Below are 57,671 nucleotides of genomic sequence, written 5' to 3' on the forward strand. Positions count from 1 at the left end.
GAGGCCAAGATCCGCGAGCGCTGGACGGCCAGCATCGCCAACCTGATCGCACTGCTGCCCGATCTGGCCGAGGTGCGGGTGTTCGACAACAGCGCCAGCGTGGCGCCGGGCGAGCCGATTCCCGACCCGCTGCCGGTGGCGGTGTTTCAGCGCGGACGTCTCACCTGGCCGACCGCTGATGACGTCGCGCAATGGGCGCGCACACCGGATTGGGCCAAGCCGGTGCTGGGGTCGGCACTGCCGTCGTGAGTTCGCGCTGGCAACGCGCCGGCGCGCATCAGTTCAGTGCACAAACCCCATGCTGCGCTGCTCGCGCACCTCGGGCTTGATGCGGTGCTCGGCTTCGAGTTGTTCCAGGAACTCCTCGACCGAGAATTCGGCGGCCAGGATGTCGGTCTGGCGCTTGACGGCGGCGAAGTCGCCGGGGCACAGCTGCTCCAGCTTGGCCAGCCGGCGCTGCACCTCGGGCGTCAGCAGGTCGGCGTTGCCCTTCAGTGCCTCTGTGACGAACATGCGTTCGCGCTGCTCGGCTTTCAGCGGCATGAACTTGATCTTGAAGGTGAAGCGCCGCAGCGCCGCCTGGTCGATGCGGTCGAGCAGGTTGGTGGTGCAGATGAACACGCCGTGGTGGCGCTCCATCTGCTGCAGCATTTCGTTGACCTCGGTCACTTCATAGCTGCGCTGCGCGCCTCGGCGGTCGAGCAGAAAGCTGTCGGCCTCGTCCAGCAGCAGCACGGCCTTTTCCTGCGTGGCTTCGGCAAACATGGCGGCCATGTTCTGCTCGGTTTCGCCCACGTACTTGCTGACCAGGTCGCTGGCCTGCTTGATGATGAGCGGCTGGCCCAGGTGCTCGGCGATGTATTCGCCCAGCGCCGTCTTGCCGGTGCCGGGCGCGCCGTAGAAGCACAGCGCGCCGTGGCCGCGCGCCTTCAAGGCTTCGACGATGCGCGGAATTTCAAAACGGCTTTCGACGTTGAGCATGTCCAGGTCGTAGGTGGTGACCTGGCGGCGGCCCTTCTTGGCCTGCCCTTCGTCGGGCTTGCGGCCCAGGGCGGCGTCGGAGTTTTTCAGCTGCCGCTCAATCAGCGACTCGAACACCTCACCGCCCGCCTCGCCCACGTGGGCCAGGTCGGCAAAGCGCACCGCGGTGCGGATCTGCGCCGGCGTCAGGCCCTTGCGCTCGGTCAGCTTGGCGACGAAGGCGTCGCTCACGGCCACGCCGTCCAGCGTCTTGCGGATGAGTTGCTCGCGCGCGCCGGGCGGGGGCGACTTCAGCTCCAGGTGATAGGCAAAGCGGCGGCGGAAGGCCGGGTCGATCTGCTCGATGCGGTTGGTCACCCAGATGGTGGGCACCGGGTTGCTTTCCAGGATCTGGTTGACCCACGCCTTGCCGTTGACGCTGTGGGCCACGGCGGCGGCCATGGCCTGCTGCTCGGCGCGCGCCATCAGGCCGGCGGCGTCGACGCTGATGGGCGGGAACACGTCCTCCACCTCGTCGAACAGCAGCGCGGCCTCTTGCGAGCCTTTCAAAAAGACTTGCGCAATCTGCATCGAGCGGTAGCGGTCGCGGCCCGACAGGCTGTTGCCGTCGCGGTCGGCGTATTCGACCTCGAACAGGTCCAGCCCGGCTTCGTGCGCGACCACCTTGGCCAGTTCGGTCTTGCCGGTGCCGGGCGGGCCGTACAGCAGCACGTTGACACCCTGCGCCTTGGTGGCCTGCGCCTTGCGCAGCAGGTTGATCAGCACCTGCACGTCGTCGCCGACAAATTCGAAGTCGCTGCTCTTCAGGTCGCTGCGGGCGGCGGGGCGCGTGAACACGGCCATCAGCTCGGCGCGGTCGCGGTATTCGCGCATCAGCACGGGCGGCAGCTTTTCGCTGACCTTCATCAGGTCGGCCAGGTCGGTGATGCTGTGCTCGGAAATCAGGTTCTCGACCAGGCCGATGCGCTCCAGCCGGCCGCCGGCGCGCAGCGCCTCGCCCACTTCGGCGGCGGTCACGCCGGCCAGGCCGGCGATGGCGGCGTAGGCTTCGGGCGCGTTGTTGACCTTGAACTCGACCAGGATGCTGCGCAGGTCGCGCTGATAGCGCGCCAGCGTGCCATACAGTAGTAGCGCACGCTCTGCCTTGTTCAGCTGCAACAGATTTGATAGCGAATCGATGTTCTTCTCGACCAGCGTGGACTGCTTCTTGAGCACATGGCTGAGCCACTGGCCGGTGCTGTTCAGCAGCGCCAGCAAGTCCTTGGGCGAGTCCTTGGCGTATTCGTCCAGATAGAAGAACAGCGTGCCCTCTTCATACGGGCCACGCCAGATGCCGTGGCGTTCCAGGAATTCGGTCGGGGTCAGCTGTTCGTGGCCGCGCCAGAAGTCGTTGTCCTTGCAGCGGCGGGCCAGGAATTCGCGCAGGCGCGTCAGCACCGGCTCAGGCCACATCAGGTGGCGGCCGGCCAGCGCCATCAGGCCGTTGATGTCGCGGCGCACGTTGAACTTGCTGCCCTGCTGCGCGGCCAGCGTCAGCACGAAGTGCGAGCACATCAGGTCCAGCACCGGCGCGCTGGCCAGCGCCGGTGAAGCCAGCATGCCCGTCTGCTCACGCACCTGAATCGTCCGTTTCGCCATCGACCATCTCCTGAAGGTTGAGTGCCTGCCTGCGCAAATGCCACCATAACGCAATCGCCGTGGCCGCGGAAGACAAGCCGCGCAACCAGCGGGCCGGTGGCAACGGCGCCACACCGCCCGGACGAATGTGTCGCCGCCATGTCACGACACCCCCGTGTTCAGGGGGTTGTGCCGGCGCGGTTGACGCTGTGGCGCCCAAGGGCGATCATGCGACCAAAGTTGACAATTTGTGAAGGAAGGTGTGGGTTATGAACCAATGGAACACGATGTGGGATTCGCTGCAGACGTCGATGGGCGTGCACATCCCGCAAGTGCTGGGCGCGCTGGCGATCTTCATCATCGGCTGGTTCGTGGCCGCGCTGGTGAAGGCGGGCACGCGCAAGGCGCTGGCCCTGCTCAAGCTGAACCAGCGCTTTGCCGGCACCACCGGGCAGCGTGTCGACCTGGAGGGCGTGATCGCGCTGACGCTGTTCTGGGTGGTCATGCTGCTCACGCTGGCGGCGATGTTCAACGCGCTCGACCTGTCGCTGGTGTCCGGCTCGTTCGCCGCGCTGACCACGCAGCTGTTTGAATACGCGCCGCGCCTGCTGGGCGCCGTGCTGCTGGCGCTGCTGGCCTGGCTGGTGGCGACGCTGATACGGGGCGTGACGCAGAAGGTGCTGGACCGCACCTCGCTGGACGAAAAGCTGTCCGAGCACGCCAACATCTCGCCCATCAGCGAAAGCCTGTCCAACGCGCTGTTCTGGCTGGTGATCCTGCTGTTTGTGCCCGCCATCCTGGGCGCGCTGCAGATGGAAGGGCTGCTCAGCCCGCTGCGCGACATGACGGCCAAGGCGGTCGACATCCTGCCCAACGTGGTGGCGGCGCTGGTGATTGGCGGCGTGGGCTGGGTGGTGGCCACGGTGCTGCGCAACCTGACCACCAACCTGCTGCGTTCGGCCGGGCTGGACCAGATCGGCAACAAGGCCGGGCTGGCCGGCACGGTGCAGCTGTCCAGCCTGGCCGGGCTGCTGGTGTTCATCGTGGTGCTGGTGCCGGCGCTGATCGCCGCGCTGGACGCGCTGCACATCGACGCCATCTCGCGCCCCGCCACCGAGATGCTGGCCATGCTGCTGGACGCCGTGCCGCGCATCATCGCGGCCGGGCTGATCCTGCTGATCACCTGGCTGGTGGCCAGCTTTGCCACGCGGCTGCTGTCCAGCCTGCTGGCCAACGTGGGCTTCGACACGCTGCCGGCCAAGCTGGGCATGCAGCACGCGTTTGCGCGCACCCCGCCGTCCATGCTGGCGGGCCGCATCGCGCTGGTGTTTGCCATGCTGTTTGCGGTGGTCGAGGCGGCCAACCAGCTGGGCTTTCACCGCTTCAGCGACATGATCATGACGTTTGTGGAGTTTGCCGGCGACGTACTGCTGGGCTCGGCGATTTTGATCATCGGCTTCATGCTGGCCAACGTGGCGTACGAGGCCATTTCGCGTGCCAGCGGCAACGGTGAAGGCAACGGCTCGGCGCTGGCCAAGGTGGCGCGCTTCGCCATCCTGGGCATCGTGCTGGCCATGGGCCTGCGTGCCATGGGCATCGCCGACGACATCGTCAACCTGGCCTTCGGGCTGACGCTGGGCGCCATCGCGGTGGCGGTGGCGCTGGCCTTCGGGCTGGGCGGCCGTGAAGCGGCGGGCCGCCTGGCCTCGCGCTGGGTCGACCGGCTGGCGTCCCGCCAGAAGCCGACGCCGCCCGCCGACCCCACGCCGCCGCCGCCGAACGACCTGCCCTGACGCCGCGCCGGCCCGCCTCGCCCCCGGTGCGGCGGGCCGGGCCGCTACAGGGTTGCGCCCCATGCAGGTGCGCGCCCCCCGCTTATAGAATGCCTGTTTTGGCAGCAACCCGAGATTTCCACCCATGTCCGCGCCCCATCACAACGCCCCCGCCCATTCCGAAGACCCCGTGGATGCCGTGACCAAGCACATCCCGGTGGTGATTCCGCTGGCCGGTGCCATCATGATCTTTCTGCTGGCCTTCATCGCCGTGAAGATGGCCTGATTCGCCCGTTGGGCAGGTTTTTAGGCCTGTGCGCGCTTCCCGCCTTGATAGTTTGCTATTTAGATGATAGTGACCTGAAGCGCGCCGGTTGCCCCCGCAGGCCCGCCGGGCCGCGTCAGCCCGACGTCGGCCGCATTCCTTAAAATCCCTGACCCGCCGACGACCGCCCGCGAGGCGGTTTTTTGCACTGGCGACGGCTGCAAGCCACGGTTCGAATCCGCTTTCCCAAGGTCCGACACTTTCGGAAAGAGCGATTTTCAACTTAGGAGCTTTGTCGATGAACGCCCCCCCTGACCCCCGGGATGATCAAGGATCTGAACGTCCCCGACTACGTCAAGAACGCCAAACTGATCGCCTGGGTGGGCGACATGGTGGCCCTGTGCAAGCCCGACCGCGTGGTCTGGTGCGACGGCAGCCAGGCAGAATACGACCGCCTGTGCCAGCAGCTGGTGGACGCCGGCACCTTCCGCAAGCTCAACCCGGCCAAGCGCCCCGGCTCGTTCCTGGCCTGCTCCGACCCGTCGGACGTGGCGCGCGTCGAAGACCGCACCTTCATCTGCTCTGAAAAGCAGGAAGACGCCGGCCCCACCAACAACTGGATGCCGCCGGCCGAAATGCGCGACAAGCTGCAGCCGCTGTTCGACGGCTGCATGCGCGGGCGCACCATGTACGTCATCCCGTTCAGCATGGGCCCGCTGGGCAGCCCCATCGCCCACATTGGCGTCGAGCTGTCCGACAGCGCGTACGTGGCCGTCAACATGAAGCTGATGACGCGCATGGGCAAGGGCGCGCTCGACGTGCTGGGCGAAAACGGCGACTTCGTGCCCTGCGTGCACACCGTGGGCGCGCCGCTGGCTGCCGGCGAAAAGGACAAGACCGCCTGGCCCTGCAACCCCACCGTCAAGTACATCGTCCACTACCCCGAAACGCGCGAAATCTGGTCGTACGGCTCGGGCTACGGCGGCAACGCGCTGCTGGGCAAGAAGTGCTTCGCGCTGCGCATCGCCTCCAACATGGGGCGCGACCAGGGCTGGCTGGCCGAGCACATGCTGATCCTGGGCGTGACCAACCCCGAGGGCAAAAAATACCACGTGGCCGCCGCCTTCCCCAGCGCCTGCGGCAAGACCAACTTCTCGATGCTGGTGCCGCCGGCGGGCTTCGAGGGCTGGAAGGTCACCACCATCGGCGACGACATCGCCTGGATCAAGCCGCGCGACGGCAAGCTCTACGCCATCAACCCCGAGGCGGGCTACTTTGGCGTGGCGCCCGGCACCAACATGCAGACCAACCCCAACTGCATGCTGAGCCTGAATGAAAACGTCATCTTCACCAACGTGGCCCTCACCGACGACGGCGACGTGTGGTGGGAAGGCATGGAAAAGGACCGGGGCAACCAATTGCCTGCGCACCTGATCGACTGGCAGGGCAAGGACTGGACGCCCGAGTCCGCCAAGGCCGGCCAGAAGGCCGCCCACCCCAACGCGCGCTTCACCGTGGCCGCCACCAACAACCCCGCGCTCGACCCGGCCTGGGACGATCCGGCCGGCGTGCCGATCGACGCCTTCATCTTCGGCGGCCGCCGCAGCACCACCGTGCCGCTGGTCACCGAGGCCCGTAGCTGGACCGAAGGCGTCTACATGGCCGCCACCATGGGCAGCGAAACCACCGCCGCCGCCTTTGGCGCGCAAGGCGTGGTGCGGCGCGACCCCTTCGCCATGCTGCCCTTCTGCGGCTACAACATGGCCGACTACTTTGGCCACTGGCTGAAGATGGGCGAACAGCTAAAGGCGGCCGGCGCGCAACTGCCCGCCGTCTACTGCGTCAACTGGTTCCGCAAGGGTGCCGACGGCAAGTTTGTCTGGCCGGGCTACGGCGAGAACATGCGCGTGCTCAAGTGGATCATCGACCGCGCCGAAAACCGCGTGGCGGGCCAGGCCACCATGTTCGGCGTCGCGCCGGCGTACGGCGAGATCAACTGGACCGGCCTGGCCTTCAGCCCCGAGCAATTCGCCAGCGTCACCAGCATCGACCCGGCCGACTGGAAGGCCGAGTTTGCCCTGCACGACGAGCTGTTCACCCAGCTGGCGCAGGGTCTGCCGAAGGCGCTGACCGACACGCGGAAAGACATGGAAGCGCGTCTGGCCGCCGCCTGATTGCCGCCCCCACAAAGAAAAGGCCCGTCACCGACGGGCCTTTTTTGTGGCGGCGCCACGCGCACGGATTTGTTTCAAAAACGGCCGCGCGCGCTGGCGCAGCAAGCGCTGTCAGCTATCAAATCAGCAGCAAATATCCCATCGCGCACACGGCAACCACGCACAGCGACGGGCACGCACGGCTGCCCGGTCGCCCGCGCCGGCTTGCCTCGCGCTATGGATGCAGCGCCACGGCGGCGCCGGGTGACGCGTCAGCGCACCACGCCCAGGTAGGCGATGGCGGCGCGGCGCAGTTCGGCGGCGCGACGCGGGTCGGTGCCGGCGCTGGCTTCGGCGCGGTCCATCAACTGGCCGGGCACGCTGCGGGCCAGGGCTGAACGGACGGGGAACAGGCGGGAGATCAGGGTATTGAACATGTGGATGTGGCGCAGCCGCCTTGGTGGTTGAACGGCGACTTCGCGTGCTGCCTTGTGGGCGAACCCCGCCATTGTAGGCCGGGACTAGGGAAAACCCTAGAACCCCCACGCCAGACGCGGCTGCGGGCATGGCAGGAATGCGACACTGGCGAGCCGCCGCGCATCGCCCACTCCTGCCGCAAAAGCGAGTTGGCACGCGCTCACTTATCGCTCACCCCTTTGCCCACCTGCATGAAGATCCAGCTTCTGTCCGACCTGCACCTGGAGCAGCACGCGGATTTCCAGCCCGTGCCGGCGCCCGACGCGGACCTGCTGGTGCTGGCGGGCGACATCGGCTCGTACCAGCGCGGCTCGGTGCTGCCGGTGCTGGGCGACGTCGACTTCGGCCTGGCGCGCTTTGCCGGCTGGCCGGTGCCGGTGGTCTACGTGCCCGGCAACCACGAATACGACGGCCTGGACGTGGACGACGCGCACCAGCGCCTGCGCGAGAGCTGCGAGCGCCTGGGCCTGCTCTGGCTGGAGCGTGAAACGCGCGTGATCGGCGGCGTGCGCTTCGTGGGCACCACCTTGTGGGCCGACTTCGACGCGCTGGCGCCCTGCGGGCCGACGGCCACGCTCAGCGAGCAGTGGCAGGCGCGCGAAAAGGCGTTTCGCGCCGCCAACCACTACCTGCGCATCGCCGGGGCCACGCGCGGCGGCCAGCCCTTTCTGGCCGCCGAGGTGCGCGAGCAGGCGCTGAGTTGCCAGGCTTGGCTGCGCACCGCGCTGGCCCAGCCTTTCGACGGCCGCACGGTGGTGGTCACGCATTTCGCGCCCAGCCTGCACAGCGCCGACCCGCGCTATGGGCTGGCGCCCGGCACCGCGGGCTTCTGCAACGCGCTGGACGACCTGCTGCCGCACGCCGACCTGTGGCTGCACGGCCACCTGCACTGCCCCATCGACTACACCAGCGGCCGCTGCCGCGTGGTGGCCAACCCGCTGGGCTACGCCCGCAAGGGCGAGCAGGCGGCGTTTCGGCCTGATTTCGTGGTCAGCGTGTGATGCGCGCAGCGGTGTCTCGACGATTTACACTGTCCTGATTTTCGCAACCGCTCTCAAGGACTCGCACCATGAAGATCCTGCTCGCCGTCGATGGCAGCCCGTACACCAAGAAGATGCTGGCGTATCTGACCACCAACCTCGACATGTTCGCCGGCGAGCACGAATTCACCGCGCTCACGGTGCAGCACGCGCTGCCGCCGCGCGCGCGCGCGGCCGTCGGCAGCGAGGTGGTCGACAACTATTACGCCGAAGAAGCCGCCAAGGTGCTGGACCCGGTGGTCAAGTTCCTGACGCGCCACAAGCTGAAGACCAAGACCATTTCCAAGGTCGGCCCCGCCGGCGAAACCATCGGCAAGCTCGCCGAGTCGGGCAAGTACGACATGGTCATCATGGGCTCGCGCGGCCACGGCGCGCTGGGCAGCCTGGTGATGGGCTCGGTCGCCACCAAGGTGCTGGCCAACTGCCAGGTGCCGGTGCTGCTGGTGCGCTGATCGACCGCGCGTGCGGCCTGCGGCTGGCACAGGCCGCCGCGCCGCGCTTTGCATGTTTTAGGCCGCTGGCGCTGGCTGGATCAGCGCGAACAGCTATCAAAAGTATAGAAACCCGGCTCAGTGCAGCCACGCCCTGGCGTGGCGCAGGAAGTCGAGCAGCAGCGTGTCGAACTCTTCCGGCCGCTCCAGGTGCGGCAGGTGGCCGCTGCTGGGCACGCTGACGCACTGCGCGCCGCTGATGGCCGACGCCATGCACTGCATCGACGCGGGCGGCGCGACGGGGTCCTGCTCGCCCGCCACCAGCAGCGTGGGCACATGGATGTGGCCCAGCGCGGGCCGGCGGTCGAAGTGCGCCATCGCCTGCAGCGCGCGGCGCCAGGTGGCGGCGTTCACCTCGGCCTGGCACAGCGTGGCCAGGTGCACGCCGGCCGGCAGCGCGTCGGTGCCGATCAGGCGCGGCAGCAGCATTTCGGCGATGTCGGGCATCGCGCGCCCTTCGTCCAGCCAGGCCAGCGCCTGCGCCACGTAGCGGCTGTAGCCGTCGTCCGGCTGCACCTTGGCCGCGGTGGCCACCAGCACCAGCTGGCGCACCAGATCGGGGCGGCGCAGCGCCAGTTCCTGCGCCACCATGCCGCCCATGCCGTGGCCGACCACCGCCACCGCCGTGCCGCCGGTGACCGGCGCCAGCGAATCCAGCAGCGCCACCACGCTGGCGGCCAGGCCCTTGAATTCGTACGGCTCGATGGGCGGGCTGGCGCCGTAGCCCGGCATGTTCCACGCCACGGCGCGAAAGCCCAGGCTGGCCAGCGTCTCCACCTGCGGCGCAAAGCTGCGGAAGTTGCCGCCCGAGCCATGCAGCATCAGCACCACCGGCCCGTGGCCAAGCATGGTGTAGGTGGGGGTAAACGGCATGGGGGGGATGTTACCCGCCTGAGGCACGCTCCGTACCCAACCATTAGAAGGGTATTCCGCCCCTTGCCGTGCACATCCGCTGCCTTGCGGCACGGCCAGCACCGCCGCACGGTACCCCGGCGACAACGCGACCAGAGCCGGCTGGCTATCATGGCCAGGAGTCTGCGCGGCAGAAGGCGTCGAAGCGAAACGTGCGAAAAACGAGGACAGCGTGGTGGTGCCGACCAGCCCATGGCCGAGCTATGGGCGCCGGAGGCAGCACCGCGATGAACCGTTTTCTCGCGCGTTGCAGCCGACGCATCTTCTGCCGCGCAGACTCCCAGCCGCCCTCGCCATCAGCCAGCCACCGCCCCATGATCCGCCTCGACGCCCCCGCCTCCCCGATTTCGGCGCCGGCATTCCGCGCCGCGCTGGGCATGTTCGCCACGGGCGTGACGGTGGTCACGGCGCGCGCGCCCGATGGCACGCCGGTAGGCCTCACGGTCAATTCGTTCAATTCGGTGTCGATGGCGCCGCCGCTGGTGCTGTGGAGCCTGTCGGCGCGCTCGGCGTCGATGCCGGTGTTTCGCGGCGGCACGCACTACGCGGTCAATGTGCTCAGCGCCGACCAGCAGGAGCTGGCGCTGCGCTTTGCCGCCGTCATGGTCGACCGCTGGCACGGCGTGGCCTGGGCGCCGGGCGTGACGGGCGCACCGCTGATCGAAGGCGCGCTGGCGCACTTCGAATGCCTTACCAAGAGCGCCTACGACGAAGGCGACCACACCATCTTCGTCGGCCAGGTGGTGCATTGCAGCCACCAGCCGGGCGCGGCGCCGCTGCTGTTTCACGGCGGGCGGTTTTACAGCGAACACCCGTTGTGAAAAGGCTCCCCCCTGTGCCGCTGACGCGGCTTCCCCCCAGAGGGGGGACAACGCCAGTGGCCGGCGCAGGTCCGGCCACGGCGTTCGCGCGCATGGCCTGCTCCGCGGCCGCTCGTGCGGCTTGCGCCGCCCTTGAGGGAGCAACGCGCCTTCGTGGAACGTGGCGCCCGTGACCAACGCGCGCAAGGACCATCTGGACGCGCGCGCGGCGGCGATTCTGCTGGCGTGCTGCCTGTTCTGGGGCGTGCAGCAGGTGCTGGTGAAGGCCACGCTGCCGGAATTGCCGCCGGTGTTCCAGGTGGCGCTGCGCTTCATCGGCGCGACGCTGCTGCTGTGGGGCTGGTGCGCGGCGCGCGGGGTGCCGCTGCTGGCGCGCGACGGCACGCTGTGGCCGGGGCTGATGGCGGGGGGTGCTGTTTGCGGCCGAATTCGCCGCCATGTACCTGGGGTTGCAGCACACCACGGCGTCGCGGCTGACGGTGTTTCTCTACACCTCGCCGTTCTGGGTGGCGCTGGTGCTGCCGCTGCTGGTGCCGGCCGAGCGGCTGCACCGCATCCAGTGGGTGGGGCTGGCCTGCGCTTTTGCGGCGGTCGCGTTCGCGCTGCGCGAAGGGTTTTCGGCCAGCGGCGCCGGGCTGACCTGGCGCGGCGACCTGCTGGGCCTGGCGGCCGGCGTGCTGTGGGGCCTGACCACCGTGACCATCCGCGCCACGGGCCTGGTGCGCGCGTCGCCCGAAAAAATGCTGTTCTACCAGGTGGCCGTGAGCGCCGTGACGCTGCCGCTGCTGTCGCTGACGCTGGGCGAAACCTGGGTGTGGCGCTGGAGCGCGTTTGCCGCCACGTCGATGGCGGTGCAGACGGTGATCGGCGCCTTTGTCAGCTACCTGGTGTGGATGTGGCTGCTGGCGCACTACCCGGCCACGCGCATCTCGGCGTTTTCGTTCCTGACGCCCATCTTCGCGCTGATCGCCGGCGCGCTGTGGCTGGGCGAGGCGGTGACGCCCACGCTGCTGCTGTCGCTGGCGCTGGTGGCGGCAGGCATCGTGATGGTGAACAAACGGCACCCCCCTGAGGCGCTGACGCGCCTTCCCCCTCTCCTGCGGGAGGGGGACAACGCCAGTGGCCGGGCCAAGCCCGCTCCACGGCGTTCCGCGCGTTTCGGTGCACATCCGGCGCTGAAGGGGTTTTCACGGCTTTTTTGGCTGCTGGCGCTGGCCTGTGAAGCGTGGATAGCTATCAAAATTGAATCATCCAAAAACGCTTCGCGCCGCCGTTGCAAATGGGACAATGAACCGCATCTGAAGCGGCATTGGCCGCGCGTTGTTTTTCACGGCCGCCCACCCACACGACAAGAAAAGCATGCAGTTCAAGGACTACTACCAGATCCTCGGCGTCGACAAGGGCGCCACGCAGGACGACATCAAGAAGGCCTACCGCAAGCTGGCGCGCAAGTACCACCCCGACGTCAGCAAGGAAAAGGACGCCGCCGAGCGCATGGCCGAGGTGAACGAGGCCAACACCGTGCTCAGCGACCCCGAAAAGCGCGCCGCCTACGACACCGTGGGCGCGCAGGCCTGGGCCGCCGGCGCGCGCTCGGGCGACGACGTGCGCCCGCCGCCCGGCTGGAACACGGGCTACGAGTTCCGCGACGGCGGCGGCGATGGGGCCGAAGCCTTCCGCCAGCACTTCGGCGGCGACTCGGGCGACTACAGCGAATTCTTCGAGCAGATGTTCGGCCGCGCCGGTGCCGCTGGTGGCGCACGGGGCCGCGCCCGCACCGGCGGCGCCCGCGCGCAGGCGCAGATGCGCGGCGAAGACCAGCACGCCCGCATCGAGCTGGAACTGATCGACGCCTACCGCGGCGCCGAGCGCAGCCTGACCCTGCGCGGCGCGCGCGTGGACGACAGCGGCCACGTGGTGCCGGAAGAGCGCACGCTGCAGGTCAAGATCCCCCAGGGCGTGAAGGAAGGCCAGATGATCCGCCTGGCCGGCCAGGGCAGCCCCGGCTTCAACGGCGGCGCGGCGGGCGACCTGTTCCTCGAAGTGCAGTTCCGCCCCGACGCGCGCTGGCGCATCGACGGCCGCGACGTCACGCAGAAGCTGCGCGTGACGCCCTGGGAAGCCGCGCTGGGCGGCGGCGTGCAGGTCACCACGCCCGACGGCAAGACGGTCGAAGTCACCGTGCCCGCGGGCTCCGGCAGCGGGCGCAAGCTGCGGCTGAAAGGGCGCGGCATTCCGTCGTCCGCCACACCGGGCGACCTGTACCTGGAACTGGACATCGCCGTGCCCAGCGCCGTCACGCCCGAACAGAAAGCCGCCTGGGAAGCGCTGGCCAAGGCTTACCCCGGCTTCGATCCGAGAATGACATGAACACCCCCCTGTGCCGCCTTCGGCGTCTTCCCCCTCTCCTGCGGGAGGGGGACGGCGCCAGTGACCGGGGGAACCCCGGCCACGGCGCCCACGTGGGGTCTGCGCTGCGACCAATCAACTCGTGCGGCGCATTGTGGACCGACTGATCTTTGGAGAGCACCGACATGAGCCCCGTGCACGTCACCGTCCCCGCCGAACTGGTCGAGCTGCTGGACGACGCCGCGCTCAGCCTGCAGCAACTGGCCAGCGCCTGCGCCGTGCCGCCCGACTGGGTGCACACCCGCGTCGAAGCCGGCGTGCTGCAGCCGCTGCAGGGCGGCAGCGTCACCGAATGGCGCTTTGCCAGCAGCACGCTGGTGCGCGCGCGCCGCATCGCGCAGCTGGAACACACCTACGACGCCGACCCGCAACTGGCCGCGCTGGCCGCCGACCTGATGGAAGAAGTGGCGCAGCTGCGGCGCCAGCTGGCCGCGCTGGGGTAATTCCAGGTCCACGTCAACGCGCCAATCATTTCGTCATTCCCGCGCAGGCGGGAATCCAGACGGCAGCGTCACGTGGTGGCCTGGATCCACGCCTGCGCGGGGATGACAGTGATTGTCTTGTTGAATTGAAAATGCAATAAGGCGCTGGACTTGGCGGAAGCTGGCTCCTTCCCCCCAGCGCGGGAGATCGCTCAAGACGCCCGATGCTGTTCCGGCCCAGCGGCAGCAGTCCATCCATGCATGAAAAAGGGCGCCCGCGGGCGCCCTTTCAGCGTGGACAGCTATCGAAACCGAAGCGACGCAAAGTGCGCGTCGCGCCTCAGAACCCGGTGCCGATGCCCACGCCCCAGCCGCCGCGCCCCCGGCCGCCAACGACGCCGCCGATGGACAGGTTGACGCCGACCGGCGACGCGTACACCGGCGCCGGCCGCACATAGACCGGCGCGGCCGGGTACACCGCCGCCGGGTAACCGGCCTGGTACACCGGCTGCGGGTAAGGCTGCGGGTACGGATAGGCCTGCGGATACGCCTGCGGGTAGGGCTGCGGATAGCCCTGCGCCGGATACGCGCCATACACCGGCGCCGTCACCACGCCCGACGCTTCGCCGCTGGCCGGGTAGGCCGGCAGCGGGTAGCCGGCCAGCGGCGGCGGGTTGACCGGGTAGCTCTGCGCGCCGCCGTAGGCGCCCTGCGGCGCGTAGCCGCCATCGGGCGCCGGCACCTGCAGCCACTGGCCGGGCGGCTGCGCCATGCGCGTGCGGTACTGGCGGCCGCCCACATCGTAGGCCACGTCGTAGCCGACCACACGGTTTTCATAGCGCGTGGCGCAGCCGCTGCCGTAATAGCCGTTGCTGGCGTCGGCCGCGTTGCCCAGCATGGCGCCGCCCACGGTGCCCAGGATGGCGCCCGCGATGTGGCCTGCGCCGCCGCCCATCTGGCTGCCGATCAGGCCGCCCACCAGCGCGCCCACGGCCGTGCCGGGGCCCGACGGCCGCACGCCGCGGCCGTAGCCGCCGCAGTCCGACACGGGCACCTGCTCCATCACGGGGGTGGACGACACCACCCGCGCATTGACCATGGCCTGGGCGTGGGCCGCCGCAGCGGCCGCCATGCCCAGCGCCAGCAGCGCGGTGGAACGAGCGATAGCGGAGAGAGGTTTCATGGTGGCAAGTCCCTTCAAGGCCCGCCATGGGCCTCGCACAGTCCCTTCAACGCCCCCCGGCACGCGCGTGCCGACCGGCTTTACACGGGATTAACGCAGCGCGCGGCCGGCGCGGGCTGGCGAGCCTGGAAAACTATGATTTTAATAGCGCGCTTCGCTTGCCCATCAAGCGCTTGAGGCATTTTTTGCCCTGCCCTGAAAAACACCGGCGATTCGCCGCGCCACGCCGTCCGCATCAGGCCCGGCGCCCGGCGGCGCCCCCACGATTGACGCCGCGCCGCCACACCGACGGGCCGACTCTGCCTGGCAGCATAGTAAGGCAATGGTACGCACCGCATAATCGGCATCCCCCCGCAGCCCCGCAGTTGCTGGCCGCGCCGCCGTCACCACACGCCCGACCGCCCTGCGGCGGGATGGAAGGAAACCGTCCCCATGGCCCAAGACACCGTCTCTCCCGGGGCCGCCGCCCCGCCGGCGGACGAGGTGCGCGTGGTGGTGGTCGACGACCACCTGGACGCGGCCGACATGATGGCCGCCGCGCTGGAGCTGGAGGGCTACCAGGCCCAGGTCGCCACCAGCGGCGAACAGGCGCTGGCGCTGATCGAGACCTTCCGCCCGCACGTGGTGCTGCTGGACGTCAACATGCCCGGCATGGACGGCCGCGAGCTGACGCGCCGCCTGCGCGCGCAATACGAAGACGAGATGGTGCTGATCGCCGTCAGCGGCAGCGACCCGCACGACGAGCGCGTCAGCGAAACCTTTGACGCCGTCGACCACTACTTCCGCAAGCCGATCGACCTGGCGGCGCTGCGGCGGCTGCTGCGGCCCTGAGCGCGCTGGCGCCGTCGCCGAATCGCGGCTGACGAACCGATTTCGACTTCAAATGCCGTCATTCCCGCGCACAGCCCTGACGGTTTGACAAGACGCTCGGGTCACTCCCCCGCCGGCTGGACAGCGCCCATCAGCACCGCCTGCAGCTGCTCCACGGTGGCCGGCTTGACGAGGTAGTGCGCGAAGCCCGCCTCCTTGGCGTAGGCGCGGTCGTTGTCCTGCCCGTAGCCCGACAGCGCCACCAGCAGGCAGCTGTCGCCCAGCCGCGCGCGCAGCAGGCGCGCCAGTTCCTTGCCGTCCATGCCGGGCAGGCCGACGTCGAGCACGGCCACCTGCGGCGGCGAGCGCTCGGCCAGGTCCAGCGCTTCTTCGGGCGTGTAGGCCACGCGCACCTGGTGACCCTGCAGCGACAGCGCGTGCGCCATCAGCTCGACGGCGTCGCGGTTGTCGTCGACCAGCAGCACGCGCAGGCTCTGGCGCGCGGCCTGGCGCGGCTCGGCCGCGGGCAACGCGGTGACGGGCTGGTCGCGCAGCGGCAGGCGCACCACGAAGCGGCTGCCCTTGCCCTTGCCCTCACTGAAGGCCGCCACCTGCCCGCCGTGCAGCTGCACCAGGCTTTTGACCAGTGCCAGGCCCAGGCCCAGGCCGCCATGGGCGCGGTCGGACGCCTGGCGCGTGACCTGGTAGAACTCGTCGAAGATGCCTTCCAGCTGTTCGGGCGGGATGCCGATGCCGTTGTCGGCCACTTCGATCACCACGTCGTCGCGGCCGCGGGCGGCGTCGGTGTCGCGCCGCACCGACGCCACCACGCGCCCGCCGTGCGGCGTGTAGCGCGCGGCGTTGGTCAGCAGGTTGCTCACCACCTGCACCAGGCGGTCGGCGTCGCCCCACCACACGATGGGCCGCTCGGGCGGCACCACTTCGAGCTGGTGGCCGCGCTGCTCCATCAGCGGCATCACCATTTCGGCCGCCCGCTGCACCAGCACCACCGGGCGCGTCAGGCTGGGCTCCAGCCGGATGCGGCCGCGCGCGATGCGGGCCACGTCCATCAGGTCGTCGACCAGCCGCGTCAGGTGCCGCACCTGGCGCTCGATGACGGCGCGTTCGCGCTCAAAGGCGCCGCCGGTGCGCTGCATGATGTGCAGCGCGCTGACGATGGGCGCCAGCGGGTTGCGCAGCTCGTGCCCCAGCATGGCCATGAATTCGTCCTTGCCGCGCGCGGCCTGCTGCGCGCGCTCCAGCAGCAGCTGGCGCTCGGCGGCGTTGCGCTCCAGCGTGGTGCGCGCCAGCACCTGCTCGGTCACGTCCTGCGCCAGCGCCGTCAGGCCGGTGATGCGCTGGCTCACGTCGCGCATCGGCTCCAGGTTGAACTGGAAGTAGCGCTCTTCCAGCCTGCCGCGGCCAAAGTCGAGCGGGATCATGGTTTCGGGGCTGACGTAGCGCTCGCCGGTCAGGTAGACGTTTTTCGCGATGGTGGGCCAGGGCGTGTCCGCCAGTTCGGGAAACGCGCCGACGTAGGTGTTGCCCAGCAGGCGCTCTTCGCTGCGGCCGGTGATGCGGCAGTAGTGCGGGTTGACCAGGGTAAAGGTCTGGTCCGGCCCGGACAGCACGGCAATGGCCATGGGCGCGTTGCGCAGCAGGTTGTCGCGCTCGTCGAAGTCGCGCTGCCGCGCCTGGGCCGTTTCGCCGCGCTGGATGGCGAACGACAGCTCGTCGGTCAGCGACTGCAGAAAGCGCTGGTAGCCGTCGCCCAGCGGCACGCGCGGGTTCAGGCCGAAGGCGATGCACTGCAGCTCGGCCTCGCCCGCGTGGCGCAGCGGCAGCAGCAGCACGTCGGTCACCGGCTCGTCGTAGTCGGGCGAGCGCCACGACAGCAGCCCCGGCAGCAGCACCGGTTCGCCGCGCGCCAGCATGTCGAAGCGGTCGGCGCGGCCCTGCAGCGCGCGCGCCTGTTCGGCCGGCGGCCAGGGGTCGTCGCCGGCCGGGAAGTGGCCCATGCAAAGCGGCGCGTCTTCGGGGCGCGCCCAGCGCAGGTAGGTCACGCAGGGCGCGTCGATGCGCGTGGACACCAGCGCCTGCAGCGTGCTGGCGAACAGGTCTTCCGTCATGGCGTCCTGCCGCGCCAGCGCGTCGCTGACGCCGTGCAGCGCCGTCTGCCGGCGCGCGGCGACCATGCGCGCGGTGGTTTCGGTGGCCGCCACCAGCACGCCGCCGATGCGGCCCTGCTCGTCGGACACGGGCGTGAAGCTGTAGGTCCAGAACACGTCCACCACGCGGCCGTGGCGCAGGCCGGGGATCAGCTGGTCCTCGTCCCAGGTGGCGCCCTGGCCGTCCATCACGGCGCGCAGCTTGGGGCCGATCACCGGCCAGATGTCGGACCAGGCCTGCTCGCCCGGCTGGCCCATCGACCCCGGAAACTGCCGCGCGTCCAGGCTGGGAATGAAGGCCGCGTTGTAGAAGTGGATGAGCTGCGGGCCCCAGTACAGCAGCATGGGGTTGCGCGACTTCAGCAGCGTGCCCAGCAGGATGCGCAGCGGCGCGGGCCAGCCGGCGATGGGGCCGAGCGGCGTGGCCGCCCAGTCGATGGCGCGCACCTGGCGCGAGGCGGCGTCGTCGCCCGCCAGAAACGGAAATTGGCGCGCAATATCGTCCTGGCGCTCGACCTTGGTGGCTTGGTTGCTCATGAATCAATAGCGTTGGCGTGCTGGCGGGCAAACTGCACGTACCAGTCCAGGCAGCCGGGGTTGGCCATGGCTTCGCGGTTGACGACCTTGTCGAGCGGCTGGCCGAGCAGCAGCTTCTTGATCGGCAACTCCTGCTTCTTGCCCGACAGCGTGCGCGGAATCTCGGCCACCTGCACGATGGCGTCGGGCACGAAGCGCGGGCTCAGGGACTGGCGGATGGCGTCGCTGATGCGCCGCTTCAGCGCGTCGTCCAGCGCCACGCCGGGGCGCAGCACCACAAACAGCGGCATGTAGCTGTCGCGCCCCAGGTATTCAAGGTCGACCACCATCGAGTCGAGCACTTCGGGGATGCCTTCGACCGCGCTGTAGATCTCGCTGGTGCCCATGCGCAGGCCGTGGCGGTTGATGGTGGCGTCGGACCGGCCGAAGATGACGCACCACTCGCCTTCACCGTTTTCGTCGCCCACGCGCAGCCAGTCGCCGTGGCGCCAGACGCTGCCGGCGCTCTTGTCCAGATCACCGCCGCCCGGCTTGCGGCCGTGGCCGGGCGGGTACATCTCGAAGTAGCTGGCCAGCAGCCGCGCGTCGCCCGGGTCGTTCCAGAAGTGCAGCGGCATCGACGGAATCGGCTGCGTGCAGACCAGCTCGCCCACCTGGCCGATGACGGGCTCGCCGGCGTCGTTCCACGCTTCCACCGCCGCGCCGAGCATGCGGCACTGCATCACGCCCGGCTGCTGCGGCAGCTCGCGGTTGCCGCCGATGAAGGCGCCGCAGAAGTCGGTGCCGCCGGAGATGTTGCACCACCAGATGTCGCCGGGTTGCTCCACGGCAGCATCGCCTCCTTCGTCGTGCCCGCGCGGGCGGGAATCCACGTGCTTGTCCGACGCCGGCTGGATGCCCGCCTGCGCGGGCATGACGGTGGGTTGGATGTCCCCGGGAGGCTCTACGCGGGCGGCCTTCTCCTCGTCATTCCCGCGCAGGCGGGAATCCCGGGGTTTGCCCAACGCCGAGGGGATGCCCGCCTGCGCGGGCATGACGGCGGGCTGGGCGGAGCCCGACTTGTGCGCCCGCGCGATGCGCCGAAACTGCGCTGTCCCCCACTGCTGCACGTCCGCCGCCAGTGGCGAGCCGGTGGTGCCCAGCACGCGCACGCGCGACAGGTCGCCGCACGTGGTCAGGTCCACACCCGCCTTCATGCAGTTGGCATAGAACGCCGCGCCGGCGCCGAAGAACGTCACCCGGTGCCGCGCGGCAAAGCGCCACAGCACCGTCCAGTCGGGCGCGTCCTTGCTGCCGCCGGGGCTGCCGTCGAAGATGACGCAGGTGGTGCCCGACAGCAGGCCGGCGATCTGCGCGTTCCACATCACCCAGCCGGTGGAGCTGTACCAGTGAAAGCGCTCGCCAAAGGTCTCGGGCGCGTAGCTGCAGCCGACGTCGTTGTGCAGCGCGGCCAGCATCAGCATTACCAGAATCATGCCGCCGTGCGCGTGCACGATGGGCTTGGGCAGGCCCGTGGTGCCGCTGGAATACACCACCCACAGCGGGTGGTCGAACGGCAGCCAGAGCGGCTCGAACGCGGCGGTTTCCGCATCGTTTCGGGCTGTGGCGCTGGCGTAGTCTGCGCTGTCGGCTATGGTTTTCGTAGTATTCAGGTTGCGGTAGACGATCAGGTGCCGCACGCTGGGCAGCGCGGCGCGCAGTTCCTGCACCACGTCCGTGCGATCCATGTCACGGCCGGCCCAGCTCACGCCGTCGCAGGCGATCAGCACCTTGGGCTCGATCTGCTTGAAGCGATCCAGCACCGCATTCGTGCCCATGTCGGGCGCGCACACGCTCCAGATGGCGCCGATGCTGGCGGTGGCCAGAAACGCCACCATCGTCTCCGGCACGTTCGGCATGTACGCGGCCACGCGGTCGTCCGGCTGCACGCCCTGCGCGCGCAGGTGCAGCGCCAGCGCGGCCACCTGGCGCTTGAGCTCGGGCCAGCTCAGCTCGCGCACCTGGCCTTTTTCGTTCTCGCTGATGATGGCCGGCAGCCCGGCCGCGTGCGCCGCATCCACATGCCAGAACACCTGGTGCGCGTAGTTGGCCTGCGCGCCGGGAAACCAGTGCGCGCCCGGCATCACGTTGCGCTCCAGCACCGCCGTGTGCGGTGTGGGCGAGCGCAGATCGAAGTAATCCCAGATGCTCTGCCAGAAAGCTTCGAGATCGGTGGTGGACCAGCGCCAAAGGTCGCGATAACTGTCAAACGACAGTCCGCGCGTGTCGCGCAGCCAGTTCTGGTAGTGGCGTATACGTGGAAGGGGCGGAGTCGATGCGGCAATGCTCATGCCGCATTATTGAAGCGCCGCGCAGGCCGCGCCATTCGGGTTGCGCCCGGGCGGCGCATCCGGCCACCGCGGTGCGGCTCGGCCATGAAAAAACCCCGCCCTTTCAGGCGGGGTTCTTCACGGCATCGGCCGGGCCGGGCTTATCGCTGCGCCACGCGCCGCGCCTGACGCCAGCCCATCAGGCCGATCATCATGGCCATGGCCATCAGCATCCACTCCGACATTGTCGGCACGGGCGTCAGGCCGCTGGGCTGCGCGGGCGCGGTCACCGGGGTGCTCACGCACAGCGGGTCACCGGCGGTGCAGCTGGCAGCCGGCGTGCAGCTGCTGCCCGTGCAGCTGGGCGGCGTGGGCGGTGCATCGCAGCTTGCACCGGCGCAGGCCGCCGGCACCGTGATGGCGTTGACCATCTGGGTGAAGCCGCTGGGCAAGGTCTTGGCCAGGGTGAAGGTGATGCGCACGCTGGCACTGCCGCCGGCCGGCACGCTGGCGATGGTCACCGGGCACAGGGTGCCGGCGGCCGCACCGGCGGTGCAGGTGGTGGTGCCGCCTTCGATGCTGGTGAAGGTGGCGTTGGCAGGCACCACTTCGTTCAGCACGTAGTTGGCCACGGCCGTGCCGCCGCTGTTGGTGGCCGTCAGCACGTAGGTCACCGCCTGGCCTGCCACCAAGGGGGTCTTGGTGCCGGCATCCAGCGTCTTGACGGTGCTCACGGCGCCCGAGACCGGGATCGGCAGCGTGACGGTGGCGCAGTGGTTGGGTGCGGGGGTCGCATCCAGCGTGGTGCAGGCGGTGCCCGCTGCCGGGGTGGTGCCGCCGTTGAACGGGTCACCGCCGCCGCCCACGGCCGAGGGCGTGGTCACGCTGGGCACGGCCGCCGCCAGCACGTTCACCGGGAAGGTGAATACGGCGTTGGCGCCGTTGGCCAGGTCGGGTGTGGCCGTGCAGGCGATGTCCTGCCCGTTGGCGGTGCAGCTCCAGCCGTTCAGCGTGGTGGTGCCGCTCCAGCCGGGGGTCAGGCCCGCCGGCAGGGTGGCGTTGACGGTCACCAGGCCGGTGGTGGTGGCCGGTCCGACGTTGGTCACCGTGATGGTGTAGGCGGCGCCGCTCATGCCGATGCTCCACGGGCCGTTGGCGGTTTCGGTGATCTGCAGCTGCGGCGCGCTCACGGGGGTGACCACGGTGCTGGTGCAGTTGGCAGCGGTCGGGCAGACCGGATCGCCCCCACCCTGGACGGTGGCGGTGTTGCTGACGCTGGGCGCCGAGGCGGCGGTGGGCGTGACGGGGATCACGAAGCTGATCTTGGCGTCCTTGGCCAGCACGGCGCTGGACGTGCAGGTGACCTGGTGGCCCGCGGCGGTGCAGCCGGCCGGCAGGGTGCCGAGGGTCAGCGAGCCCGGGATGACGTCGATGACGGTGATGGTGCCGAAGCTGTCGGCGCTGCCGGTGTTGGTGACTTCCAGCGTGTAGCTGGCCGGCACGCCCACCGCCCAGCCGGTGCTGGCGGTCTTCTTGATCGTCATCTGCGGGGCGCTCACCGGGGCGGTGACGCTGCCGGTGCAGCGCGCAGCGACCGGGGCCGTGGTACAGCCGGGGTCACCGCCGCCGCTGACGCTGGCGGTGTTGGTGACGGACTGGCCCAGCAGGCTGGCGGTGGCGGTGACCGGGATCACGAAGCTGGTGGTGCCGCTGGTGGCTGCGAGGCCACTGGCGATGGTGCAGCTCACGGTCTGGCCGCTGGCCGTGCAGCCGGCCGGCAGGGTGCCGAGGGTCAGGCCGGCCGGGATGGCGTCGCTGACGGTGGCCACCGCCGTGGTGGCGGCCGTGCCCTGGTTGGTCACCGTGATGGTGTAGCTGCCGGCCTGGCCGACCACCAGCGTGCTGGGGCTGACGGTCTTGGTCAGGCTCAGCTGCGGGGCGGTGACGGTGCCGGTGGCGGTGTCCTTGCAGTTGGCACCGGCCGGGCAGGTCGGGTCACCGGCGCCGCTGGCGGTGGCGGTGTTGCTGACCGAGGTATTGGCCACGCTGGCATCCGGGGTGACCGGAATGGTGTAGCTGACGAAGCTGCCGTTGGCCAGGCCCGCCGGGATGGCGCAGGTCAGCGTCTGGCCGGCGGCCGTGCAGCCGGCCGGCAGGGTGCCGATGGCGAGGCCCGTCGGAATGGTGTCGGTGAGGGTGCCCGCCAGCGTGGGCGCCTGGCCGTTGTTGGTGACGGTGATCAGGTAGTTGGTGGACTGGCCGACGACCAGGTTGCCCTGCAGCGTCTTCTTGACGGTGAGGCCGGGGGCGTTGACGGCCGTGGTGACGGAGCCCTGGCATCGAACCAGCGTCGTGCCGCTGGCCGGGCAGGTGCTGTCACCGCCGCCGCTGACGCGGGCGGTGTTGACGCTGGGCGAGGCAGCGTTGATGCCGATGCTCACGGGCACGGTGATGACCGGGGCGATGGCGCCGGGGATCAGCGCGGTGCTGTTGGTACAGCTGACCACGGTGGCGGTGCTGGCGCTGCAGTCCCAGCCGGTGCCCCAGTTGGTGGCCGGCAGCGTGGCGGTGATGCCCGTGGGCAGCGTGTCGCTGACGGTGTACACGCCCGTGGTGGCCGAGGTAGCGCTGCTGGCGTTGCTGACCGTGATGGCGTAGCTGCCGGTGGCGCCCACGGCAAAGGTGCCGGGGTTAGCGCTCTTGGCGATGTTCAGCAACGGGGTGCCGGCGTTGGTGTTGGTCACCGTGGCGGTCTTGGCGCAGGGCGCGGTGGTGCAGGCCACGCCGTTGGGCGGGGTGGCGGTGACGGTGTTGACGATGTCAGCGGTGGCGCTGACGCTGGCCTTGCCCACCACCGAGATGCCCACGGCGGTGCCGGCCGGCAGGTTGACGTTGGCCAGGTTGATGGCGTTGGTGGTGCCGCTGGCGTCGGTGCCGGTGGCAGTGCTGTCGCAGTCGGCGCCGGTGCCAGACGCGGCGCAGCTCCAGCTGCTGACCGTGACCGTGGAAGGCACGGTGTCGGTGATGCTCACGCCCACCAGGTCGGACAGGCCGGTGTTGCTGACCGTGATGGTGTACTTCAGCGGCTCGCCGGGCAGGTAGGTGCCGTTGGGCGTAGCGACTTTAGTGACGACCAGGTCGGCCTTCAGGGCCGGGGTGTCGCTGTCGCTGGCGGTGACGGCGCTGCCGCTCGACGGCGTGGCGGTTGCCGTGTTGACCAGCGGGTTGGTGGTCATCGACGAGGCAAACTTGACCGGCACGCTGAAGGTCAGCGTGTTGCCCGCGCCGACCGGAATGCTGGCGCCGGTGGTGCCAGCGCTGGTGCCGCCCGTGCTGCCGGTGACCGTGCCGCAGGTGGCGGTGCCGGCGGCCGTGCAGGTGACAGCGCCGCTCAGGGTCAGGCCCGTGGGCAGGTTGTCCACAACGCTGACGCCGCTGGCATCGCTGTTACCGCCGTTGCCCACCACGATGGTGTACACCGCCGCGCCGCCCGGGGTGTAGGTGGTGCTGCCGTCGGTCTTGCTGAGGGTCAGCGTGGCCGGGGCGCCACTGATCGGGTCATTCACGGTGGCCGTGTTGTTGTTGATGTTGGAGTCCGTCACGCCGCTGGGCGCCGTGATGGTGGCGGTGTTGATCAGATTGCCCGTGGCAGTGGCCGGCAACTGCACGGTCACGTTGTAAGTCAGCGTGGCGCCAACCGGCAGCGTGGCCAGCGCGTCGATGGCGCCGCTGCCGCTGGCGGCCGGGCAGGTGGTGGCGGCCGAGGCGGTGCAGGTCCAGCTCATGCTGGTGGCGCCGGCCGGCAGTGCGTCCTTGATGGGTGCGCCCGCCATCGGGTCACCCGTGTTGTTGCCGAACACCACGGCATACGTCACCGGCGAGCCGGCCGTTACCGCGCCCGAGGTGCGCGTCTTGGTGACATACGGGTCGGCCGTGCCGGTGGAGGTCATGCTGGCGCTGACCAGTAGCGGACTCTTCAGGCCCTCGTTGCTGGTCAGGGCACCGGCCGGAATGTTGTTGATGAGGTTGCCGGCGAAGGTGGTCTTCACGTCGACGCCCAGCAGACACTTCATGCCCGCGGGCACGGTGGCACCCGCCAGTGCCAGCGTGCTGGTGCCGGCCGCAGCGGTGATGCCGCCGCCGCTGGCGATCACGCAGCCCGAGCTGCCCGTGTCGTTGGTGAACGCGGCATTGGGCGTGGGCGCAATGACCATGCCGGCCGGCAGGTTGTCGGTGAGCGACACACCGGTCAATTTAATGGCGTCGGCGTTGTTGTTCAGGATCGGAATCGTCAGGCGGGAAGTGCCATTGAGGGCCACCGTCACCGGCAGGAACTGCTTGGACAGGTCGATGCGAGAGCCGAGGGCCGTGATGCTGACCGAACTGCCTGAGGCGTACTGAACGCTGGACACCGTGCCCGCGGGCGCACCGGCGGCGCCGGCCACGGTGGCCGTGGCGTCCCCGTTTGCCATTTGGATGATGTCCGTGCCGCTGCTGCCCGCGGCCGTCGTGACCTGCACGGTGACGGTGCAACTGTTGCCCGTGGTGGCGGTGGCGGCCGCCATCGTGCCACCCGTCAGGGACAGCGTGGTGCCACTGATGCTGGCGGTGCCGTCCTGGCAGGTGGTGCTGGCGCTGCCCGGCACCAGGGTCATGGGGTAGGGCGACTGCGGCATCGCCTTGGCGAAACTGATGCCGCTCATGGCTGCCACGCCAGCCGCCTGCGTGAACGTGAAAGTGAGGGTCGCCGTCTGCACACCCGCCACGATTGACGTCGTCGAACTGGACACGGCGGTTCGCAGGGCGTCCGTGCCCCACAGGACGGCGGTGGCGGGCGCCTGGTTGCTGCCCGCGCTGGTGTCCAGATTGCCCGCCGGGATGGTATTGGTCATGTTGCCATAGCTGCTGCCGTTGGGCTTCAGATAAATCGGCACGGTGATGGTGCAGCTGCCGTTGGCGGGGATGTAACCACCCGCTGCGCTGATCACGGTCTGGCCTGGCGGTGCGGTGACGGCGGTGCCGCCAGGGCAGGTGGTGCTGGGCACTGGGCTGTAACCCACCACGACACCGGCCGAGGCACCCATGGTCGCCAGGTCGTCCTTGAAACTGTTGATGGTGGCGTTGGTGCCGTTGACGTTGCGGAGCGTGATGGTCAACGTGGTGCTGGCGGTTTGAGGAATCTTCGCATCGGCAAACGCCTTGGCCACAGTGACGGTGGTCGGCGGCGTGACCGAGACCGTCAACGCGTTGATGCTGGGTGTGACCACGCCAACGGCGGCGTCGACAAAGTTGATGCCGCTGTAGTTGGACGAATTATTGGTCGCGCTGAATGTCGGGCCGGTGCTGTTGGCACCGGTCACGTTCACCGTGAAGCTGCAGTTGGGCCTGGTGTTCCCGCTGGCACCCGCCAGCGGTCCACCACCGGTGAGGGTGACGCTCTGCCCCGAGACCACGATGTTTCCGCCGCAACCATTGCTGGCCACGCTGCCAGGCGTCAGGCCGGCGGGCAGCGTGTCGGTGAACGTCACCGGATTGAGCACGGTTGCGTTGTAGTTGGTGATCGTCCACGTCAAGCTGCTGCCCTCACCCGACGCCAAGGTGTTGTTGGCTGCTGCGGTGCTCTTGGAAATTTGCGTGCCGCGAGCGAATCCCGTGTTGTTGGCGATGGCTGCGGTGTTGGTCACGCCTTCGTTGCTGGTGACCGCACCGGCAGCGATGGAGTTGCCGACGTTGCCGCCAGCGTCGAAACCGGAATAGATGGGCTTGATCGTATAGTTGAAGGTGACGGTACAACTGCCATTGGCGGGAATGGTGCCGCCGGACAAGCTGACCACCGATTGGCCGGCGGTGGCGGTGACGGACCCGCTGCCGCAGGTGGTGGCCCCGTTGGCGGGGGTTGCTACGGCAAGGATGGAGGAATCGGGAAAGGTGTCAGTGAACGCCACGCCCGTCAGCGGAATGTTGTTGGGGTTGTTGAGCGTGATCGTCATCGGGTAGACGCCATTGGCGTAGGCGCCCGACGTGCCAAAGCTCTTGCTGCCCGTGATGGCCGAATACGAGTTCACCGTCAGCGTGGCCGTGGTGGCCTGCGGGCTGCTGTAGTTGGTGCCCCCCTGGGTGGCGGTCAGCGCGCCAATCGGCAGGTTGTTGACGTAGGAGCTGGCGGCCGATGCCACCACGCTGACGCTGATGCTGCACGAGCCCGGCGTGGCGCCGCTGGCGGCTGGAATGCTGCCGCCCGTGAGCGACACCGTGCCTGCCGTGGCGGTGGCCGCACCGCCGCAACCGTTGTTGAGGTTGCTGGGACTGGCAACCACCAGGCCGCTGGGCAAGTTGTCGGTGATGGCCGCGCCGGTGGCGGCCGAGCTGCCGGTGTTGCTGAGCGTGATGGTAAGCGTGGCCGGCGTGTTGGGCGCCGTAAAGCTGGGCGTGAAGCTCTTGATCACGCCGACGTCGGCGTGCGCCACGCCCATAAAGAGCGCCGCAGCGCCCGCCAGGCCCCATCGGCCCCATTGGATCCAAGGTTTCATACAACGCTCCCCACGGTTCATACCCAAATTGGCATATTGAAAGTCGGGCCGACTATGTGAAAGATGGGTCGGTTTGCGGTTTAGCACCAAGTACTTACATTGTCGACAGAGATTCCGGTTTAATATTAAACACAAGTATTAATACTTGTGGTATATTTTGTATTTTGGAGCATTAAAGTACTCATTTCACTCGGATACAAAAATTCTGGTCTACTGAAGATCGTTACTTTTAATTACAAAAAATAGCGGCGATCTTCGGTGCTTTTGTGACTTTTTTGGCCTGCGACCAGCCCGCGAGAGGGCTTGGGGCCAGCAAGCTGGCCCGCAGTGCGGTCACCGCTTGCCGGGGTAGCGAAAAAAATGGGCCAAAAAGCGAGCTATCTCTGGCTGTTCCTTCCGGTCGTGCGCCCGATGAGCCGGCTGCCCGCGAGCGTGCACTTGGTCGCGTGCGGCGCGGCCCCGCAGCTGGCCCCGGCAGCCCACCCCGCGCCGATAAAATGCCCGCATGACCTTCGATTCCGCCCAGGTGCTGCGCCTGGCCCATGACACGCTGGACATCGAAGCCGCGGCCGTGCTGGGCCTCAAGGGCCGGCTGGGTGACGACTTCGTGCACGCGGTGTCGCTGCTGCTGGCGGTGGATGGCCGTGTGGTGGTGATGGGCATGGGCAAGAGCGGCCACGTGGGCCGCAAGCTGGCGGCCACGCTGGCGTCGACCGGCACGCCCGCCTTCTTTGTGCACCCGGCCGAGGCCAGTCATGGCGATCTGGGCATGATCCAGCGCGGCGATGCGGTGCTGGCCATTTCCAACAGCGGCGAAGTGGACGAGCTGACGGTGCTGCTGCCGCTGGTCAAGCGGCTGGGCGTGCCGCTGGTGGCAATGACGGGCCACACCGGCTCCACGCTGGCGCGCCATGCCGACGTGGTGCTGGACAGCGGCGTGGCCAAGGAGGCCTGCCCGCTCAACCTGGCGCCCACGGCCAGCACCACCGCGCAGCTGGCGCTGGGCGATGCGCTGGCGGTGGCGCTGCTGGATGCGCGCGGCTTTCGCACCGAGGATTTCGCGCGTTCGCACCCCGGCGGCGCGCTGGGGCGGCGACTGCTCACGCGGGTGCTGGACATCATGCGCCGTGGCGACGACGTGCCGCGCGTGACGCCGGCAGCGTCCTTCAGCGAGCTGATGCGCGAGATGACGCGCAAGGGCCTGGGCGCGTCGGCGGTGGCCGATGCGGAGGGCGGCGTGCTGGGCATCTTCACCGACGGCGACCTGCGCCGGCTGGTGGAAACCGGGCGCGACCTGCGCGCCCTGACAGCCGGCGACGTGATGCGCGGGCAGCCGCGCACCATTCGCGACGACGCGCTGGCGGCCGAGGCCGCCAAGCTGATGGAACAACACCGCATCACCGTGCTGCTGGCCGTGGACGCCGACGGGCGGCTGGCCGGCGCGCTGAACAGCAACGACCTGATGCGGGCCAAGGTGATCTGATGCACCCTGCCCTGACCTGGCCGCCCGAATTGCTGCTGCGCGCCCAGGGCGTGCGCGTGGCGTTTTTTGACGTGGACGGCGTGCTGACCGACGGCGGCCTGTATTTCTCGGCCGAGGGCGAGACGCTGAAGCGCTTTCACACGCTGGACGGGCATGGCCTGAAGCTGCTGCGGCAGGCGGGCATCGAGCCGTGCGTGATCTCGGGCCGCGATTCGGCCCCGCTGCGCCTGCGGCTGCAGGCGCTGGGCGTGACACGCCTGCGCCTGGGCACCGAAGACAAATTACCCGCCGCCGAGGCGATGCTGGCCGAACTGGGCCTGGACTGGGCGCAGGCCGCCGCCATGGGCGACGACTGGCCCGACCTGCCGCTGCTGCAGCGCGCCGCGCTGGCCTGCGCGCCGCCCGCCGCCCACGCCGAAGCGCGCGCGCTGGCAACCTACATCACCACCGCGCCGGCGGGCGCGGGCGCGGCGCGCGAATTCTGCGACCTGCTGCTGGTGGCCGGCGGCCATTACCGCCGCCTGCTGGGCGCTGCGCTGGGGGCGCCGGCGTGAACCGCGCGCGCCTGTGGCGCCGGGGCATGGACCATGCGTCGGCCTGGCTGCCCGCACTGATGATGGTGCTGTTTGCGCTGGCCACCTGGTGGCTGGTACGCAGCGCGCCGCAGTACGACACCGCGCCCGCATCAGCGGCGGCGTCGCGCGACCCGGACTATTTCATGCGGCAGTTCTCGGTGCGCACCTTCGATCCGTCCGGGCGGCTGAAGTCCGAGGTGATCGGCGCCGAGGGGCACCATTACCCTGCCACCGACCTGCTGCAGGTACAAAAACCGCGCATCCGCTCGTTTGACGAGCAGGGCCGGCCCACGGTGGCCACCGCCGATCGCGCGGTGGCCAAGGGCGACGGGTCGGAGGTGGAGCTGTTCGGCAACGCGCGCGTGGTGCGCGACGAGGCGCCCCGGCCCGACGGCGCGCCGACGCCGCGGCTGGAATTCATCGGCGACTACCTGCACACCTTTGTGGACGACAAGCGCGTGCAGTCCGACAAGCCAGTGGAACTGCGGCGCGGGCGCGACGTGTTCACCGGCGATGCGTTCAGCTACGACGAGCGCAGCGGTGTGGGCGAGCTGACAGGGCGCGTGCGCGGGACGCTGCCGCCGAGGTGAGGCGGCGCGGCGGGCGGCTGTGGGCAGGCTGCGTGATGAGCGGGCCAATGAGGGTCGAGCCGAAGGCCCGTCATTCCCCGCGAAACTGCAGGCGCGAACCTGGTCCACATACGGCCGCAGACAACGCTGTCATTCCCGCGCAGGCGGGAATCCATGGGCATTCAAACGTCGCCGCAGATTCCATGAGCCGTCTGGATTCCCGCCTGCGCGGGAATGACGGAAGGCGTTTTCGAACTCCCGCGGGTAAGGTGGCGCCTATGCACTTTTCCAGCGATGACGGCTTTGCAAGTTATTTGACTTTCAAGCCATGAAGCACGCCACCATGACCGCTCTCCCCCTATGACCTCTCCCCTGGCCTTCATTACGGGCGCCTCCAGCGGCATCGGCCAGGCCCTGGCGCAGCATTACTTCTTGCAGGGCTGGGATCTGGCCCTGCCGGCGCGCCGACCGGCCGAACTGGCCGCGTGGTGCCGCGCACAGGGCTGGCCCGAGGCGCGCTGGCGCGTATACGGCGCGGACGTGGCCCACGTGGACAGCATCGTCACCGCAGGTCAGGCGTGCCTGGCGGCGCAGGGCGTGCCCGACGTGGTGATCGCCAACGCGGGCATCAGCGTGGGCATGGATTCGGCGGTGCTGGAAGACATCGACGTGATGGCCCGCACGCTGGCGGTGAACAACACCGGCATGGCGGCCACGTTTCACCCTTTCATCGGGCCGATGCGCGAGCGCGGGCGTGGCGCGCTGGTGGGCGTGGCCAGCGTGGCGGCCATTCGCGGGCTGCCGGGTCACGGCGCCTACTGCGCCAGCAAGGCGGGCGTGGTGGCGTATTGCGAAAGCCTGCGCGGCGAGCTGCGCGGCAGCGGCGTGCGCGTGGTGACCATCGCGCCGGGCTATATCGACACGCCGCTGACGCGCGCCAACCGCTATGCGATGCCGTTCTTGATGCCGGCCGACCGCTTTGCCGCGCAGGCGGCGCGCGCCATCGCCCGTGGCGTCAGTTACCGGGTGATTCCGTGGCAGATGGGGGTGGTGGCCAAGCTGCTGCGCGTGCTGCCCAACCCGCTGTTCGACGCGCTGCTGGCGGGCAAGCCGCGCAAGGCACGGGCGGGACACACCGGCCCCCAATGACAAAGGCCCCACGCGGGGGCCTTGGTTAGCTGGGCTGGCCTGCGCCGGCAAGGGCGGCAGGCTGGGCGACTTTACTCGTCGTCGCGGCCCTGGTCGAAGGTGTCGCGCCGGCGATCGCCGTATTCGCGACGGCCACCGCCGCCGCGCGGGCCGGGACCGTAGGGGCTGCGGAAGCTGCCGTCGTTGCCACCACCACCGTAGCCGCCGCCACCGCCTTCACGGCGGCCACCGCCGTAGCCGCCGCCGCCGCCACCGCCGTAACCACCACCGCCGCCGCCTTCGCGGCCACCGCCACCGTAGCCGCCGCCACCTTCGCGGCCGCCGCCGTAGCCACCACCGCCGCCTTCACGACGGCCACCGCCGTAGCCGCCACCGCCGCCACCGCCGTAACCACCACCACCGCCGCCGTAGCCGCCAGAGCGCGGCGGGCGCGCTTCCATGGGACGCGCCTCGTTGACGACGACGTTGCGGCCGCCCAGGGGCTGGCCGTTCATGCCGTTGATGGCTTCCTGAGCCTCGGCATCGCTGCCCATTTCGACAAAACCGAAACCCTTGGAGCGGCCGGTATCGCGCTCCATCATCACTTTGGCGCTGGTCACCGAGCCGAATTGGCCGAACGCCTGCGCCAGATCGGCGTCGCGAACGCTGTACGGCAGGTTGCCGACGTAAAGTTTGTTGCCCATTGAAAGGGACTCCTCAATAACGAAAAAAAAGCGATGGAGTCCGCGAAACGCCTTCGACGAAGCTCTCGCTCGACCGAAAAGGGCAACTGACTGTGATCACCGCAAAGCCACGGTACGCATGCAAAAAGCCACGCACCCGCGCGATTATGCGTCAGAAATATGAAAGTCAAGCATGCGGGTTTTCACCCTCCAAACCAGTCAGGTATTGGCCGCGGTTCGGCCCCCGCGCGGGGTCAGCAGACCGACGCCCCTACAATCCGTGCCCCTGAACCCGCCGCGCACCGCCTGCGGAGCGGCCGGCCTATGCTACCAATAAAGTAGCTGCTACCCCAGCATGGACGTGCGCTGGCACGCCATGTGAATCATTTTGTTGCTGCATGGAAGCCTTCCTCGTCTCCACCGGTATCGTCGCCCTGGCCGAAATGGGCGACAAGACGCAGCTGCTGTCGCTGGTGCTGGCGGCGCGCTTTCGCAAGCCCTGGCCGATCGTGCTGGGCATTCTGGTGGCGACGCTGGCCAACCACGCTCTGGCCGGCGCAGTGGGCAGCTGGGTGCAGGCGCAGCTGGGGCCGCAGGTGCTGCGCTGGGTGCTGGGGCTGTCGTTCATCGCCATGGCGGTGTGGATGCTGATACCCGACAAGCTGGACGAGGACGACCAGCCCAGCGCGGCGTCAAGGCTGGGCGTGTTCGGCACCACGCTGGTGGCATTCTTCCTGGCCGAGATGGGCGACAAGACCCAGATCGCCACCGTGGCGCTGGCCGCGCAGTACAAGGCGTGGGCCGCGGTGGTGGCGGGCACGACGCTGGGCATGATGATTGCCAACGCGCCGGTGGTGTGGTTTGGCGACCGGCTGGTCAAGAAGGTGCCGATCCGCGTGGTGCACCTGGTGTCTGCCGCGATCTTTGCGGTGCTGGGCATGGTGGCGCTGATGGGCTGGGGCTGAGCAGCGCGCCAGCGCACTCACTGTGAGGGCCAGCGGGCGCTATACTGCCCGCACAGCGCCGATTTGCCTCCGCTTGCGGGCGCTCAATAAATTCCGCTAAAACCGAGCGCGTATCGACCCGGCGCCCGTTTTGGCGAACCGGGTTTTTTGTTGCCATGCCGCTCATCGCCACACCGCAGACCCTGCATTTCGAGGCGCCGCTGCCCCTGCAAAGCGGCGCCAGCGTGCGCGGCTACGACCTCAGCTACGAAACCTATGGCCAGCTGAACGCCGACCGCAGCAACGCCGTGCTGATCTGCCACGCGCTGAACGCGTCGCACCACGTCGCCGGCGTCTACGCCGGACAGGAGCGCAGCGAAGGCTGGTGGGACAACATGGTCGGCCCCGGCAAGCCGGTGGATACCGACCGCTTCTTCGTCATCGGCGTCAACAACCTGGGCAGCTGCTTCGGCTCGACGGGGCCGATGCACGTCAACCCCGACACCGGCCGCGTGTACGGCGCCGACTTCCCGGTCGTCACCGTCGAGGACTGGGTCGACGCCCAGGCCCGCCTGCTGGACGCGCTGGGCATCGGCCAGCTGGCCGCCGTGATGGGCGGCAGCCTGGGCGGCATGCAGGCGCTGAGCTGGACGCTGCAATACCCCGAGCGCGTGCGCCATGCCGTGGTGGTGGCCAGCGCGCCCAACCTGTCGGCCGAGAACATCGCCTTCAACGAGGTGGCGCGGCGCGCCATCGTGACCGACCCCGACTTTCACGGCGGCCACTTCTACCAGCACGGCGTGGTGCCGGCGCGCGGCCTGCGCATCGCGCGCATGATTGGCCACATCACGTACCTGAGCGACGACGTGATGAACGAGAAGTTCGGCCGCGAGCTGCGCCAGGCCGTCAGCCACAACGGCAGCGGCTACCGCTTCAGCACGCAGGACATCGAGTTCCAGATCGAGAGCTACCTGCGCTACCAGGGCGACAAGTTCAGCGAATACTTCGACGCCAACACCTACCTGCTGATCACCCGCGCGCTCGACTACTTCGACCCGGCGCGCGCCTTCGGCGGAGACCTGACGCGCGCACTGGCGCGCACGCAGGCCAGGTTTCTGCTGGTCAGCTTCACCACCGACTGGCGCTTTTCGCCCGCGCGCTCGCGCGAGATCGTCAAGGCGCTGCTGGAAAACCGCCGCCAGGTCAGCTACGCCGAAATCGACGCACCCCACGGTCACGACGCTTTTTTACTCGACGACGCGCGCTACATGAGCGTCGTGCGCTCCTATTTTGATAGTTTTGCCGGAGACGCGCGATGAGCGACACGCAGATCCAGCACACCATCGCCGCGCTGGTGCCCGAAGGCGCGCACGTACTCGATCTGGGCTGCGGCGACGGCGCGCTGCTGCAGCAGCTGGTGCGCGAGCGGCGCTGCACCGGCTACGGCATCGAGATCGACGACGCCAACGTGCTGGCCTGCGTGAAGCGCGGCGTCAACGTGCTGCAGCTCAACCTGCACCAGGGCCTGGCGGCTTTCCAGGACCAGAGCTTCGACGTCGTGCTGCAGATCGACACGCTGCAACACCTGCGCAATGCCGAGGTCATGCTGCGCGAAACCGCGCGCGTGGGCCGCATCGGCATCGTCGCCTTCCCCAACTTCGCGCACTGGCCCAACCGGCTGAGCGTGGCACGCGGCCGCATGCCGGTGACGCGGCGCATGCCCTACCAGTGGTACGACACGCCCAACATCCGCGTCGGCACCTTCAAGGACTTCGAGGCGTTGGCGCGCAAGAACGGCCTGCAGGTGCTGGACGCCTTCGGCCTGCAGGACGGCCGGGTGGTGCGCTGGCTGCCCAACGCGCGGGCCAGCACGGCGGTGTTCAAGCTGGCGCGCGGTTGATCGGGCGTCCGGCCCGCGCGATGCCTGCCAGGCCAGCCAGGATTTCGCAGTCAAATGTGGCTCCAGTACTTGTCCAACGAGCGCCGATAGCTATTATATTGATAGTTAATAACAACTTGTCATGCTGCCCACCATTGCCCAACTGGCCACCGACCTGAGCGCGGGCCGCACCACGTCGCGCGCACTTACCGAAGCGGCGCTGACGCGTGCGCTCGACCCCGCAGGCGAAGGCGCCCGCGTGTTCACGCGCATCGACGCCGACCGCGCCCGCGCCATGGCCGAGACCAGCGACGCGCTGCGCGCCGTCGGCGTGGTGCGCTCGCCGCTCGAAGGCCTGCCCGTGTCGATCAAGGATTTGCTGGATGTGGCGGGGCAGGTCACCACCGCTGGCTCGGTGGTGCTCAAGGACGCACCCGCCGCCGAGCGCAGCGCACCCGTCATCGAGCGGTTGGTGGCCGCCGGCGCTGTGATCGTGGGCCGCACCAACATGACCGAATTCGCGTTTTCCGGGCTGGGCCTGAACCCGCACTACGGCACGCCGCGCAACCCCTGGGACCGCGTGGGCGGCGGGCGCATTCCGGGCGGCTCCAGCAGCGGCGCCGCGGTATCGGTCACCGACGGCATGGCGGTGGTAGGCATCGGCTCGGATACCGGCGGCTCGGTGCGCATCCCTTCCGCACTGTGCGGCCTGACCGGCTTCAAGCCGACGCAGCGCCGCGTGCCCACCGCTGGCGCGCTGCCGCTGTCGACCTCGCTCGATTCCATCGGCCCGCTGGCCGCCACGGTGCATTGCTGCGCCGTCGTCGATGCCATTCTGGCGGGGCAGACCGCTGTGGCGCCGCCCGCACGCAACGTGCGCGACGCACGCCTGGCCGTGCCCGACACGCTGGTGCTGAACGATCTGGACGATGCGGTCGCCTCGGCCTTCGAGCGCGCTTGCGCGCGGCTGAGCGCTGCTGGCGCGCGCCTGCAGCGCATCGCCGTGCCCGAATTTACCGAACTCGGCCAGCTGCACGCGCGCGGCACGCTGGCGGGCGCCGAAGCCTGGGCCTGGCACCGGCCGCTGCTGGCCGAGCGCGGTAACGCCTACGACCCGCGCGTCGGCCTGCGCCTGCGCGGCGGCGAGGCCATGGGCGCGGCCGACTACATCGACCTGCTGGCGGCACGCCGGCGCTGGATCGCGCAGGTCGAAGCACGCATCGCCGGCTTCGACGCTCTGCTGATGCCCACGGTGCCCATCGTGGCGCCCCGTGTCGATGCCTTGCGCGACAGCGACCCAGCCTACTTTGCGGCCAACGGGCTGATCCTGCGCAACCCCACGTTGATCAACTTCCTGGACGGCTGCGCGCTGTCGCTGCCCTGCCATGCCGAGGGCGAGCCGCCCGTGGGCCTGATGCTGGCCGGCGCCGGCGGCCAGGACGCGCATGTGCTGGCGCTGGGGCGGGCGGTGGAGTCGCTGCTCTTGAACAGGCTGCGCTGACGCGCCTTCCAGTGCTGCGGTGCGCGTTGGCGCGCCGGTCGCAGGCACCGCATCGCGCTGCGCGGGCAGACGTGCCCCTCTGGCCAATCCACATCTGCCTGTCACCGATCAGCAGGCATGCTTTCGGTACAGCGTGCCCGCGCAGTGGGTGGCGCGCGTCAGACCAGCGAACTTATTTAATACCAATGTATTAGTATTGTGCAATATCATCTCAATGATGGAGTCTAAATAACTACTTTCGACTCACGCTCACTCAAGCCGTCAAATCTGTTATCCGCATGATGCACCCTGAATGACCGGCAGCACGGCACAGGGTAGGCCGCCATGGTGTCCGCCCTGCCAGTGGCTCGTGCGCGAAGCGCAGGCATTCCGCAAAAAACAACAACCACCCCAATGGAATTTAATTAGATAGTAATAACGACGTTTTTCGGTGGGTTCGCTGATGAGCGCATCGTTGTACTGCCTCGTGAAATTCTGGTGAAATATGAGTTTGGGGTAAGAGTGCGTGGAGCACACACGCCAACCCAAATTCCAAAAACTCCGTTGCAATCGAGGGAATCAATGCGACTTTCACACTCATGGCGGCGCGCAAGGCGCTGGGCGCTGGGGCTGTCAAGCCTGGCGCTGGCTGGCACGGCACTGGCCGCGTCGGTGGACCTGACGGTCAACGACACTGTTTCCAAGGCGGTCTACAACTACACCGAGACCACCGCCCACACGGTGACCATCGGCAACCGCGGCCCCGGCACGGCCACCAATGCGGTGCTGACCTTCAACAACCCCAAATCGGCCACCGCGGCCGTGGCGTGGAACACTCAGGTCACCTGCACCGCCAGCGGCGGCGCGGTGTGCCCGGCCAGCTACACGCTGGATGCCACCCAGGCCATCCTTACCGGCACCGTGCCCACCCTGCCCATGGGCGCCCAACTGGTGCTGAGCATTCCGGCGCCCATCGTCACGCAAACCGACTGCCTCGGTTCCCCGGGCAACGGCGGCGGCTGTCCGCCCCTGCCGCTGGTGGAGAAAGTGGTGTCCACCGCCACCATCACCGTGGGCGCTGGCGATACCGAGGTGGCCGCCGGCACCAACATTTCCACCGCCAACTACGCGGTCAACAACCCGCGCATCGACTATGGCTTGACCATCGGCAACCCGGTCATCACACCCATCGCCGGCACGCCCGACAGCCTGTACACCTACACGGTGACGATGCGCAACAACTCCACCATGGCGGAGCATCTGACGGCGAGCTTCAACACCCAATTCGCCCAGGGCACGGCCACGGCGCCGCCCAGCGGTCAGCAGCCCTTCTCCAACCCGGTGAATCCGCCCACGCCCAACCCCAGCGTCACCTGCATCAGCGGCACCGGGGCATCGTGCGCCAACGCCAGCGTGCGCACTGACTACCCGAGCATCAGCTACGTCAACATGCCCGCCGGAAGCACGCTGACGCTGCAAGTGTCGCTGGTGGTGGGTGCGCCGTTGTGTACCGACCCCACGCAGGGCGGCAAGGCCAGCGACACGCGCCAGGTGGATTTGATGGGCTACATCGGCTCTTACGTTGTTGCGAACAACACCTATTACACTAGCCCACCGGAAAACACCGGCACCAGTGCAGACAACCAGGTCACCCAAACCACCCAGCCGGCGGCTGCGGTGTGCAAGAGCGGCGATCTGCTGGTGCAAAGCATCGTCAATTCGGGCACAGCGACCTACAACCCCAACGCACCGTTCGCGCTGACCGCGTCGTATGCCAATGGCGCCGGTTCGCCGGATCCCGCGGCCAATGTGCCACTGGTGTTCCACGTGACCTGGCCCACCACCGGCATCAGCCTCGATGCCGCGCCGGCCAGTTGCACCCCCAGCGGCGGTGCGGTGTGCCCCACCAGCTGGGTGCTGAGCGCGGACAAGACCACCCTGACCGGCCTGGCGCCCAGCATGCCGGCCAACAGTACCCTGGCGGTCAACTTCACCGGCACCACGGGCGCCGACATCACCACCGTGTGCAAGGCGCAGTTCCTCTTCGCGCAGGCCGACATCGTGCCGCCCGGCACGTACAAGGACACCAACTATAACCTGACCTGGCCCGCCTCTAATTACCAGACGGGCCAGCAGACCAAGGGCAACAACGCCTACCAGTTGCAGCCGGTAGCCAACGTGGGTGTGCCGTGCAGCGCCAATTACGACCTGGAAGCGCAGAAGTCCGGCCCGTTCAAGAACGCCGACGCCACCGTCGGTGTGGCCGCCCTGAACCCGGGTGACTGGGTCTACTTCAAGTCCGTCGTCACCCTGCTGCCCGGCAGCGTGCCGCTGACTCAATACAACATCCAGGACAATTTGTCTTATTACAACACGGTGACACGCAGTGGATGGACGTATAGCAGCGCCCCATGGAGCCCGGACCGGGCGGACGCCTATGCCTGGCCAACGACGTCCGACCCGGGCATGATGACCGCCAAGCCCGGTGATCCGGCCAGCCTGCCGCTCCGCATTCAATCCCCGGGCCAAGCGGCGGCCAGCAGTGGCCTGCGCTGTGTGGCCACCGGAGGCGCCACTTGCCCCGACACGGTAACAGGCTACTTCCCCGGCAGTAATTATTGGAACTTGCAAGCCGAAGACTGGAAAAACGGGCAACCCCAGTGGCCGGCCGGCGGCAAGCTGACCTTTATCTACTCCTATCGGGTGCCGCCGCTGACGGGCCAGGTCACTTGTGTGCCCAGTGATCGGCTGTCTTACCCCAATAACCAGATGACTGTGAACGGCACGCCCACGCCGCTGGGTTACGACAGCACGAAGGCCAACAACACGGTGAATGTGCCGTTTGACATGGTCAACCTGCCGGTGTGCGGGGCGTCTGCTTCTTTGACCAAGACTGCGGACGTGACGACCATACCGGCCAACGGCAAGGTGACGTACACGCTCGTGCTCACCAACACGTCGGGCGCCAACATCGATGTGCCGCGCTTGATCGACACGTTCGAATACGGCGGCATTGACCAGGGGGTGACGGCCACCATCAGCTGCGGCTCGCCGACGCTGAATGCCAAGTGCCCCACGTTCACGCCGCTGCAGGGCACGCGCTACACCAGCAACGGGGCCACCACGGCACCCACTACGGTGGCAGACAACCCCAACAATTCCTGGTCCACGCGACGGCCGGACTTCGACTTCAGCTGGGGCACCCCCGGCAGCAACACGCTGCCGGCCGGCGCCAGCCTGACGTTTACCGTGACCGCCCAGTACCCGGGCACGCAGACATTCACATACAACATCGCCGTGGCGCGCCCAGACGCCAGTGCGAACGCCCAGTTTGCACCCGTCTCGGCGAATGCTTTTTTGAACACTTCAAAAAGCCCGACGCTGGTGGTGAACAAGGACGTATCGCCCAAGCAGCCGCTGCCGGGCGCCACGGTCACGTACACGGTGGACTTGATCAACCCGAACGCCACGGCAGCCACGGGCTTGAGCTTCAGCGATGCGATGGACGCGGCGCTGCAGGCCGCCAACCCGGCCGGCTATGCCAACCTGGCCTGCCGACCCCTGACGGCGGCCGATGGCCAGCTGAGCGGCGCCGTGGGCGCAGCGACCTGCCCCACGTTCACGTCGAACGCCGCGGGCATCACCGGCACGCTGGACCTGCCGGCCAACTCGGGTTTGCGCCTGACCTACACGGCCATCGCTTCGCCCACGGGTGGCGTGTCGGCGCCCAACACGGCGTCGCTGCGCTCCAGCGCCAGCGTGCGCGGCACCGGCGACGGCAGCAGCCAGGCCAACTTCCAGGTGTTGCCGCCGCTGCCGGACTTGACGTCGAAGATCGCACCGATTGCGAACGCCAGCAGCATCCCGCCGGGCACGTCGGTCACGGTGTCGGTGACGTTTGACAACGTGGGCCAGGCCGCTGCGGTGAATGCCGTGCCGACGTTGCAACTGGCACCGGGCCTGACGGGCGTCACCCCCAGCAACGGGGGGAATCTATGACCCGGCCACGGGTCTGGTGACGTGGCCGGCGGTCGCCAGCTTCGCGGTGGGCTCGCCAGTGACCTACACGGTGGCGTTCAGCATGCCAGCCGGGTCGGTCAACATCCGGTCGAACATCACCGGCGACAACGAACTGCCGTCCATGCTGGCCAACAACGCGGACGCCACGACGGTGGGCAGCCCGCCAGCTCCGGCTCCGGTTCCCACCCTGGACGTCTGGGCCTTGCTGGCGCTGGCGCTGTTGATGTTCGGCGGCGCCGCACGACGCCAACGCCGTGCCTGATGGCGCACCGGGCAGGCCACGGGCCTGCTGAGTCAAAGGGGCGTTGAGCGCCCCGCGGCGGTAACGCCGTACAACGCGAACCGCCGCGCTCTCAACCTGGGGGCGCGGCGGTTTCGCTTTCGACGTCGGCCAGAAAGTCACCCTGCTCCAGCCGACTGTGGAGTTCATTGCCCGGCACCCAGCCGGGATAGGTGAGGTGGAAGTCGGCCACCAGGCGATCCAGCGGCAGGTCGTCGAAGGTGCCGCGTTCGTTGACGTATTCCATGTGCCGGTTGCCGACCTTGTCGAAGGGGTGATAGATGGAATCGTTCACGCCATCGAAGTCGAGCGGATGCAGGCCGAACTTTTCACACAGCTCAAGGTTGAACGCGGGCGTGGCCTTGCGCCAGGCGCCGTCGATCCACAGTTCGGTGTAGCCGTGCCAGATGAACAGGTCGGTCTTCATCGTCTCGCGCATGCGCTCGGTGCTGAGGTGGTTGCGCACGTCTGCAAAACCCAGCCGCGCCGGGATGCCGGCGGCGCGCGCCACGGCGGCCAGCAGCGTGGCCTTGGGCACGCACCAGCCGTAGCCGTTGGCCAGCACCGTGCTGGCGCGCATGCCGGCCAGCGACAGATCGATGCGGTACGGGTCGTAGCGGAAGCTGTCGCGCACGGCGTGTGCCAGTGCCACGGCGCGCGCGCGTTCACTGTCGCCCACGGCATGGTCGCGCGCGAACCGCTGCACCGCCGGGTGGTCCGCGTCGACGGCGGGCGTGGCGCGCAAGTGCGCGGGCGTGGGGGTATCGACCATGCGCGGCATCTTAGCGCCGTCGCATGGACCCATCACGCGGCGCCCAGGCCGACCTGCCGCCAGCGCGCGGGCAGCTCGGCCATCGATGGGAACAGCAGGTCGGCCCCGGCAGCACGCAAATCGTCGGCCAGATGCGCGGCGGGGCAATAAGCCCACACGGTGGCGCCGGCGCCCTTGCCTGCGGCGACGCCTGTGGGGGTGTCTTCGATCACCAGGCTGCGCGCAGGCAACACCGACAGCGACGCGGCGGCCGCCAGGTAAACGTCGGGGTAAGGCTTGCTGCGCGGCAGCTCATGCCCGCTGAACACGTGCGGACCAAACCACTCGGCCAGGCCGGTCTGCCCCAGCTGCAGGATGAGCTTGCCCCGATCAGCGCCCGAGGCGCAGGCAATGCGCCCCCGGGTGACGCCATGCGCGGCGCGCACGGCCTCGATGGCGCCGCTGATGGGCTGCAGGCGGGCGCGCAGTTGCGCGTCGCGCCGCGCGTAAAACGCGGCCATCCATGCATCGGTCAACGGCTGGCCGGTGCGCGCTTCGATCAACGCCGACTGGCTGCGCACGGTGCGCCCGATGAAGTGGCGCATGCACTCGGCGATGGGCATGTCCCATCCGCTTTCGGCCAGCATGTCGCGCAGCACGCCGTGCGTGATGGGCTCGCTGTCAACCAACACGCCGTCGCAATCGAACAGGATGGCCTCGAACATGCTGCGCGGCTCTCATGAAACAAAAAAAAGCGCTGCCGAAGCAATCAGGGCATCAGCATGTTGTTGGGGAGACTCGCTGATTGTGAACCGACGCACTGGCATGCGGCAACAACCATTCACTTTCAGCATCATTCCGGCTGAATATGGGCCGCACGGATGACTTGCCCCCATTTTCTTGACTCGGCAGCCTGAAAGCGCGCCAGTTCATCGGGTGAGCTGAAGGCGATCTCGCCGCTGGTCTTGCTGTTGAAACTCTTGAAGCCATCGGTCGCCACGGCCTTGGACAGCATCTCGTTCAAGCGCTTGGCCAAGGCAGGCGACGCGCCCGGCGGCAGGTACACGGCCGTCCAGAACGACATGTCGTAGTCCTTCACGCCGGCCTCCGCCATGGTGGGCAGGCTGGGCGCGCTGGGCAGCCGCTTGCTGCCGCTGACGGCCAGCGCGCGCAACTTGCCCCCCTTCGACCTGCGGCATGGTGGTGGGCGTGTCGGCGATCATGAAGTCGACCTGGCCACCGATCAAATCCGTCAGGCCGAGCGGGTTGCTCTTGTACGGCACGTTGACCATGTCGGTGTTGGTCAACTGTTTGAGCATTTCGCTGGCCACGCGGCTGGACGACGAGCCGCTGCCGAAGTTGAGTTTGCCGGGCGACTTCTTCGCCGCCGCCACCAGATCGCCCACGGTGCGATACGGCGCATCGGGTCGCACCACCAGCAGCATGTGCCCCTTGGACAGCAAGGCCACCGGCGTGAAGTCCTTCACCGGGTCGTACGGCAGTTTCTTGAACAGGTGTTCATTGGCCGCGTGCGTGGTGTTGGTGGTGACCAGCAGCGTGTAGCCGTCGGGCGCGGCCTTGGCCACGTACTGCGCCGCCATGAAGCCGCTGGCGCCGGCCTTGTTGTCGACCACCACCGGCACCTTGGCCTGCTCGCTCAGGGCCTGGCCGATCACGCGCGCCAGCTGGTCGGTGCCGCTGCCGGGGCCGAAGGGCACGACCAACGTGATCGGCTTGGACGGATAGTCCTGTGCGCTCGCGGGCAACGCGGCCAGCGTGCCGCAGGCCAGCAGCACGGCGGCGATGAGCGAGGTGCGTCGTTTCATGGGGCGGTCTCCTGTGGTGTGGCGGGAATGATGGGGGCGACAGGCGCGATGCCATGCGCGGTGTTGTGCTCACCCAGACGGGGTGCGCCGGCACGCAGCGGCGGGCGATGCCCATCAATGGTGAGCGGCAGTGCGGTCAAGTGGAAGTCCTCACCCGGCACCGCGGCCAGCATGCCCAATGCCCGCACCTGCGGATGCGCCAGCGCTTCAGGCACGGTGTGGATGGGCGCGCACGGTACGCCGGCGGCTTCAAAGCGGGCGATCCATTCGGACCGCGGGCGCGCGGCGAGCAAGGGCACCAGCTGCTCGAACAACGCGGCCTTGTGCATCAGACGCGCGCGGTTGGTGGCAAAACGCGGTTCGTCCGACCAGTCGCTTCGGCCCAGTTCGGCGGCCAGCTTGGCAAACAGGCGATCATTGCCGCAGCAGATCAGCAGCGGCGCGTCGGCCGTGTCGAACGCCTCGTAAGGCACGAAACCGGGGTGGCCGGAGCGATGCCGCGCGGGCAATTGGCCTTCGTTGACGAAGGCGTCGGCCTTCTGGCCGTTCCAGGTCAGCGCCGTTTCCAGCAGCGAGCTGTCGACGATGCCGCCGCGCCCGGTGCGGTGGCGCCGCTGCAGCAAGGCCAGCGCGCCGATCACCGCCCACATCCCCGTGCCCTGATCGCACAATGACGCCCCGGCGCGCAATGGCGGATCGTCCGGCCCGCCGTTGGTGCTCGACAGTCCGCTGAACGCCTGGATCAGCGGCTCGTAGCCCGGCCGCAGGGCCATGGGCCCGGTGTGCCCAAAGGCCGATATGCCGCAATAGATCAGGCGCGGATGGCGCGCGGTGAGCGCCGGCCCGTCGATGCCCAGCGCCTGCGGCACGCCGGGCCGCAGGTTGTGGATGAAGATGTCGGCCTCGGCAGCCAGCCGTTCGAATGCGGCCTGACCCTCCACGCTCTTGAGATCGAGCGCCACCGATTGCTTGCCGCGATTGAACACCTGGAAATTCAGCGCGTCCCCGTGGCGAAATGCAGCACCCATGCGGCGCGCGTCGTCGCCACCGTCGAGGCGCTCCACCTTTACCACGTCCGCGCCCAGGTCCGCCAGGATGGCCCCCGCGAACGGCCCGGCCAGCACCTGGCCCAGTTCGAGCACGCGCACACCGGCCAGCACGCCTTCAATCATTTTGGTCTGTCTCCTGCCGCGCTTTCGCGACCTGTCTGCACCCCCGGGTAGGACGTACCCAAAGGTCGACCCATGGGCTCGGTCACGGTTGTAGCACCAATCCGCCAGGCGATGGCGGCGCGGGCCATCAGGCCACGGCAGAGACGGTAGATGATCGTCACGCCGGGCAAAGCTGCGGGCACTACACCTTCACCGGGTTGGCCGGATCGACATCGCCATCCACATAGAACCAGCGCAGCGCGCCATCGGCGTCGGCTTCGCGCACGAACCGGCTGCGTTCATGCAGTCGCGTGGCACGCCCGTGCAGCCGCGACCGGGCAACGAATTCGACCTCGGCATGCGTGGTATCGATCACGCGATGCGCACGCACCTGCAGGCCCAGCCATTGGGTGCCAGGTTCGAAGTCGAGCGTGTGCGGCCGCGTCGAGACATGCCAGGTGCTCCGCAGATAGTCCGCATCCTGCCGCACGAAGGCGCTGTAGCGCGACCGCATGACGGCTTCGGCGTCGGGCGCGGGCGCACCGGCGACATCGGCCAGCCAGCGGCCACAACAGCGCTCGAACGGCGTGCCGGTCGGCGTGCCGCCGCAAGGGCAGGCATCGTCCCCGCGCGCCAGTCGCCGGGTTGAGGTCACAGCGCCCGCGTGATGATGATCTTCTGCACGTCGCTGGTGCCCTCGTAGATCTGGCACACGCGCACGTCGCGGTAGATGCGCTCGACGGGAAAGTCCTCCGTCACGCCGTAGCCGCCCAGCGTCTGGATGGCGACCGAGCACACGGCTTCCGCCACTTCGCTGGCAAACAGCTTGGCCATGGCGGCTTCCTTCAGACACGGCCGGCCGGCGTCGCGCAGGCTGGCGGCGTGCCAGATCAGTTGCCGCGCCGCTTCCAGTTTTGTAGCGCATTCGGCCAGACGGAAAGCCACGGCCTGGTGATTGAAGATGGCGGTGCCGAAGGCTTCACGCTCCTTGGCATAGGCAATCGCCACGTCCAGCGCGCTGCGTGCCATGCCCACGCTTTGCGAAGCGATGCCGATGCGGCCGCCTTCCAGCGCGGAGAGCGCAATCTTGTAGCCCTCGCCTTCTTCGCCGATGCGGTTTTCAGCCGGGATGCGGCAGTTCTCCAGCAGGATCTGCGCCGTGTCGTTGGAGTGTTGGCCGAGTTTTTTCTCCACGCTGGCGACCTTCCAGCCGGGGTTGTCGGTGCCGACCATGAAGGCGCTCAAACCCTTCTTTCCCGCGGCCTTGTCGGTAACGGCGATGACCACCGCCGCCTGCCCATTCTTGCCACTGGTGATGAACTGCTTGGTGCCGTTCAGCACGTAGGCATCGCCCTCGCGCGTGGCGGTGGTGCGGATGGCCGAGGCATCGCTGCCCACGTGCGGCTCGGTCAGCGCGAAGGCGCCCAGGATGTCGCCGCGCGCGGCGGGCACCAGCCACTGCTGCTTTTGCGCCTCGTTGCCGTAGCGCATCAGGATCGCGTTGTACGGACAGTTGGTGACGGAAATCGCCGTGCTGGTGCCGCCGTCGCCGGCGGCGATTTCTTCCAGCACCAGCGCCAGAGTGACGTAGTCGAGCCCGGCGCCACCGTACTGTTCGGGCACGCAGATGCCGTACGCGCCCAGCTCGGCCAGGCCCTTGTGCGCTGCCTTCGGGAAGGTGTGCTGCCGGTCCCACTCGGCTGCGTGCGGCCACAGTTGCTCCTGCGCGAAGGCGCGCACGGCGTCGCGGATCATTTCCTGGTCTTGGGTCAGCAGCATGTCACTTTTCCTGGGCAAGGCCCGTAATGAGGCGCGCGGTCAGATACAGCCGGCGCGGGATGGCGTCGATCAGCACGTACTCGGCCTGGTCGCTGTGATAGCCAAAGCCCGGCAGGCCCAGCGACTCGATGACAGGCTTGCCCGACAGCGCCGCGTAGGCGGCGTCGGTGCCACCCCCGATGCGGTCGATGACGGCCAGTGGCGCACCGGCTTCACGATAAATCGCCACCGCCTGATCGGCCATGCGCCGACCACCCGCCGTGGCGTTGAAGGCGGGCCGCCCGCGGTCTGGCGTGATGGTGATCTGCGACTTTTCAAGCTTCTTGCGGCCCTGGATGCGCTGCTCCAGCGTGGCCAGCAACTTGTCAAGATCCTCGGGGCGCGCGTAGCGGATATTGGCTTCCAGGCTGGCCTGATCGGGAATGATGTTGGGCACGGCGCCGGCCTTGGCCACCGTCCAGTTGAAGCGCAGGTCGCGCGACTTGTCGTCCAGGTCCATGGTGCGCAGCACGATGTCGGACGCCTCGACCAACGCGTTGGTGCCCAGCTCGGGGTTGGCGCCCGCATGGGCCGCCGCGCCCTTGACCGCCACCTTGTAGTACACGATGCCGGCGGTGCCCAGCGGCAGCGCCTCCTTGCCCGCCAGCGTGGGCTCGAACGACAGCACCGCGTCGGCCTGCGCCGCCAGCTGCTGAATGAGCGCGCGCGAACCGAACGAGCCGCGCTCTTCGTCGGTGTTGAACATCACCACCACCTCGCCCCAGTCGGCGAAGCCGCGGTCCTTCAGCAGCTTGAGCGAATGCAGGATGACGGCGATGCCGCTCTTGTCGTCGGCGATGCCGGGGCCGTAGGCGCGGTTGCCCTCGACGCGGAACGGCGCCTTGGCCAGCGTGCCCTTGACGTACACGGTGTCCATGTGCGCCATCAGCAGCAACTTGGCCGCGCCCTTGCCGGCGATGCGGCCCACGATGTTGGGGCCGACCACGCCCGCATCGGGCTGGTGGCGCGAGACGGTGGCGCCCAGCGCGCGCAGTTCACGCTCCAGCAGATCGGCCATGGCGGTCATGCCTTCGGCGTTGCCGGTGCCGGTCTCGATGTTGACCAGGCGCTCCAGCGTCTTGACGACCGCCGGCTGTTCGGCCGTGGCGGCCGACAGCAGCGCCGCATCGGGCGCGCGGGCGGTGGCCGTCGCGGCAGCCGGCGCGGACGCCGCTGCGCCGCCGGTCTGCGCGCAACCGCCCAGCAGCAGCGCCAACGCGCCGCCCAGCAAGACAGGGAAAACGGGTTTCATGGGTATCTCCTCTCGTTGTTCTGTTTGAAATCAGGTCTTTGATGCGGCGGACATCCCGCCGGCCGCGTCACCAAGTCGGCAACCGCGTTCCATCGTATTGCAGGAAAGCGCCCCGGTCGCGCGCCGTCAGGCCGGCCATCACGCGGCGCAGGCCGGTGGCGCTGTCTTCGAGCGTGACCGGCGCGCTGGCGCCGCCCATGTCGGTCTGCACCCAGCCGGGGTGCAGGCATACCAGGATGGCGTCGGGCCAGGCGCCCTGCGCCGACACCACCGCCATGTTCAGCGCCGCCTTGCTCACGCGGTACACCCAGGCGCGACTGCCTTCCACGCCGTCGATGCGGCCCATGATGCTGGACATGAACCCGATGCGCCCGCCCGGCGCCAGCGACGGCGCCACCTGCGGAATCACCTGCATCGCGCCCAGCACGTTGGCGTGCATCACGGCATCGAACGCCTCGCGCGTGGGCGGCTGCGTGGCGTCGCCATGGCTGGTGACGCCGGCCACGTACAGGGCGATGTCGATCTTCTCGCCATCCAGTTGCCAGGCCAGGCCGCTGATGCTGGCCGCGTCGGCCACGTCGACCCGCAGCGCCTGTGCGCCCAGTTTGCGCAGGCGTTCGAGCGCGGCATCGTCGCGCGCGGTGGCGATCACGCGGTCGCCAGCGGCGACGTATTGCCGCGCCAGCTCCCAGCCGATGCCGCGCGAGGCGCCAATGATCAGAACCGTGGCCATGTCGTGCCTATCCCTTCACCAGATGGGCCAGCCCTTCGTCGGCCAGCTGCGTGCGGTAGCGGTCCAGCGCCTGCGCGTCGGTTTCGGTCACCACCTGTGGCCCCAGTTGCGCCAGCAGCATGGCGTTCATCGACGGAAAGCTGCCCGGCGCCACGCGCGCGTCGGACGACCACATTTGCGAGCGCAGCAGCGCCTTGGGGCAGTGCAGGTACGCCTCGCGCACGGCGACTTCGATCACCAGGCGTGGCAGCTTGGGCACGTCGGGGTGGGCAAAGCGTTGCGTAAATTCGGGCTCGTCGCGCAGACGTGCCGTGCCGTTGGCGCGCAGCACTTCGTTCACGCCGGGGATCAGAAACAGCAGGCCAATGCGCGGATCGACGAGCAGGTTCTCCAGTGTGTCGAGCCGGTTGTTGCCGGTCACGTCGGGGATCAGCAGCGTGCGTTCATCGGCCACCTGCACAAAGCCGGGCCGGCCGCCGCGGGGCGACGAATCCAGCCCTTCGCCCGCCGCACCCGCGCTGGCGATGACGCACAGGGGCGCGTGCGCGACGAAGCGGCGCATGGTGTCGTCCAGCCGGTCGAGTTGCTTGGCGAGCGAGCGCGCCGACGCCTGCGGGTACAGGCGGCGCAGGGCGTCAGCGGAGTCGATCATGTCGGCGCCATTTCAGAAATCATGAATAAAAGCCCGCCAGCGCTTTTCCATCAAGCGCAAGCAGCTATCAAATTCATATCAACTCCAGCGCCACCGCGGTCGCTTCGCCACCGCCGATGCACAGCGTGGCCAGGCCCTTCTTCTTGCCGCGCGCCTTCAGGGCGTGAATCAGCGTGACCATGATGCGCGCGCCGCTGGCGCCGATCGGGTGCCCCAGCGCGCAGGCGCCGCCGTTGACGTTGACCTTGTCGTGCGGCACCTTCAGGTCGTGCATCAGCGCCATCGGCACCACGGCGAAGGCTTCGTTGATTTCCCACAGATCGACGTCATCGACCTTCCAGCCGGCCTTTTCCAGCGCCTTCTCGGTGGCGCCGATGGGGGGCGGTGCTGAACCACTCCGGTTCCTGCGCGTGCGTGGCGTGGCTGACGATGCGCGCCAGCGGCTTGACGCCCAGCTTCTTGGCCGTGCTCTCGCGCATCAGCACCATGGCGGCGGCGCCGTCGTTGATGCTGGAGCTGGCGGCCGCCGTGACGGTGCCGTCTTTCTTGAACGCGGGTTTGAGCGTGGGGATCTTGTCCACGTTGATCTTGCCCGGCCCTTCGTCGGTGTCCACCACGCGCTCGCCCTTGCGGTCCTTCACCGTCACGGGGGCGATCTCGTCCTTGAAGGCACCGCTTTTGATAGCAGCCTGCGCGCGCTGCACGCTGGCCATGGCGAATTTATCTTGTGCGTCGCGGGTGAAGTTGTACTTGGCGGCGCAGTCCTCGCCAAAGGTGCCCATGCTGCGGCCAGCTTCGTAGGCGTCTTCCAGGCCGTCGAGCATCATGTGGTCGTACACCTTGTCGTGGCCCATGCGGTAGCCGCCGCGGCCTTTCTGCAGCAGATAGGGTGCGTTGGTCATGCTCTCCATGCCGCCAGCGACCAGCACGTCGTGTGTGCCCGCCACCAGCATGTCGTGCGCGAACATCGCCGCGCGCATGCCCGAGCCGCACATCTTGCTGAGCGTGACGGCGCCCGCGCTCTTGGGCAGCCCGCCCTTGAACGCCGCCTGCCGCGCCGGCGCCTGCCCCTGGCCGGCCATCAGGCAGTTGCCGAAGATGACTTCGGTGACCAGTTCAGGCTTGATTCCGGCGCGCTCCACTGCGGCTTTGATAGCAGCGCCCCCAAGATCGTGGGCGGCCAGCGGCGTGAAGTCGCCCTGGAAACTGCCCATGGGGGTGCGGGCGGCGGAAACGATGACGATGGGGTCACTCATGCTTAGGCTCCTGATTAAGAAAGGCTTTGATTTCGTCTACGGAATATGGGGGACTCTTGAAGTGCGCCACCGCATGGCAATTCGCACATAACGGCCGAAGGTCGGATATGGCATTGGTCACCGAATTTGGCTCCATCGAGGCCAACGGCGTAAGGTGGTGAACTTGGATGTAGCGCTCAGCGACAGGTCCGTACGCCTTTCCGAAGTCGAAACCACAGGCGACGCAAGCGCAGCCATGGTGGGCCAAACATGCGCGCCGAGCGCTGGCGTCACGCTCATATCGGGTTGATTGGACCAAGGTCGGGCGGCCTTCGAAATAATCGACTTGGCCGTGATCGTTGGTCTGCTGCGCAGTTTCATCATCAGGGGGTGACGGTTCAACTTGGGGCGTCGCACAAAATGCCCTTGCGTACTCCACCAGTCCGGGTGAATGTGTCCGCTTGAAGGGTGTAGTTGTCCGGATTTTCCCCGTGGGCGTCTGCACTGCAAGCGAGATATAGCGTCCTTGCGCCTCCGAGATCGTGTCAAACCACCGCCTGAATCTGGCCGTTGAGCTGACATCGATTTCCACGGCATGCTGGGGCAGTGGAACGCTCTTGTAGCTGGCAGGCACCGCGTATATGCCCGCGTCGTCTGCCTGTGTTGCCTCTAGCACGGCTGCTGGCAGATCGCCCTGTGTCAAAACCCTGACCCAATACGCAATGGCTCCCTGTTCGTCTTGCTCGTCCACATTCACGTCAACATCTTCAACTTCTGTCTCTGGCGAAAAAGACCGATTGTTTGATGGTGGAAAGGGCCACATGACAGACCGATGATCTGACGTTCGGAAGGGCCACATCACAGCGGTGTCACATGTCAAGGCTTCAACTTGCCCCACATTCAACCGAAACCCGCCTTCGCGCATCGTGACCGACCAAGCACCTGGCGCTAGAGCTTCCACGCGATCAATCGTCCTGAGGAGGCAGCGAAGCACCTCCTGCCGCACCTCGGAGTCCGGAACCGCCGCCGTCATCACTGACTCGGCGTCCGTAATAGAAGAACGATCAAAAGCAAGGGCTGGATCGGTCATTTCGCCAAATGAGAAATCAGTGCACCTGCGGCTGATGAAGTACGCTAAAGCCGTCGGCTAGAGTCGCAAGGCGCTTGTCCAGCGTCCACAACTGCGCATCTGGCGTCATCAGCGTCGAGGCCAGCAGCAGGATGTCGACCAACCCGCAACCCAGGCCGAACAGGCGCTCGCGCTCGATGAACTGCAGGGCCTCGCCAACGCTGGCTTGTTGGGCAGGACGCAGGCAAGCGAGATCGGACAGGGTCTGGCTGCGCGCGGGCGGCGAGCCGCAGGCGATTTCGCCCACCACGAGGGGATGCGTCAGCACCTGATCGGTCGTCAGCAGCGCCGTCAAGGCGTCATTGCCGTGGCGGAAGTGATCGACCCACACGGAGGTGTCCACCAGCACGGCGCTCATGCGGCAGCATCGCCCGGGCGGCGGCGCGACACGTCGGTCATCTTGGGCGCGGCCGCGCCCAGCGTGGCGAGGCGCTTGGCAGCCTGGACGCGGACGAAGGTCTTGACCGCCTCTCGAAACAGATCGGCCTTGTCCATGGTCGGATCGGCCACTTCAAGTGCCTTTTCATACAGCGCATCGTCGATGGTGACAGTCGTTCGCATGGAATATCCTCAATATTGATGCCAAATTACATCATAATTGATGCTCAATCATTCCGAAGGTTCCGCAACCGTGGCCGGCGACGATGTGTCCGGCTGGTGCGCTGGCGTTTCGCCAAACGCCGCCGCCGGATCGGCCAGTTCGGACGCACCCCTGATCCCACCATTGACCTCGAACCGCCGGTGCACCCCATACGGAAAGAAATCAATCACCTCCCCGCTCTTGATCCGCGCCTTGTTCTGCTGCCAGAACTCCGGCTCCAGCAGATCAGCGTGGTGGCGCATGAAGGCTTCGCGCACGCGCGAGTTGCCGAGCAGGAAGGGGCCGAAGGTTTCGGGGAACACATCACCCTTGGCGACGTGGTACCAGATCTCGCCGCTCATCTCGTCTTCTTCGTTGCGCGGCGGGGGCACGCGGCGGAAGTTGCAGTCGGTGAGGTACTCGATCTCGTCGTAGTCGTAGAACACCACCTTGCCGTGGCGCGTGACGCCGAAGTTCTTCCACAGCATGTCGCCGGGGAAAATGTTGGCGGCCACCAGGTCCTTGATGGCGTTGCCGTATTCGATGACGGCGTGCTCCAGTTGCGCGCTGGCTGCGGCGTCGTCGGGGCCGGCGTCAAAGGCTTCCTGCAAATACAGGTTGAGCGGGATCATGCGCCGCTCGATGTAGGCGTGGCTGATGATGACCTCGATCTGGCCATCACCGTCGCGGTCTGAAATCTCGAGCTGGCTGGGCGCGAACTTCTCAATCTCGGCGATCAGCTCGTCCTCGAAGCGGTCGCGCGGAAAGGCGATGAGCGAGAACTCCATCGTGTCCGCCATGCGGCCCACGCGGTCGTGCTGTTTGACGAGCTGGTACTTGCCGCGAATCTGCTCGCGCGTGGTGTCCTTGGGCGCCTGGTACCAGTCCTTGATGACCTTGAACACGTAGGGAAAGCTCGGCAGGTCAAACACCAGCATCACCATGCCCTTGATGCCGGGCGCGATGCGGAACTTGTCGGTGCTGTGTCGCAGGTGCCAGAGAAAGTCGCGGTAGAACAGGTTCTTGCCCTGCTTTGCCAGGCCCAGCGCGTTGTAAATTTCGGCGCGCGGCTTGCGCGGCATGAGGCTGCGCAGAAACTGCACATAGGCCGACGGAATTTCCATGTCGACCATGAAGTAGGCGCGCGAGAAGCTGAACAAAATCAGCATGTCTTCTTCGCCGAACAGCGCCGCGTCGACATACACCGTACCGGGCGTGCGGTGCAGCAGCGGCAGGGCGAAGGGCAGTTCGCGGAAGCCGTTGATGACTTTGCCGACCAGATACGCACCCTTGTTGCGGTAGAACAGGCTGGACAGCACCTGCACCTGAAAGTTGGGGCGCGGCTTGTCGGCACCCCATTCGGCCAACATGGCCGCGGCCACGCGGCGCGCATCGCGCGCGATGTCTTCGAAGGCGCAATGCAGGTCGAACGACTCCAGCACGGCGCGCACGGTGTCTTCGAGCTTGCCGGGGCGCGGATAGAACGCCAGGTACGTGGTCTTGGCCCTGGGGTCGTCGGTCTCCAGGTACTCCGTGCTGATGGCCGGGCGAACGAAGATGAAATCGTTGTGAAAATAGCTGCGGTGCAGGATGCGCGTGCTGACCGAGTTGAAGAAGGTCTCGGCCAATTCGGGCTGCTTGTGCGCCACCAGCATGCCGATGTAGTGCAGCTTGACCTGCTGCCATGTTTCCATCGGCTGTTCGCCGGCCTTGAACTCGCGCTCCAGGCGCCTCTGGCATTCGCGCACGCGCAGGTCGTAGAACTCGATGCGCTCACGCTGGGCGCGCTGCTGGCCGTGCCAGTCGCAGGTTTCAAAGCGGTGCTTGGCGCGCGCGCTTTCGGTGCGGAACAGCCGGTAATGGCGGTTGAACCCGTCGATCATGGCTTGCGCGATCTCGCGCGCCAGCGGTGAATCGAGGGGCTGCGGCAGCATGCTACAGAGGCAGGTCGCTCGAACCCGGCTTGGCATCGGGCGAGCGGGGGTAGCGCTTGATGGCGGTGCGGAACACCTCCACCACCTCGTCGGGGTTCTTCATGGTCACGCCCAGGTTCTTCACCAAGCCATCCTTCAACCCGTAGCACCAGCCGTGCACGGCCAGCGGCTGGCCGCGCTTCCAGGCGTCCTGCACCACGTTGGACTGCGCCACGTTGCCGACCTGCTCAATCACGTTCATCTCGCACAGCGTGTCTTCCTGCGCGGTGCCGCACAGGTGCATCAGGCGGCCGCGGTGACGCATCTTCACGTCGTGCACGTGGCGCAACCAGTTGTCGGCCAGGCCCACGCGCTTGTCGTGCAGCGCGGCCAGCACACCGCCGCAGCCGTAATGGCCCACCACCATGATGTGCTCCACTTTCAGCACATCGACGGCGAACTGGATCACGGACAGCGCGTTCAGGTCAGAGTGCACCACCACGTTGGCCACGTTGCGGTGCACGAACACCTCGCCCGGCGCCAGGCCGATCACCTGGTTGGCCGGCACGCGGCTGTCCGAACAGCCGATCCACAGGTATTTGGGCGACTGCTGCGCCGACAGCTGCTGAAAGAAACCCGGCTGGTCGCGCTCAACCCGCTCGGCCCAGGCGCGGTTGTTGTCGATGAGGTGTTGGAGCGATGAAAAAGGCATGGCAACGATCTTATCGACAGCCGATGACAGGGCGGCTTACATCGTCTCGGCGAACAACTCCCGCCCGATCAGCATGCGGCGAATCTCCGACGTGCCGGCGCCAATCTCATACAGCTTGGCATCGCGCCACAGGCGCCCCAGCGGGTATTCGTTGATGTAGCCGTTGCCGCCGAACAGCTGGATGCCGTCGCCGGCCATCTTGGTGGCCATTTCGGCCGTCCACAGGATGACGCTGGCGCAGTCCTTGCGCACCTGGCGCACGTGGGCGGCGCCCAGCGCGTCCAAGTTCTTGCCGATGGTGTAGAGAAAGGCGCGGCCGGCCTGCAGCACGGTGTACATATCCGCCACCTTGCCCTGCACCAGCTGGAATTCGCCGATGCTCTGGCCGAACTGCTTGCGGTCGTGGATGTAGGGGATGACGTTGTCCATCACCGCCTGCATGATGCCGATGGGGCCGCCGGCCAGCACCGCACGTTCGTAGTCCAGGCCGCTCATCAGCACCTTGGCGCCCTGGTTCAGGCCGCCGAGGATGTTGGCCTCGGGCACTTCCACGTTATCAAACACCATCTCACCGGTGTGGCTGCCGCGCATGCCCAGCTTGTCGAGCTTTTGCGCGGTGGAAAAGCCCTTCATGCCTTTTTCAACGATGAAGGCGGTGACGCCACGCGCGCCCAGTTCGGGCTCGGTCTTGGCATAGACCACCATGGTGTCGGCATCGGGGCCGTTGGTGATCCACATCTTGGTGCCGTTCAGCAGGTAGTAGCCGCCCTTGTCTTCGGCCTTGAGCTTCATGCTGATGACGTCGCTGCCCGCGCCCGGCTCGCTCATGGCGAGGGCGCCCACGTGCTGACCGCTGACCAGCTTGGGCAAATACTTGGCCTTTTGCGCGTCGCTGCCGTTGCGCTTGATCTGGTTTACGCACAGGTTGCTGTGCGCGCCGTAGCTCAGGCCAATCGACGCGCTGGCGCGGCTGATTTCTTCCATGGCGATCATGTGCGCCAGATAGCCCATGTTGCTGCCGCCGTATTCCTCGGGCACGGTGATGCCCAGCACACCCAGCTCGCCCATCTTGGGCCACAGGTCCATCGGGAACTGGTCGCTCTTGTCGACCTCGGCGGCGCGCGGGGCGATCTCGGCCTGCGCGAAGTCACGCACGGCGTCGCGCAGCGCGTCGATGTCTTCACCAAGCTGGAAGTTCAGGCCGGGCAGGTTGCTCATGTTCTTGTCTCCTAATAAAAAGTCAAATATTTGATCGGTCAAGCGGCCGCGGAGCAGGCCATGCCAGTGAACGCCGTGCACGGACCTGCGCCGGGCACTGGCGTTGTCCCCCATGCGCAGCAAAGGGGGGGAAGGCGCAAAGCGACTCAGGGGGGGTCATTTTCTCAATACGTTTTGGGTACCGGCACCAGGGTCTGCTGCATCAGCGCGCACGGCCCTTCCTTGCCATCATCGTCCACGTGCGTGACCTCGGCGGTGGTGACGATCAGGCGCTTGCCGGGCTTGACCACGCGGCCAATGGCACGGAGCGCGCCGCCCTGGTAGCTGCCCAGAAAGTTGATCTTGTATTCGGCGGTGACCACTTCCATGCCCTCGGGCGCGAGCGTCAGCCCCGCATAGCCGCCCGCGATGTCGGCCACCGCGCCCATGGCGCCGCCGTGAAAACCGTCCTGCTGCTGCGTCACCTTGTCGGAATAGGGCAGCCAGATCTCGACCAACCCGGGCTCGACGCGGCGCAATTGCGCGCCCAAGTGCTGCATCATCCCCTGGCGGGCAAAGCTGTCGGCTACGCGCGCGTGCAGGGCCTGGGGGTCGGCGGGCTTGTTCATGGCTGAACCCTGGATTGTGATTGACGTTTACGTAAACGTCAATTGGACTTTGACTTTTTGGCCGCCGGGCGGTTGACGCGCGCCAGCAAGGTGCGCGCTTCCTTCTCATGCTCGCTGATCTCGCTCAGCGTGGCCTGCAGCTCGGCCAGTTGCGCCTCCAGCTGGGCGCGGTGCTGGCTCAGCACTTCCAGGAACTTGCGCAGCTGCGGACCGGTGTCGCGCGGGCTGTCGTACATATCGATCAGCGCCTTGGCCTCGTGCAGCGACAGGCCCAGTCGCTTGGCGCGCAGGGTCAGCTTCAGGCGCGTGCGGTCGCGGCTGCTGTACACGCGCTGGCGACCGCCCGGGCCGGAGCGCGCCGGCTCCAGCAGGCCCATGTCTTCATAGAAGCGCATGGCGCGCGGCGTCAGGTCGAATTCGCGCGCCAGGTCGCTGATGGAATAGGTGGTGGCCATGAGGCGAACAATGGCTGTCGCGCACGTACAGGCACGGCGCGCGGCTCCTTCATAGAATGGGCTGCAAGGTTGACGTTTACGTCAATCGCCAAGCATCCTACCGCACCGCCGCCAAAGCACAAGCCCATGTCGATTGCCGCCGAACTGGAACGCGCCCTGCACTACCCGCTGGCCGATGAACTGCCGCCGCGCGGTGGCGCGATCACGCTGGCGCCGGGCGTGAAGTGGCTGCGCATGCAGCTGCCGTTTGCGCTGGACCACATCAACCTGTGGCTGCTGCGCGACCGCATCGATGGCCGCGACGGCTGGACGGTGGTGGACACCTGCATCGACCACCCACAGTCGCGCGCCGACTGGGAGGCCATCTTCGCCGCCGAGCTGGACGGCCTGCCCATTCTGCGCGTGCTCGTCACCCACATGCACCCCGACCACGTGGGCCTGGCCCACTGGCTGTGCGAGCGCTGGAACGCCCCGCTGTGGATGAGCGCCACCGACTACCAGGCCGCGCGCTACGCCTGCCAGGTGGTCAACAGCTTTGGCGGCGACCGGCTGGCCGACTACTTTCAAAGCCACGGCATGACGGATGCGGGCGACCTGGACCAGATTCGCCACCGCAAAAGCTATTACCGCGGCCTGGTGCCGGCCATGCCGCCCAGCTATGCGCGGCTGATGAACGGCCGCAGCGTGACGATAGGCGGCCAGGCGTGGCGCTGCATCGCCGGCTACGGCCACGCGCCGGAGCACATGGCGCTGTATTGCGAGGCGGCGGGCATCCTCATCAGCGGCGACATGGTGCTGCCGCGCATCTCGACCAACGTCAGCGTGTACGAGATGGAGCCCGAGGCCGACGCGCTGACGCTGTTCCTCGATTCCATCGACCGCTTTCTGCCGCTGCCGGCCGACACGCTGGTGCTGCCTTCGCACGGCAAGCCCTTCACCGGCCTGCACACGCGCATCCAGCAGTTGCACGACCACCACCGCGACCGCCTGGCCGAGGTGATGGACGCGGCGCGCGACCAACCCGTCAGCGCCTGCGACGTGCTGCCCGTGCTGTTCAAGCGCCCGCTCGACCTGCACCAGACCACCTTTGCGCTGGGCGAGGCGGTGGCGCACCTGCACCGCCTGTGGCATGCCGGACAACTGAAGCGCGTGCGGGGTGACGATGGCATCTGGCGCTTCATGCCGGCGCGTTGAAATCCTGTTTTGATAGCACGATAGTGGGACTGGCTGTGGGCGAAAGCCTCGACACGCGCGAAATCCGGCTGACCGGCCGGGGCTTGACGCAACTGCCGCCCGAGGTGTTCGAGCATGCCGACACACTGGAGCTGCTCGACGTCTCGGGCAACCAGCTCGACGCGCTGCCCGACGACCTGCAACGCTTCCAACGCCTGCGCATCCTGTTCGCCTCCAGCAACCGCTTCACCGCACTGCCGCGCGTGCTGGGCGCCTGCCCGCGGCTGGCGATGGTGGGCTTCAAGAGCAACGCGATTGCCGACGTGCCGGCCGAAGCCCTGCCGCCGCGCCTGCGCTGGCTGATCCTGACCGACAACGCCATCGACGCGCTGCCGGCGGCCATCGGTCAGCGGCCGCAGTTGCAGAAGCTGATGCTGGCCGGCAACCGGCTGACCATGCTGCCCGACAGCCTGCAGGACGCGCCCGCGCTGGAGCTGCTGCGCATCGCCGCCAACCGCTTCGACCGG

The 57,671-nt window shown here is 67.8% G+C and carries 46 protein-coding genes and 3 pseudogenes (2 of these 49 running past the window's edge); 23 read left to right on the top strand and 26 right to left on the bottom strand.

Annotated features, from left to right (window positions below; translation table 11 throughout):
• On the top strand, window positions 1–249 hold the 3' portion of the coding sequence (locus R0D99_RS16745; RefSeq protein ID WP_317749297.1) for an AAA family ATPase. Its footprint begins 387 nt before the window's first position; 249 of the gene's 636 nt are visible here — the last part of the coding sequence; its start codon lies off the left edge, out of view; it ends in the stop codon at window positions 247–249.
• Window positions 250–282: 33 nt separating this feature from the next.
• Here the strand turns inward: R0D99_RS16745 and R0D99_RS16750 are convergent, their stop codons facing one another.
• Window positions 283–2,619, bottom strand: a complete 2,337-nt coding sequence (locus tag R0D99_RS16750) for an ATP-binding protein (RefSeq protein ID WP_317749298.1) — start codon at window positions 2,617–2,619, stop codon at window positions 283–285.
• 248 nt (window positions 2,620–2,867) lie between these two features.
• On the opposite strand from R0D99_RS16750, the gene R0D99_RS16755 reads away from it, so the two are divergent.
• From R0D99_RS16755 to R0D99_RS16765, 3 genes are all read left to right on the top strand, one after another.
• Window positions 2,868–4,391, top strand: coding sequence for a mechanosensitive ion channel (locus tag R0D99_RS16755; RefSeq protein ID WP_317749299.1), 1,524 nt, complete (start codon window positions 2,868–2,870; stop codon window positions 4,389–4,391).
• A gap of 124 nt (window positions 4,392–4,515) precedes the next feature.
• Entirely contained in the window at window positions 4,516–4,656 is a 141-nt protein-coding gene (locus tag R0D99_RS16760) for a hypothetical protein (protein ID WP_317749300.1), read from the top strand.
• Window positions 4,657–4,958: 302 nt separating this feature from the next.
• The gene (locus R0D99_RS16765) at window positions 4,959–6,809 is read left to right on the top strand and encodes a phosphoenolpyruvate carboxykinase (GTP) (protein WP_317749301.1); all 1,851 of its coding nucleotides are present in this window, start codon (window positions 4,959–4,961) and stop codon (window positions 6,807–6,809) included.
• A 251-nt stretch (window positions 6,810–7,060) separates the two neighbouring features.
• Here R0D99_RS16765 and R0D99_RS16770 read toward each other — a convergent pair whose 3' ends face one another.
• Window positions 7,061–7,225, bottom strand: coding sequence for a hypothetical protein (locus R0D99_RS16770; RefSeq protein WP_317749302.1), 165 nt, complete (start codon window positions 7,223–7,225; stop codon window positions 7,061–7,063).
• 231 nt (window positions 7,226–7,456) lie between these two features.
• Here R0D99_RS16770 and R0D99_RS16775 point away from each other — a divergent pair, with 231 nt between their 5' ends.
• Together R0D99_RS16775 and R0D99_RS16780 are read left to right on the top strand one after the other, a co-directional pair.
• Window positions 7,457–8,266: a metallophosphoesterase gene (locus R0D99_RS16775; protein WP_317749303.1), complete on the top strand. Its 810-nt coding sequence runs from the start codon at window positions 7,457–7,459 to the stop codon at window positions 8,264–8,266.
• Between the two features lie 68 nt (window positions 8,267–8,334).
• Entirely contained in the window at window positions 8,335–8,757 is a 423-nt protein-coding gene (locus R0D99_RS16780; RefSeq protein ID WP_317749304.1) for a universal stress protein, read from the top strand.
• A gap of 117 nt (window positions 8,758–8,874) precedes the next feature.
• Here the strand turns inward: R0D99_RS16780 and R0D99_RS16785 are convergent, their stop codons facing one another.
• Complete coding sequence (locus R0D99_RS16785) at window positions 8,875–9,669, bottom strand: alpha/beta fold hydrolase (protein ID WP_317749305.1); 795 nt, start codon at window positions 9,667–9,669, stop codon at window positions 8,875–8,877.
• A gap of 353 nt (window positions 9,670–10,022) precedes the next feature.
• Here R0D99_RS16785 and R0D99_RS16790 point away from each other — a divergent pair, with 353 nt between their 5' ends.
• From R0D99_RS16790 to R0D99_RS16805, 4 genes and pseudogenes are all read left to right on the top strand, one after another.
• Window positions 10,023–10,529 (top strand): flavin reductase family protein, encoded by a 507-nt coding sequence (locus tag R0D99_RS16790; protein WP_317749306.1) that lies wholly within the window; start codon window positions 10,023–10,025, stop codon window positions 10,527–10,529.
• A gap of 169 nt (window positions 10,530–10,698) precedes the next feature.
• Window positions 10,699–11,590 (top strand): annotated as a pseudogene (locus tag R0D99_RS16795) (DMT family transporter); the annotation flags it as partial.
• Window positions 11,591–11,888: 298 nt separating this feature from the next.
• Window positions 11,889–12,899 (top strand): J domain-containing protein, encoded by a 1,011-nt coding sequence (locus tag R0D99_RS16800; protein WP_317749307.1) that lies wholly within the window; start codon window positions 11,889–11,891, stop codon window positions 12,897–12,899.
• Window positions 12,900–13,063: 164 nt separating this feature from the next.
• The gene (locus R0D99_RS16805; protein ID WP_317749308.1) at window positions 13,064–13,381 is read left to right on the top strand and encodes a chaperone modulator CbpM; all 318 of its coding nucleotides are present in this window, start codon (window positions 13,064–13,066) and stop codon (window positions 13,379–13,381) included.
• A gap of 319 nt (window positions 13,382–13,700) precedes the next feature.
• Here the strand turns inward: R0D99_RS16805 and R0D99_RS16810 are convergent, their stop codons facing one another.
• A complete protein-coding gene (locus tag R0D99_RS16810; RefSeq protein ID WP_317749309.1) occupies window positions 13,701–14,543 on the bottom strand; it encodes a glycine zipper 2TM domain-containing protein in 843 nt (280 codons plus the stop codon).
• Between the two features lie 432 nt (window positions 14,544–14,975).
• Between R0D99_RS16810 and R0D99_RS16815 the strand changes: the two genes are divergently transcribed.
• Entirely contained in the window at window positions 14,976–15,374 is a 399-nt protein-coding gene (locus tag R0D99_RS16815; protein ID WP_317749310.1) for a response regulator, read from the top strand.
• A 101-nt stretch (window positions 15,375–15,475) separates the two neighbouring features.
• Here R0D99_RS16815 and R0D99_RS16820 read toward each other — a convergent pair whose 3' ends face one another.
• From R0D99_RS16820 to R0D99_RS16830, 3 genes are all read right to left on the bottom strand, one after another.
• Window positions 15,476–18,058: an ATP-binding protein gene (locus tag R0D99_RS16820; RefSeq protein ID WP_317749312.1), complete on the bottom strand. Its 2,583-nt coding sequence runs from the start codon at window positions 18,056–18,058 to the stop codon at window positions 15,476–15,478.
• Window positions 18,055–20,388 carry an acetoacetate--CoA ligase gene (locus tag R0D99_RS16825; protein WP_317749313.1) on the bottom strand — a complete coding sequence of 778 codons (2,334 nt, stop codon included), beginning with the start codon at window positions 20,386–20,388 and terminating at the stop codon, window positions 18,055–18,057. The genes R0D99_RS16820 and R0D99_RS16825 overlap by 4 nt, the downstream gene beginning before the upstream one ends.
• Before the next feature lie 140 nt (window positions 20,389–20,528).
• Window positions 20,529–26,897: an IPTL-CTERM sorting domain-containing protein gene (locus R0D99_RS16830; RefSeq protein ID WP_317749314.1), complete on the bottom strand. Its 6,369-nt coding sequence runs from the start codon at window positions 26,895–26,897 to the stop codon at window positions 20,529–20,531.
• Window positions 26,898–27,402: 505 nt separating this feature from the next.
• Here R0D99_RS16830 and R0D99_RS16835 point away from each other — a divergent pair.
• The 4 genes from R0D99_RS16835 to R0D99_RS16850 all read left to right on the top strand — a co-directional run bounded on the left by R0D99_RS16835 (window position 27,403) and on the right by R0D99_RS16850 (window position 30,673).
• Window positions 27,403–28,380, top strand: coding sequence for a KpsF/GutQ family sugar-phosphate isomerase (locus R0D99_RS16835; protein ID WP_317749315.1), 978 nt, complete (start codon window positions 27,403–27,405; stop codon window positions 28,378–28,380).
• Window positions 28,380–28,934 (top strand): KdsC family phosphatase, encoded by a 555-nt coding sequence (locus tag R0D99_RS16840; protein WP_317749316.1) that lies wholly within the window; start codon window positions 28,380–28,382, stop codon window positions 28,932–28,934. The genes R0D99_RS16835 and R0D99_RS16840 overlap by 1 nt, the downstream gene beginning before the upstream one ends.
• Window positions 28,931–29,545: an LPS export ABC transporter periplasmic protein LptC gene (gene lptC, locus R0D99_RS16845; protein ID WP_317749317.1), complete on the top strand. Its 615-nt coding sequence runs from the start codon at window positions 28,931–28,933 to the stop codon at window positions 29,543–29,545. Before R0D99_RS16840 ends, lptC begins: the two co-directional genes overlap by 4 nt.
• A 339-nt stretch (window positions 29,546–29,884) precedes the next feature.
• The gene (locus R0D99_RS16850) at window positions 29,885–30,673 is read left to right on the top strand and encodes an SDR family oxidoreductase (RefSeq protein WP_317749318.1); all 789 of its coding nucleotides are present in this window, start codon (window positions 29,885–29,887) and stop codon (window positions 30,671–30,673) included.
• 71 nt (window positions 30,674–30,744) lie between these two features.
• Here R0D99_RS16850 and R0D99_RS16855 read toward each other — a convergent pair whose 3' ends face one another.
• Entirely contained in the window at window positions 30,745–31,356 is a 612-nt protein-coding gene (locus R0D99_RS16855; RefSeq protein ID WP_317749319.1) for an RNA-binding protein, read from the bottom strand.
• Between the two features lie 377 nt (window positions 31,357–31,733).
• Between R0D99_RS16855 and R0D99_RS16860 the strand changes: the two genes are divergently transcribed.
• The 6 genes from R0D99_RS16860 (at window position 31,734) to R0D99_RS16885 (ending at window position 39,920) form a co-directional block, all read left to right on the top strand.
• Window positions 31,734–32,300 (top strand): TMEM165/GDT1 family protein, encoded by a 567-nt coding sequence (locus R0D99_RS16860; RefSeq protein ID WP_317749320.1) that lies wholly within the window; start codon window positions 31,734–31,736, stop codon window positions 32,298–32,300.
• 155 nt (window positions 32,301–32,455) lie between these two features.
• Entirely contained in the window at window positions 32,456–33,598 is a 1,143-nt protein-coding gene (gene metX / locus R0D99_RS16865; protein ID WP_317749321.1) for a homoserine O-succinyltransferase MetX, read from the top strand.
• Complete coding sequence (metW, locus tag R0D99_RS16870; protein ID WP_317749322.1) at window positions 33,595–34,179, top strand: methionine biosynthesis protein MetW; 585 nt, start codon at window positions 33,595–33,597, stop codon at window positions 34,177–34,179. Before metX ends, metW begins: the two co-directional genes overlap by 4 nt.
• A gap of 121 nt (window positions 34,180–34,300) precedes the next feature.
• Window positions 34,301–35,659, top strand: a complete 1,359-nt coding sequence (locus tag R0D99_RS16875) for an amidase (protein ID WP_317749323.1) — start codon at window positions 34,301–34,303, stop codon at window positions 35,657–35,659.
• Window positions 35,660–36,220: 561 nt separating this feature from the next.
• Window positions 36,221–39,637: a hypothetical protein gene (locus R0D99_RS16880; RefSeq protein WP_317749324.1), complete on the top strand. Its 3,417-nt coding sequence runs from the start codon at window positions 36,221–36,223 to the stop codon at window positions 39,635–39,637.
• Between the two features lie 16 nt (window positions 39,638–39,653).
• A complete protein-coding gene (locus tag R0D99_RS16885) occupies window positions 39,654–39,920 on the top strand; it encodes an IPTL-CTERM sorting domain-containing protein (RefSeq protein WP_317749325.1) in 267 nt (88 codons plus the stop codon).
• A gap of 91 nt (window positions 39,921–40,011) precedes the next feature.
• On the opposite strand, the gene R0D99_RS16890 is transcribed toward R0D99_RS16885, so the two are convergent.
• The 18 genes and pseudogenes from R0D99_RS16890 to R0D99_RS16975 all read right to left on the bottom strand — a co-directional run bounded on the left by R0D99_RS16890 (window position 40,012) and on the right by R0D99_RS16975 (window position 55,971).
• Window positions 40,012–40,710: a transglutaminase family protein gene (locus tag R0D99_RS16890; RefSeq protein WP_317749326.1), complete on the bottom strand. Its 699-nt coding sequence runs from the start codon at window positions 40,708–40,710 to the stop codon at window positions 40,012–40,014.
• A 32-nt stretch (window positions 40,711–40,742) separates the two neighbouring features.
• Window positions 40,743–41,414, bottom strand: a complete 672-nt coding sequence (locus tag R0D99_RS16895) for an HAD family phosphatase (RefSeq protein WP_317749327.1) — start codon at window positions 41,412–41,414, stop codon at window positions 40,743–40,745.
• A 128-nt stretch (window positions 41,415–41,542) separates the two neighbouring features.
• A pseudogene (locus R0D99_RS16900) lies at window positions 41,543–42,515 on the bottom strand (Bug family tripartite tricarboxylate transporter substrate binding protein).
• On the bottom strand, window positions 42,512–43,687 hold the full coding sequence (locus tag R0D99_RS16905) for a CoA transferase (RefSeq protein ID WP_317749328.1): 1,176 nt from the start codon (window positions 43,685–43,687) through the stop codon (window positions 42,512–42,514). Before R0D99_RS16905 ends, R0D99_RS16900 begins: the two are co-directional and overlap by 4 nt.
• 181 nt (window positions 43,688–43,868) lie before the next feature.
• The gene (locus R0D99_RS16910) at window positions 43,869–44,321 is read right to left on the bottom strand and encodes a YchJ family protein (protein WP_416365951.1); all 453 of its coding nucleotides are present in this window, start codon (window positions 44,319–44,321) and stop codon (window positions 43,869–43,871) included.
• On the bottom strand, window positions 44,318–45,445 hold the full coding sequence (locus R0D99_RS16915) for an acyl-CoA dehydrogenase family protein (protein WP_317749329.1): 1,128 nt from the start codon (window positions 45,443–45,445) through the stop codon (window positions 44,318–44,320). Before R0D99_RS16915 ends, R0D99_RS16910 begins: the two co-directional genes overlap by 4 nt.
• A 1-nt stretch (window position 45,446) precedes the next feature.
• Window positions 45,447–46,736: a glutamate carboxypeptidase gene (locus R0D99_RS16920; protein ID WP_317749330.1), complete on the bottom strand. Its 1,290-nt coding sequence runs from the start codon at window positions 46,734–46,736 to the stop codon at window positions 45,447–45,449.
• A gap of 67 nt (window positions 46,737–46,803) precedes the next feature.
• The gene (locus R0D99_RS16925) at window positions 46,804–47,469 is read right to left on the bottom strand and encodes an SDR family oxidoreductase (protein ID WP_317749331.1); all 666 of its coding nucleotides are present in this window, start codon (window positions 47,467–47,469) and stop codon (window positions 46,804–46,806) included.
• A 7-nt stretch (window positions 47,470–47,476) separates the two neighbouring features.
• Entirely contained in the window at window positions 47,477–48,121 is a 645-nt protein-coding gene (locus R0D99_RS16930; RefSeq protein WP_317749332.1) for an MSMEG_1061 family FMN-dependent PPOX-type flavoprotein, read from the bottom strand.
• A gap of 73 nt (window positions 48,122–48,194) precedes the next feature.
• Window positions 48,195–49,377 (bottom strand): annotated as a pseudogene (locus R0D99_RS16935) (acetyl-CoA C-acyltransferase).
• Window positions 49,370–50,446, bottom strand: a complete 1,077-nt coding sequence (locus R0D99_RS16940; protein ID WP_317749333.1) for an HNH endonuclease — start codon at window positions 50,444–50,446, stop codon at window positions 49,370–49,372. The pseudogene R0D99_RS16935 and the gene R0D99_RS16940 overlap by 8 nt, the downstream one beginning before the upstream one ends.
• 16 nt (window positions 50,447–50,462) lie before the next feature.
• Window positions 50,463–50,843: a type II toxin-antitoxin system VapC family toxin gene (locus R0D99_RS16945; protein WP_317749334.1), complete on the bottom strand. Its 381-nt coding sequence runs from the start codon at window positions 50,841–50,843 to the stop codon at window positions 50,463–50,465.
• Complete coding sequence (locus tag R0D99_RS16950) at window positions 50,840–51,046, bottom strand: type II toxin-antitoxin system VapB family antitoxin (RefSeq protein ID WP_317749335.1); 207 nt, start codon at window positions 51,044–51,046, stop codon at window positions 50,840–50,842. Before R0D99_RS16950 ends, R0D99_RS16945 begins: the two co-directional genes overlap by 4 nt.
• 48 nt (window positions 51,047–51,094) lie before the next feature.
• Entirely contained in the window at window positions 51,095–52,999 is a 1,905-nt protein-coding gene (gene aceK, locus R0D99_RS16955) for a bifunctional isocitrate dehydrogenase kinase/phosphatase (protein ID WP_317749336.1), read from the bottom strand.
• A 1-nt stretch (window position 53,000) separates the two neighbouring features.
• A complete protein-coding gene (gene can, locus R0D99_RS16960) occupies window positions 53,001–53,690 on the bottom strand; it encodes a carbonate dehydratase (RefSeq protein ID WP_317749337.1) in 690 nt (229 codons plus the stop codon).
• Window positions 53,691–53,726: 36 nt separating this feature from the next.
• Window positions 53,727–54,908, bottom strand: a complete 1,182-nt coding sequence (locus tag R0D99_RS16965; RefSeq protein ID WP_317749338.1) for an isovaleryl-CoA dehydrogenase — start codon at window positions 54,906–54,908, stop codon at window positions 53,727–53,729.
• 164 nt (window positions 54,909–55,072) lie between these two features.
• Complete coding sequence (locus tag R0D99_RS16970) at window positions 55,073–55,516, bottom strand: PaaI family thioesterase (protein WP_317749339.1); 444 nt, start codon at window positions 55,514–55,516, stop codon at window positions 55,073–55,075.
• A gap of 38 nt (window positions 55,517–55,554) precedes the next feature.
• On the bottom strand, window positions 55,555–55,971 hold the full coding sequence (locus R0D99_RS16975) for a MerR family DNA-binding transcriptional regulator (RefSeq protein ID WP_317749340.1): 417 nt from the start codon (window positions 55,969–55,971) through the stop codon (window positions 55,555–55,557).
• Window positions 55,972–56,097: 126 nt separating this feature from the next.
• Between R0D99_RS16975 and R0D99_RS16980 the strand changes: the two genes are divergently transcribed.
• Together R0D99_RS16980 and R0D99_RS16985 are read left to right on the top strand one after the other, a co-directional pair.
• A complete protein-coding gene (locus tag R0D99_RS16980) occupies window positions 56,098–57,165 on the top strand; it encodes an MBL fold metallo-hydrolase (RefSeq protein WP_317749341.1) in 1,068 nt (355 codons plus the stop codon).
• A 23-nt stretch (window positions 57,166–57,188) separates the two neighbouring features.
• Window positions 57,189–57,671 carry the beginning of a protein kinase gene (locus R0D99_RS16985; protein ID WP_317749342.1) on the top strand. The gene runs 816 nt beyond the window's last position, so the window shows 483 of its 1,299 coding nt (coding positions 1–483); it begins with the start codon at window positions 57,189–57,191; the stop codon falls past the right edge of the window.

Origin of the sequence: Ottowia sp. SB7-C50, from assembly GCF_033110285.1 — a bacterium.
Taxonomy (GTDB): domain Bacteria; phylum Pseudomonadota; class Gammaproteobacteria; order Burkholderiales; family Burkholderiaceae_C; genus Ottowia.

Bases quoted from the DNA above. Each gene is read 5' to 3' on its own strand.
- R0D99_RS16750 (WP_317749298.1), bottom strand. From the start codon at position 2,619: ATGGCGAAACGGACGATTCAGGTGCGTGAGCAGACGGGCATGCTGGCT.
- R0D99_RS16755 (WP_317749299.1), top strand. From the start codon at position 2,868: ATGAACCAATGGAACACGATGTGGGATTCGCTGCAGACGTCGATGGGC.
- R0D99_RS16760 (WP_317749300.1), top strand. From the start codon at position 4,516: ATGTCCGCGCCCCATCACAACGCCCCCGCCCATTCCGAAGACCCCGTG.
- R0D99_RS16765 (WP_317749301.1), top strand. From the start codon at position 4,959: ATGATCAAGGATCTGAACGTCCCCGACTACGTCAAGAACGCCAAACTG.
- R0D99_RS16770 (WP_317749302.1), bottom strand. From the start codon at position 7,225: ATGTTCAATACCCTGATCTCCCGCCTGTTCCCCGTCCGTTCAGCCCTG.
- R0D99_RS16775 (WP_317749303.1), top strand. From the start codon at position 7,457: ATGAAGATCCAGCTTCTGTCCGACCTGCACCTGGAGCAGCACGCGGAT.
- R0D99_RS16780 (WP_317749304.1), top strand. From the start codon at position 8,335: ATGAAGATCCTGCTCGCCGTCGATGGCAGCCCGTACACCAAGAAGATG.
- R0D99_RS16785 (WP_317749305.1), bottom strand. From the start codon at position 9,669: ATGCCGTTTACCCCCACCTACACCATGCTTGGCCACGGGCCGGTGGTG.
- R0D99_RS16790 (WP_317749306.1), top strand. From the start codon at position 10,023: ATGATCCGCCTCGACGCCCCCGCCTCCCCGATTTCGGCGCCGGCATTC.
- R0D99_RS16800 (WP_317749307.1), top strand. From the start codon at position 11,889: ATGCAGTTCAAGGACTACTACCAGATCCTCGGCGTCGACAAGGGCGCC.
- R0D99_RS16805 (WP_317749308.1), top strand. From the start codon at position 13,064: ATGAGCCCCGTGCACGTCACCGTCCCCGCCGAACTGGTCGAGCTGCTG.
- R0D99_RS16810 (WP_317749309.1), bottom strand. From the start codon at position 14,543: ATGAAACCTCTCTCCGCTATCGCTCGTTCCACCGCGCTGCTGGCGCTG.
- R0D99_RS16815 (WP_317749310.1), top strand. From the start codon at position 14,976: ATGGCCCAAGACACCGTCTCTCCCGGGGCCGCCGCCCCGCCGGCGGAC.
- R0D99_RS16820 (WP_317749312.1), bottom strand. From the start codon at position 18,058: ATGAGCAACCAAGCCACCAAGGTCGAGCGCCAGGACGATATTGCGCGC.
- R0D99_RS16825 (WP_317749313.1), bottom strand. From the start codon at position 20,388: ATGAGCATTGCCGCATCGACTCCGCCCCTTCCACGTATACGCCACTAC.
- R0D99_RS16830 (WP_317749314.1), bottom strand. From the start codon at position 26,897: ATGAAACCTTGGATCCAATGGGGCCGATGGGGCCTGGCGGGCGCTGCG.
- R0D99_RS16835 (WP_317749315.1), top strand. From the start codon at position 27,403: ATGACCTTCGATTCCGCCCAGGTGCTGCGCCTGGCCCATGACACGCTG.
- R0D99_RS16840 (WP_317749316.1), top strand. From the start codon at position 28,380: ATGCACCCTGCCCTGACCTGGCCGCCCGAATTGCTGCTGCGCGCCCAG.
- R0D99_RS16850 (WP_317749318.1), top strand. From the start codon at position 29,885: ATGACCTCTCCCCTGGCCTTCATTACGGGCGCCTCCAGCGGCATCGGC.
- R0D99_RS16855 (WP_317749319.1), bottom strand. From the start codon at position 31,356: ATGGGCAACAAACTTTACGTCGGCAACCTGCCGTACAGCGTTCGCGAC.
- R0D99_RS16860 (WP_317749320.1), top strand. From the start codon at position 31,734: ATGGAAGCCTTCCTCGTCTCCACCGGTATCGTCGCCCTGGCCGAAATG.
- metX (WP_317749321.1), top strand. From the start codon at position 32,456: ATGCCGCTCATCGCCACACCGCAGACCCTGCATTTCGAGGCGCCGCTG.
- metW (WP_317749322.1), top strand. From the start codon at position 33,595: ATGAGCGACACGCAGATCCAGCACACCATCGCCGCGCTGGTGCCCGAA.
- R0D99_RS16875 (WP_317749323.1), top strand. From the start codon at position 34,301: ATGCTGCCCACCATTGCCCAACTGGCCACCGACCTGAGCGCGGGCCGC.
- R0D99_RS16880 (WP_317749324.1), top strand. From the start codon at position 36,221: ATGCGACTTTCACACTCATGGCGGCGCGCAAGGCGCTGGGCGCTGGGG.
- R0D99_RS16890 (WP_317749326.1), bottom strand. From the start codon at position 40,710: ATGGTCGATACCCCCACGCCCGCGCACTTGCGCGCCACGCCCGCCGTC.
- R0D99_RS16895 (WP_317749327.1), bottom strand. From the start codon at position 41,414: ATGTTCGAGGCCATCCTGTTCGATTGCGACGGCGTGTTGGTTGACAGC.
- R0D99_RS16905 (WP_317749328.1), bottom strand. From the start codon at position 43,687: ATGATTGAAGGCGTGCTGGCCGGTGTGCGCGTGCTCGAACTGGGCCAG.
- R0D99_RS16915 (WP_317749329.1), bottom strand. From the start codon at position 45,445: ATGCTGCTGACCCAAGACCAGGAAATGATCCGCGACGCCGTGCGCGCC.
- R0D99_RS16920 (WP_317749330.1), bottom strand. From the start codon at position 46,736: ATGAAACCCGTTTTCCCTGTCTTGCTGGGCGGCGCGTTGGCGCTGCTG.
- R0D99_RS16925 (WP_317749331.1), bottom strand. From the start codon at position 47,469: ATGGCCACGGTTCTGATCATTGGCGCCTCGCGCGGCATCGGCTGGGAG.
- R0D99_RS16930 (WP_317749332.1), bottom strand. From the start codon at position 48,121: ATGATCGACTCCGCTGACGCCCTGCGCCGCCTGTACCCGCAGGCGTCG.
- R0D99_RS16940 (WP_317749333.1), bottom strand. From the start codon at position 50,446: ATGACCGATCCAGCCCTTGCTTTTGATCGTTCTTCTATTACGGACGCC.
- R0D99_RS16945 (WP_317749334.1), bottom strand. From the start codon at position 50,843: ATGAGCGCCGTGCTGGTGGACACCTCCGTGTGGGTCGATCACTTCCGC.
- R0D99_RS16950 (WP_317749335.1), bottom strand. From the start codon at position 51,046: ATGCGAACGACTGTCACCATCGACGATGCGCTGTATGAAAAGGCACTT.
- aceK (WP_317749336.1), bottom strand. From the start codon at position 52,999: ATGCTGCCGCAGCCCCTCGATTCACCGCTGGCGCGCGAGATCGCGCAA.
- can (WP_317749337.1), bottom strand. From the start codon at position 53,690: ATGCCTTTTTCATCGCTCCAACACCTCATCGACAACAACCGCGCCTGG.
- R0D99_RS16965 (WP_317749338.1), bottom strand. From the start codon at position 54,908: ATGAGCAACCTGCCCGGCCTGAACTTCCAGCTTGGTGAAGACATCGAC.
- R0D99_RS16970 (WP_317749339.1), bottom strand. From the start codon at position 55,516: ATGAACAAGCCCGCCGACCCCCAGGCCCTGCACGCGCGCGTAGCCGAC.
- R0D99_RS16975 (WP_317749340.1), bottom strand. From the start codon at position 55,971: ATGGCCACCACCTATTCCATCAGCGACCTGGCGCGCGAATTCGACCTG.
- R0D99_RS16980 (WP_317749341.1), top strand. From the start codon at position 56,098: ATGTCGATTGCCGCCGAACTGGAACGCGCCCTGCACTACCCGCTGGCC.